General features: G+C 38.2%; 45 protein-coding genes and 2 tRNA genes (2 of these 47 cut by a window edge). 38 read left to right on the top strand and 9 right to left on the bottom strand.

Going from position 1 to position 57,671, the window contains the following annotated elements; translation table 11 throughout:
• The 6 genes from ACFFUE_RS00260 to ACFFUE_RS00285 form a co-directional block, all read left to right on the top strand.
• Positions 1-4,504 carry the 3' portion of an alpha-2-macroglobulin family protein gene (locus ACFFUE_RS00260; protein WP_376831752.1) on the top strand. The gene continues 1,304 nt to the left of window position 1, outside the view, so only the last 4,504 of its 5,808 coding nucleotides appear in the window; its start codon lies beyond the left edge, outside the window; it ends in the stop codon at positions 4,502-4,504.
• A 524-nt stretch (positions 4,505-5,028) separates the two neighbouring features.
• Positions 5,029-6,078, top strand: coding sequence for a tRNA preQ1(34) S-adenosylmethionine ribosyltransferase-isomerase QueA (queA, locus tag ACFFUE_RS00265; RefSeq protein WP_327984776.1), 1,050 nt, complete (start codon positions 5,029-5,031; stop codon positions 6,076-6,078).
• 216 nt (positions 6,079-6,294) lie between these two features.
• A complete protein-coding gene (gene rlmN, locus ACFFUE_RS00270) occupies positions 6,295-7,326 on the top strand; it encodes a dual-specificity RNA methyltransferase RlmN (RefSeq protein WP_376831755.1) in 1,032 nt (343 codons plus the stop codon).
• 225 nt (positions 7,327-7,551) lie between these two features.
• On the top strand, positions 7,552-8,418 hold the full coding sequence (locus ACFFUE_RS00275; RefSeq protein ID WP_376831757.1) for a YjiK family protein: 867 nt from the start codon (positions 7,552-7,554) through the stop codon (positions 8,416-8,418).
• A 101-nt stretch (positions 8,419-8,519) separates the two neighbouring features.
• Positions 8,520-9,452, top strand: coding sequence for a polyprenyl synthetase family protein (locus tag ACFFUE_RS00280; RefSeq protein ID WP_376832200.1), 933 nt, complete (start codon positions 8,520-8,522; stop codon positions 9,450-9,452).
• Between the two features lie 108 nt (positions 9,453-9,560).
• Complete coding sequence (locus ACFFUE_RS00285) at positions 9,561-11,987, top strand: alpha-ketoacid dehydrogenase subunit alpha/beta (RefSeq protein ID WP_376831759.1); 2,427 nt, start codon at positions 9,561-9,563, stop codon at positions 11,985-11,987.
• Between the two features lie 59 nt (positions 11,988-12,046).
• Here ACFFUE_RS00285 and ACFFUE_RS00290 read toward each other — a convergent pair whose 3' ends face one another.
• Together ACFFUE_RS00290 and ACFFUE_RS00295 are read right to left on the bottom strand one after the other, a co-directional pair.
• Positions 12,047-12,586, bottom strand: a complete 540-nt coding sequence (locus ACFFUE_RS00290; RefSeq protein ID WP_376831761.1) for a helix-turn-helix transcriptional regulator — start codon at positions 12,584-12,586, stop codon at positions 12,047-12,049.
• Between the two features lie 175 nt (positions 12,587-12,761).
• Positions 12,762-13,838, bottom strand: coding sequence for a TerC/Alx family metal homeostasis membrane protein (locus ACFFUE_RS00295; protein WP_327984771.1), 1,077 nt, complete (start codon positions 13,836-13,838; stop codon positions 12,762-12,764).
• Between the two features lie 358 nt (positions 13,839-14,196).
• Here ACFFUE_RS00295 and ACFFUE_RS00300 point away from each other — a divergent pair, with 358 nt between their 5' ends.
• The 11 genes from ACFFUE_RS00300 (at position 14,197) to ACFFUE_RS00350 (ending at position 24,115) form a co-directional block, all read left to right on the top strand.
• Positions 14,197-15,303: a M14 family zinc carboxypeptidase gene (locus ACFFUE_RS00300; RefSeq protein WP_376831764.1), complete on the top strand. Its 1,107-nt coding sequence runs from the start codon at positions 14,197-14,199 to the stop codon at positions 15,301-15,303.
• Between the two features lie 19 nt (positions 15,304-15,322).
• On the top strand, positions 15,323-16,297 hold the full coding sequence (locus tag ACFFUE_RS00305; protein WP_376831766.1) for a bile acid:sodium symporter: 975 nt from the start codon (positions 15,323-15,325) through the stop codon (positions 16,295-16,297).
• 483 nt (positions 16,298-16,780) lie between these two features.
• Positions 16,781-18,091, top strand: coding sequence for an SLC45 family MFS transporter (locus tag ACFFUE_RS00310; protein ID WP_376831768.1), 1,311 nt, complete (start codon positions 16,781-16,783; stop codon positions 18,089-18,091).
• A 378-nt stretch (positions 18,092-18,469) separates the two neighbouring features.
• On the top strand, positions 18,470-19,375 hold the full coding sequence (locus ACFFUE_RS00315; protein ID WP_376831770.1) for a decaprenyl-phosphate phosphoribosyltransferase: 906 nt from the start codon (positions 18,470-18,472) through the stop codon (positions 19,373-19,375).
• Positions 19,372-20,688 (top strand): FAD-binding oxidoreductase, encoded by a 1,317-nt coding sequence (locus ACFFUE_RS00320; protein WP_376831772.1) that lies wholly within the window; start codon positions 19,372-19,374, stop codon positions 20,686-20,688. Before ACFFUE_RS00315 ends, ACFFUE_RS00320 begins: the two co-directional genes overlap by 4 nt.
• An 18-nt stretch (positions 20,689-20,706) precedes the next feature.
• Positions 20,707-21,432: an SDR family NAD(P)-dependent oxidoreductase gene (locus ACFFUE_RS00325; RefSeq protein ID WP_376831774.1), complete on the top strand. Its 726-nt coding sequence runs from the start codon at positions 20,707-20,709 to the stop codon at positions 21,430-21,432.
• A gap of 176 nt (positions 21,433-21,608) precedes the next feature.
• Positions 21,609-22,193: an HAD family hydrolase gene (locus ACFFUE_RS00330; protein WP_376831776.1), complete on the top strand. Its 585-nt coding sequence runs from the start codon at positions 21,609-21,611 to the stop codon at positions 22,191-22,193.
• Positions 22,194-22,232: 39 nt separating this feature from the next.
• Positions 22,233-23,390, top strand: coding sequence for a cysteine desulfurase family protein (locus ACFFUE_RS00335; protein WP_376831778.1), 1,158 nt, complete (start codon positions 22,233-22,235; stop codon positions 23,388-23,390).
• Positions 23,391-23,484: 94 nt separating this feature from the next.
• Complete coding sequence (gene trxA / locus ACFFUE_RS00340) at positions 23,485-23,802, top strand: thioredoxin (protein WP_327984761.1); 318 nt, start codon at positions 23,485-23,487, stop codon at positions 23,800-23,802.
• Between the two features lie 132 nt (positions 23,803-23,934).
• Positions 23,935-24,008 (top strand) — tRNA-Asp (locus tag ACFFUE_RS00345).
• A gap of 33 nt (positions 24,009-24,041) precedes the next feature.
• Positions 24,042-24,115: transfer RNA gene (locus ACFFUE_RS00350), tRNA-Asp, on the top strand.
• A 229-nt stretch (positions 24,116-24,344) separates the two neighbouring features.
• Here ACFFUE_RS00350 and ACFFUE_RS00355 read toward each other — a convergent pair.
• Positions 24,345-25,154: an IS256 family transposase, variant Zn-binding type gene (locus ACFFUE_RS00355; protein WP_376831781.1), complete on the bottom strand. Its 810-nt coding sequence runs from the start codon at positions 25,152-25,154 to the stop codon at positions 24,345-24,347.
• A gap of 320 nt (positions 25,155-25,474) precedes the next feature.
• Between ACFFUE_RS00355 and ACFFUE_RS00360 the strand changes: the two genes are divergently transcribed.
• From ACFFUE_RS00360 to ACFFUE_RS00385, 6 genes are all read left to right on the top strand, one after another.
• On the top strand, positions 25,475-26,107 hold the full coding sequence (locus ACFFUE_RS00360) for a DNA methyltransferase (protein WP_376831783.1): 633 nt from the start codon (positions 25,475-25,477) through the stop codon (positions 26,105-26,107).
• A 19-nt stretch (positions 26,108-26,126) separates the two neighbouring features.
• Positions 26,127-27,635 carry an Eco57I restriction-modification methylase domain-containing protein gene (locus ACFFUE_RS00365; RefSeq protein WP_376831785.1) on the top strand — a complete coding sequence of 503 codons (1,509 nt, stop codon included), beginning with the start codon at positions 26,127-26,129 and terminating at the stop codon, positions 27,633-27,635.
• 19 nt (positions 27,636-27,654) lie between these two features.
• Complete coding sequence (locus tag ACFFUE_RS00370) at positions 27,655-28,236, top strand: hypothetical protein (protein ID WP_376831787.1); 582 nt, start codon at positions 27,655-27,657, stop codon at positions 28,234-28,236.
• 169 nt (positions 28,237-28,405) lie between these two features.
• Positions 28,406-29,131, top strand: a complete 726-nt coding sequence (locus ACFFUE_RS00375) for a DUF6261 family protein (protein ID WP_376831789.1) — start codon at positions 28,406-28,408, stop codon at positions 29,129-29,131.
• A 64-nt stretch (positions 29,132-29,195) separates the two neighbouring features.
• Complete coding sequence (locus tag ACFFUE_RS00380; RefSeq protein WP_376831791.1) at positions 29,196-31,700, top strand: GIY-YIG nuclease family protein; 2,505 nt, start codon at positions 29,196-29,198, stop codon at positions 31,698-31,700.
• 239 nt (positions 31,701-31,939) lie between these two features.
• A complete protein-coding gene (locus ACFFUE_RS00385; RefSeq protein ID WP_376831793.1) occupies positions 31,940-34,084 on the top strand; it encodes a polyribonucleotide nucleotidyltransferase in 2,145 nt (714 codons plus the stop codon).
• A gap of 316 nt (positions 34,085-34,400) precedes the next feature.
• Here the strand turns inward: ACFFUE_RS00385 and ACFFUE_RS00390 are convergent, their stop codons facing one another.
• From ACFFUE_RS00390 to ACFFUE_RS00405, 4 genes are all read right to left on the bottom strand, one after another.
• Complete coding sequence (locus ACFFUE_RS00390) at positions 34,401-35,855, bottom strand: LptF/LptG family permease (protein ID WP_376831795.1); 1,455 nt, start codon at positions 35,853-35,855, stop codon at positions 34,401-34,403.
• A gap of 69 nt (positions 35,856-35,924) precedes the next feature.
• The gene (lolA1, locus tag ACFFUE_RS00395; RefSeq protein ID WP_376831797.1) at positions 35,925-36,572 is read right to left on the bottom strand and encodes an outer membrane lipoprotein periplasmic chaperone LolA1; all 648 of its coding nucleotides are present in this window, start codon (positions 36,570-36,572) and stop codon (positions 35,925-35,927) included.
• A gap of 77 nt (positions 36,573-36,649) precedes the next feature.
• On the bottom strand, positions 36,650-39,184 hold the full coding sequence (locus ACFFUE_RS00400) for an FtsK/SpoIIIE family DNA translocase (protein ID WP_376831799.1): 2,535 nt from the start codon (positions 39,182-39,184) through the stop codon (positions 36,650-36,652).
• Positions 39,185-39,304: 120 nt separating this feature from the next.
• Positions 39,305-40,234 (bottom strand): bifunctional riboflavin kinase/FAD synthetase, encoded by a 930-nt coding sequence (locus ACFFUE_RS00405; protein WP_376831801.1) that lies wholly within the window; start codon positions 40,232-40,234, stop codon positions 39,305-39,307.
• 171 nt (positions 40,235-40,405) lie between these two features.
• Here ACFFUE_RS00405 and atpD point away from each other — a divergent pair, with 171 nt between their 5' ends.
• The 6 genes from atpD (at position 40,406) to ACFFUE_RS00435 (ending at position 44,734) form a co-directional block, all read left to right on the top strand.
• Entirely contained in the window at positions 40,406-41,914 is a 1,509-nt protein-coding gene (atpD, locus tag ACFFUE_RS00410; RefSeq protein WP_327984639.1) for a F0F1 ATP synthase subunit beta, read from the top strand.
• A 77-nt stretch (positions 41,915-41,991) separates the two neighbouring features.
• Entirely contained in the window at positions 41,992-42,273 is a 282-nt protein-coding gene (locus ACFFUE_RS00415; RefSeq protein WP_327984638.1) for a FoF1 ATP synthase subunit delta/epsilon, read from the top strand.
• A gap of 157 nt (positions 42,274-42,430) precedes the next feature.
• Entirely contained in the window at positions 42,431-42,970 is a 540-nt protein-coding gene (locus ACFFUE_RS00420; RefSeq protein WP_376831804.1) for a hypothetical protein, read from the top strand.
• Positions 42,970-43,689 carry a 23S rRNA pseudouridine(2604) synthase RluF gene (rluF, locus tag ACFFUE_RS00425; protein WP_376831806.1) on the top strand — a complete coding sequence of 240 codons (720 nt, stop codon included), beginning with the start codon at positions 42,970-42,972 and terminating at the stop codon, positions 43,687-43,689. Before ACFFUE_RS00420 ends, rluF begins: the two co-directional genes overlap by 1 nt.
• A gap of 11 nt (positions 43,690-43,700) precedes the next feature.
• Positions 43,701-44,045, top strand: a complete 345-nt coding sequence (locus tag ACFFUE_RS00430) for a CidA/LrgA family protein (RefSeq protein WP_376831808.1) — start codon at positions 43,701-43,703, stop codon at positions 44,043-44,045.
• Positions 44,042-44,734: an LrgB family protein gene (locus tag ACFFUE_RS00435; RefSeq protein WP_512699037.1), complete on the top strand. Its 693-nt coding sequence runs from the start codon at positions 44,042-44,044 to the stop codon at positions 44,732-44,734. Before ACFFUE_RS00430 ends, ACFFUE_RS00435 begins: the two co-directional genes overlap by 4 nt.
• 200 nt (positions 44,735-44,934) lie before the next feature.
• Here the strand turns inward: ACFFUE_RS00435 and ACFFUE_RS00440 are convergent, their stop codons facing one another.
• The gene (locus ACFFUE_RS00440) at positions 44,935-46,263 is read right to left on the bottom strand and encodes a ComEA family DNA-binding protein (RefSeq protein WP_376831812.1); all 1,329 of its coding nucleotides are present in this window, start codon (positions 46,261-46,263) and stop codon (positions 44,935-44,937) included.
• Positions 46,264-46,391: 128 nt separating this feature from the next.
• On the opposite strand from ACFFUE_RS00440, the gene ACFFUE_RS00445 reads away from it, so the two are divergent.
• The 4 genes from ACFFUE_RS00445 to ACFFUE_RS00460 are packed head-to-tail and all read left to right on the top strand — an operon-like array spanning position 46,392 to position 49,591.
• The gene (locus ACFFUE_RS00445) at positions 46,392-47,222 is read left to right on the top strand and encodes a CPBP family intramembrane glutamic endopeptidase (RefSeq protein ID WP_376831814.1); all 831 of its coding nucleotides are present in this window, start codon (positions 46,392-46,394) and stop codon (positions 47,220-47,222) included.
• 16 nt (positions 47,223-47,238) lie between these two features.
• Entirely contained in the window at positions 47,239-47,814 is a 576-nt protein-coding gene (gene rdgB, locus ACFFUE_RS00450; protein ID WP_376831816.1) for an RdgB/HAM1 family non-canonical purine NTP pyrophosphatase, read from the top strand.
• A 37-nt stretch (positions 47,815-47,851) separates the two neighbouring features.
• Complete coding sequence (locus ACFFUE_RS00455; protein WP_376831818.1) at positions 47,852-48,778, top strand: ribonuclease Z; 927 nt, start codon at positions 47,852-47,854, stop codon at positions 48,776-48,778.
• Positions 48,779-48,826: 48 nt separating this feature from the next.
• The gene (locus ACFFUE_RS00460) at positions 48,827-49,591 is read left to right on the top strand and encodes a TIGR02757 family protein (protein WP_376831820.1); all 765 of its coding nucleotides are present in this window, start codon (positions 48,827-48,829) and stop codon (positions 49,589-49,591) included.
• A 3-nt stretch (positions 49,592-49,594) separates the two neighbouring features.
• Here ACFFUE_RS00460 and ACFFUE_RS00465 read toward each other — a convergent pair whose 3' ends face one another.
• Positions 49,595-50,182 (bottom strand): peptidylprolyl isomerase, encoded by a 588-nt coding sequence (locus ACFFUE_RS00465; protein ID WP_376831822.1) that lies wholly within the window; start codon positions 50,180-50,182, stop codon positions 49,595-49,597.
• A 325-nt stretch (positions 50,183-50,507) separates the two neighbouring features.
• Here ACFFUE_RS00465 and ACFFUE_RS00470 point away from each other — a divergent pair, with 325 nt between their 5' ends.
• The 5 genes from ACFFUE_RS00470 to ACFFUE_RS00490 form a co-directional block, all read left to right on the top strand.
• Positions 50,508-51,398 carry an aspartate carbamoyltransferase catalytic subunit gene (locus tag ACFFUE_RS00470; protein WP_376831824.1) on the top strand — a complete coding sequence of 297 codons (891 nt, stop codon included), beginning with the start codon at positions 50,508-50,510 and terminating at the stop codon, positions 51,396-51,398.
• A gap of 59 nt (positions 51,399-51,457) precedes the next feature.
• Positions 51,458-52,540, top strand: coding sequence for a glutamine-hydrolyzing carbamoyl-phosphate synthase small subunit (gene carA, locus ACFFUE_RS00475; RefSeq protein ID WP_376831826.1), 1,083 nt, complete (start codon positions 51,458-51,460; stop codon positions 52,538-52,540).
• A 111-nt stretch (positions 52,541-52,651) separates the two neighbouring features.
• Positions 52,652-54,271 (top strand): DUF262 domain-containing protein, encoded by a 1,620-nt coding sequence (locus ACFFUE_RS00480; protein ID WP_376831828.1) that lies wholly within the window; start codon positions 52,652-52,654, stop codon positions 54,269-54,271.
• Between the two features lie 5 nt (positions 54,272-54,276).
• Positions 54,277-57,474, top strand: a complete 3,198-nt coding sequence (gene carB, locus ACFFUE_RS00485; protein WP_376831830.1) for a carbamoyl-phosphate synthase large subunit — start codon at positions 54,277-54,279, stop codon at positions 57,472-57,474.
• Positions 57,475-57,611: 137 nt separating this feature from the next.
• Positions 57,612-57,671 carry the 5' end (the start) of a hypothetical protein gene (locus ACFFUE_RS00490; protein ID WP_376831832.1) on the top strand. The gene runs 177 nt beyond the window's last position, so the window shows 60 of its 237 coding nt (coding positions 1-60); its start codon is at positions 57,612-57,614; its stop codon lies off the right edge, out of view.

Raw genomic sequence — 57,671 nt, forward strand, 5'->3', positions numbered from 1 at the left:
TACCACGCTGGTCTATAAAAGTAAAAGCACTAAAAGTACTTCCAATAATATTTTGAAATTGGTAGATAGAGAGAACGGACAACATTTTAAAAATCAAAAGGTAGAGGTTTATGAACTGGGGCATTCTAATCAACTGATTAAAACCGAATACACCACCAATGCGGAAGGTGAATTTAGTCTCTCTCCCGAAGAAGAAAACATTTATAGTAGAATACTATTAATAAAGCGTTCAGGTACAGAGGAATATCATTATTTCAATGATTGGGAGAGGAACTCATATTACCCTAATCGAGAGCATACGAAATACAAAGCCCAAATCTTTTTAGATAGAGCCATTTATAGGCCAGGGCAAGTGGTTTATTTTAAGGTGATTAGCACGAAGCTTAATCTGGACAAAGAGGAGGTTTTTGCTAATACCATCCAAGAGGTAATTTTGCACGATGCCAATGGTGAGGAGATTGCAAAACAACAATTCACCACCAATGAATATGGCTCTTATCACGGTAGTTTTACCTTGCCAAAGGGTTTGCTCAATGGTCATTTTTATATTGAGGTAAAGGCTAAAAATGCTTTGGAGACTTTATATGAAAGCAAATCTTTCCAAGTAGAAGAGTACAAAAAACCAAACTTTGAGGTTACATTTATGCCTATCAAGGAGGAATATCAATATGGGCAAACCATTGCATTGAAGGGGAAGGCAGTTTCTTTTTCGGGCGTTCCATTAAACAATGTAGAGGTGCAATATGAGATTAAGAAGGAAAATATAAGATGGAAATACTTTGGGTGGTACCCTCACGAAGTAGAGGATAACGAAAACTCTATTTTAGGTGCCGCAACTACCGATGAAAAAGGGGAGTTTACCATTTCTTTGGATTTGAAAAAAGATGATAATGTAGAGGGCGTGCAGGTGCATCACTATGTTATAGAAGCAGATGTAACGGACATTAACGGCGAAACGCAGTCGGCATCCACCAGTTTAAGAGTGGCATCGGTGTCGCATTATATCACAGCATCTAGTGTGCAGGATACTTTCAGTGATGAGGCGGTGAAAATAAAGGTGGAAACAAAGAACTATAGCGAGCAAAATCTAAAAAAATCCTATTCTGTGAAGCTCTCTCAGCTAGAAGCTCCGCAGCGGGTTTTTAGGGGTAATTTTAGAAAAGAAATACAAGATTTGCCGAAGTTGTCGCGTGAAGAGTTTATCCGAAAATTTCCACACGATAGATATGATAAAAACGATTTGCCAGAGCATTGGAAAACCATTAAAACCACAGAAAGAATGGCAACTCCCGAGGAAGTAGAGCAATCTTGGCTCCAATTGGGAAAACTTTCCGCAGGGCATTATCAGCTGGAGTTATACAACATCGAAGGGCAAGATACCATCCGATATCAAAAGCAATTTGAAGTATTTGATAAACGCTTTTTAGCCGATACTCAAAAGCCATTTTTAAAGGTTTTACAAGGTAAAAAGAAACTGAAGCAGAATGAGAAAGGTAGCCTGTATATTTACTCTGCCATTCCTAACGCTAAGGTGAATATCTATGTGCAGAAAGGAGATGGAGAGACCTATACTATTAGCAAGAATTTAGATAATGGTGTATTGCATTACGAGGTTGAAAATCAGATGAATGAGGAATTTCCGCAGTTGGATGTTCAGGTGCAGTTGGTGGCATATAATGACATTCAAACACAGAATGTTAATTTTACCTATCTATCAGAAAAGCAACCGCTAAGGATAGAGACGGTAACCTTCCGAGATAAGTTGCAGCCTAATTCTAAAGAACGCTGGACGGTGAAAATCTTAGGCAATGATAAAGAAAAAGTACAAGCCGAAGTTTTAGCCAATATGTACGACAAAGCTTTGGACCAATTCGCTTCCAACAGCTATTCTTGGACACCTTTACTAAGAAAGTATTCCATTATCAAGCATTATGCTATCAGCAAAAGATTGACATACCAACATTATAATGATGAGTTTGAGTACCTTTCTGAGGAATATATAGAGATGCCTTTTTTTGAGTGGAGGGAGGAACAATATTATATGGAGAGTTTTCCGATGCCAAGGATGGCAGCATTAGCAGAGATTGCAGCAGAGGGCGCTCCTATGGCTTTTAAATCAAAGGGAAATGCTGATAGTGGTCTTTCGGCTAATCAAGAAGAGGTAGAAAATCTCGCCAAAGTTCCCGTTCGTGATAATCTGAAAGAAACGGCATTTTTCTATCCTAATTTGCTTACGGATAACGAAGGGAATGTACAGTTTGAATTTACATCTCCAGAAGCACTCACGCAGTGGAAACTGATGTTTTTGGCTCATACCAAAGACGCTCGTGCTGCCGTACTGGAACAGCAGGTGATAACGCAGAAAGAATTTTCTGTAACGCCCAATTATCCAAGGTTTTTAAGAGAAGGCGATGGGATGCAGTTCCAGTCTAAACTGAGCAATCTGACGGATAAACCATTGAATGGAGTGGCTCAATTGCAGATTTTAGATGCCCTTACCAATGAAGAGATAACGGAGCATTTTGGCGTTTCGCAGAGGAATCAAGCGTTCCAGTTGAATGGTAATGCCAGTACCGCGGTGAAGTGGAATATCAAAGTGCCAAGCCAATATTCATCCATTATTCTGAAAGTGGTAGCCAAAGCGGGAGATTATGCCGATGGAGAGCAAAAGGCCCTCCCGATATTGCCTAATCGAATTTTGGTAACCGATACCCAGCCTATTTTGGTAAAAGAAGGACAGACCAAGACTTTTGTTTTGAAAAACTTAGCTGAAAATCGTTCCTCTACGGTGAAAAATGTGTCTAATACGCTGGAGCTTACCACTAATCCTATTTGGGAAATTATGCTGGCTTTACCGAGCTTGAAAGATGATGCCCATTGGTCTGCAGATGTTCAGTTTAATAGATGGTTTGCAGATGTTTTAGCATCGGAAATCTTCAAGGCTAATCCGAAATTGAAAGCCGTTTTTGATGAATATCAAAATAAAGGATTATTGGTTTCAAACTTGGAGAAACATCAAGAATTGAAACAACTGCTATTCGAGGAAACGCCGTGGATTTTGGAAAGTAAAACCGAAACGGAACAGATGCAAAAACTTGCCAGATTGTTTGATGCCAATACAATGCGTCAGTCCATTCATCAAGATTGGAATGACCTGAAGAAACTGCAAAACCCAGATGGCGGTTTTAGTTGGTATTCTGGTTATCCAAGCTCGTATTATACTTCGCTTTATATTCTGAAAAATTGGGGTAGAATCAAAGCGTGGCTCAAGGGGAATATGACCGATTATACAGATGGCGATGCTAAGGCAATGGAGCGAAAGCTGGTGGCGTATGTAGATGAGTTTATCCACCAATATGCTGAAACGCGAGGGAAAACGGTTTGGAATAATTTCGTGTTAGATTATCTGGATACCCGCCACTATTGGGAGAAAGACTATCCACTGAAAGGCAAGGGAGCTCAGCTGAAAACCCTCGTTATCCAGCAAGCATCTAAGGCAGATATCAAAGACTTTACCTTCTTTGGTTTGCACCGTGCGGCGATGCTTTTCCATCATTATCAGTTATCGAGGGTTTCCAAAAAACTACTCACTTACCTCAAAGAAACTTCTACGGAAACAGAGACGCAAGGGATTTATTGGAAACAAAACCTGAACGACTGGGGCTGGCACTCATCCAAAGTGGTAAACCACGCGGGGGCATTAGAAGCCTTTGAAGCCTTGATGCCAAATGATACCGCCTTCATTGAAGAGCTCAAAATATGGCTGATAACCCAAAAAGAAGTTTCTGCGTGGGAGACTTCCAGAAGTACAGCGGAGGTTATCTATACCATTTTAAACAGCGGAAAATCTTGGACTACAGCGGAGAGCGAGAAAGTAGCCATCACTTGGGGTGGAAAGCCACTTCAGGAGCGAGATGGGGTGCAGCGTGCTACGGGATATTTGAAATCTTCGGTTCAGTCGGATAAGGTAGATGCAGATTTAGCCTCGGTTACCATTACAAAATCAGGAGCGGGTATCGTTCAGGGTGGCGTGTTTTGGCAGTATTATGAGGATTTGGATAAAGTGAAATCCACAGCAACGCACCTTTCTGTAAGCAAAGAGTTTTATAAGAAAATAAAAACCGAAAACGGTGAAGAACTGAAAAAAATAACACCTACCACCCCTCTGAAAATAGGGGATAAAGTAACGGTAAGATTAATTTTAAACACCGATAGGGCTATGGAATTTATCCATCTGAAAGATATGCGAGCGGCAGGGCTAGAGCCATTGGATGTGATATCGGGCTACCGTTGGAAGAATAATTTGGGGTATTACCAGAGTACCAAAGATGCTTCTACCAACTTCTACATAGAATATATGCCGAAGGGGAAATATGTCTTTGAGTACGATTTGGTTTGTAACGCTTCGGGAGATTTCAGCAGTGGTATTACCACACTCCAGAATTACTACGCTCCACAGATGAACGCCCGTGAAGGCGGAATGAGGCTAGAGATAGGGGAGTAGAGGGGAAAGAAGTATGATTTATTTTGCATAAAGTATCAATAAAACCTTCCAAGAAGCAATTTTTGGGAGGTTGTTGTTTTAAGAAAATAAAAAGTTTATGGCTTTCTGTGCAATTGGGGTTAGCTAATCCCAAGTTATGCAGTAGAAAAAAACACTTTATATTTTAGAAAAATTACCTTTTATTTAGATAGTTTGAATTTTCAATACTTTCTTCAAGGTTCTATTTTTTTACCATCTAATCTAGCCTTTTACCATCAATAATCTATCCTTTCATTTTTCAATAGGGATGGGTTTTAACCCGACTTTTGGTATGATTTTCCCAAAAGGCTTTAGCCAAATTAAAACTTTTTTGCTTTATTCTAAATGAAAAATGGAGTCGTTGCTTCTTAGACCACTATTGCGGAATTTGTTTCAATCCTTATTTCTATTACTATTTTGATATTTTTCTTTCAAAGACTTGACATTGGGTGTTTATCACAGTATCTTTGCAAACTTTAATTTTATAGATAAAATCCGTAAATTTTATGAAAACATCAGATTTTAATTTTCACTTGCCAGAAGAACTCTTGGCAGAGCATCCATCAGAGCATAGAGATGAAGCAAGACTAATGGTACTGAACCGAAAAACAGAAACCATAGAGCACAAACTCTTTAAAGATGTGGTGGATTATTTTGATGAAGGTGATTTGTTCATCTTTAACAATACCAAAGTATTCCCAGCAAGGCTTTATGGTAATAAAGAAAAAACAGGTGCCAAAATAGAGGTGTTCTTACTAAGAGAGTTGGACAGAGAAACCAGAGTTTGGGATGTGCTAGTGGACCCTGCTAGAAAAATAAGAATTGGCAACAAACTCTTCTTTACCGAGGACGAATCTCTGGTAGCAGAGGTGATAGATAATACCACATCTAGAGGAAGAACTCTCAGATTTTTATACGATGGATCTTATGAAGAATTTCGTGCTAAGCTGAAAGAACTGGGAGAAACACCACTTCCAAAGTACATTAAAAGAGCTGTAGAGCCAGAAGATGCAGAGCGATACCAGACCATCTATGCTAAGCACGAAGGTGCCGTAGCGGCTCCTACTGCTGGATTGCACTTCTCAAAACACTTGATGAAACGCCTTGAAATCAAAGGAATTGATTTTGCAGAAGTAACGCTTCACGTAGGTTTGGGAACTTTTAATCCTATCGAAGTGGAGGATTTGTCTAAACATAAAATGGAATCTGAAGAAGCCATTATAGACCAAGTGAATGCCGATATCATCAATAGAGCTGTAGATGCCAATAGAAGAATCTGTGCGGTGGGAACTACCACAATGCGTGCCTTAGAAACTTCGGTTTCTTCTAATAAGAAAATAGGAGCGTACCACGGCTGGACTAATAAATTTATCTATCCGCCACACGATTTTGGAGTTGCCAACGCAATGATTACCAACTTCCATACACCAAAATCTACTCTCATTATGATGATTGCAGCTTTTGCGGGGAAAGATTTTGTAATGCATGCCTATGAAGAAGCCATCAAAGAGAAATACAAATTTTACTCTTATGGTGATGCAATGCTGATATTGTAATTTTTTAATTAGAAGTTATTAGAAGTTAGAGGTGAGAAGTTAGAGGTTAGAAGTTAGAAGTTTGAGGTTTTAAATTGATACATTAATTCACAACTATAATCTTTTTGAAGAAGAATAACAACTCTTCCAACATCTAATATCCAATATCTAATATCTAATATCTAATATCCAATATCTAACCTCTAACTTCTAACCTCCAACCTCTAATCCCCCAAAATGAAAGACATACGGACATTATCATTAGACGAACTCAAAGATTATTTTGCCACCATTGGTGAAAAGCCTTTCCGTGCCAAGCAAGTTTATGATTGGCTGTGGAGCAAAAATCTGCATTCCATTGATGAAATGACCAACCTTTCCAAACCTTTGAGGGACAGGATTTTGCGGGATTTTATCATCAATCCTGTTTCTGTAGATGTTTTGCAAAAATCTACCGATGGCACCATCAAAAACGGCGTAAAACTACACGATGGACTGATGGTAGAATCGGTTCTAATCCCAACCGAAACCCGTACCACCGCCTGCGTATCTTCGCAAGTAGGATGCTCACTCAATTGTGAATTCTGTGCCACCGCAAAACTGAAAAGAATGCGAAATCTGGAAGTAGCAGAGATTGTAGATCAAGTGGCTCTGATAGATAAGCAAAGCAAATTGTACTTTGATAGACCACTCTCCAACATCGTATTTATGGGAATGGGCGAGCCGATGATGAACTACAAAAATGTAGTAGAAGCCATTAGAAAAATTACCCAACCAGATGGAATGGGAATGTCACCAAGGCGTATTACGGTTTCCACTTCGGGAATGCCGAAGATGATTAAAATGCTTGCCGATGAAGATTTGAAGGTGAAATTGGCCCTATCGCTACACTCTGCCATAGAGAAAACACGCAACGAAATAATGCCATTTTCTACCAAATTTCCACTAACCGACATTATGGAAGCCTTGCAATATTGGTATCAAAAAACAGGAAATGTCATCACCTTTGAATATTGTGTATGGAAGGGGATTAATGATAAAGATGAAGACATCAAAGCCCTAATAAAATACTGCAAAAAAGTACCATCTAAGGTGAATCTTATCCAATACAATCCCATCGGGGAAGGCAAGTATGACCATCGAAGTATAGAAGCCGAAGAACGCTATGTACGAGAGCTTTCCAAAGCAGGCGTTACGGTAATGGTACGCCGCAGCCGCGGAGGAGATATTGACGCTGCTTGTGGACAATTAGCCAATAAAACGAATTAATTGTAAGTGGTAAATTGATAATTATTAACCTAAGTTGTGCAGTAGGCTTTAAGCCGTAAGCTTTAATTTCTAATGAGATGGATTTTGTAAACACCTTTTGAAATTTCATCAATTGATAATATATCAATAGTTTAAGCAAGAAGCATCTTTTCAACTGTTTAATCGGGCTTCAAGTTGGTGATTATAATTAACAACTAACAATTAATAATTGACAATTAATAAAATATGAAAATTTCATTTGTTGCTGTTGGATTAATGCTTTCCATTGTTGTTTCTGCTCAGAAGGTGGATTGGTTTAAAATTCATCGGTATAAAGTGGCAAATCTTTCGGAGGAAGTTCAGGAAACTTCTAGCTTAGCTCTGATGGATAATCAACTTTATACTTTAAATGATGGCGATAATCCCTCTGAAATCTTTGAATTGGATAAGACAACAGGGCAAATCCTCAATAGAATTTCCATTCCTTTCCAAAACTTTGATTGGGAAGCCATTGCATCAGATGGTGTCCATTGGTATATTGGCGAGTTTGGTAACAATTGGGGAACAAGAAAAGATTTGAAGATTTATAAAATTCCGAAGGATAGTGTGAAGAATGCGGAAGTCATATCATTTCATTATCCAGAGCAAATCCAATTTAATAAAAACCCTCATCAGCATAATTATGACGCTGAAAGCTTGGTGTATCACAATGGAAATCTGCATCTTTTTACCAAAGAATGGGCGTCTTACCAAACTACGCATTATCAGATAACTCCCTCTGTAAATGAGGATTCTCAACCCGCAAAAAAACTAGAGCAGTATGGCTTAGGCTATTTGGCTACCGATGCCGCCTATTTTGAAGGTCGGCTTTACATTGTTGGCTATACTAAGAAATTAGAAGTCTATCTTACTATTTTTCAGGAAGATGATAAAGGCTTGTTTTTCAGTGGTAAACCAAGGAAATATTACTTAGGTTCTACCGCTTCATTGGGGCAGATAGAAGGCATTGCAGTAAACGAAAAGGGCATCTATATCTCTGGTGAAAAGTTCCGATTTAAGATTTTCAATGCACACCCTACACTTTATTTTATCCCAAAAGAACAATTCCAATAGCCGATATATCGCGGAAAGCCTTATATTTGTGAATCCAATTTAAGCAAACATCTATTGTAGTGAGTCTAGTAGAAGAAATAAAAAAACCGATTGCCGAGGAAATGAAACTTTTTGAACAAAAGTTTTATGAGTCGATGCAAAGTAATGTCCCGTTATTAGACAAAGTAACCCGCTTTATTGTTACCACCAAAGGAAAACAGATGCGACCGATGTTCGTGTTTCTGTGTGCGAAACTCATTGGCGAGGTGAATGAGAAAACCTTTCGCGGAGCTTCTATGATAGAGCTAATCCATACAGCTACATTGGTGCACGATGATGTGGTGGATGAGAGTTTTAAGCGACGTAATTTCTTCTCTATCAATGCTCTTTGGAAAAACAAGGTAGCGGTATTAGTGGGAGATTACCTGCTTTCCAAATCCGTACTACTCTCCACAGACCATAAGGATTTTGACCTGCTGGCGGTAATTTCTAGAACCATCAGAGAGATGTCCGAAGGGGAATTGCTACAATTAGAAAAAGCCCGAAAGCTGGATATTACAGAGGAGGTGTACTATGAAATCATTCGTCAAAAGACAGCTACATTAATTGCTGCTTGCTGTGAAGTAGGCGTACTTTCTAATGATGCCGATGAGATGCTGGCAAAGAAAATGCAAGATTTTGGAACATACACGGGAATGGCGTTTCAGATAAAAGACGACTTGTTTGATTATCTTAGCTCTAATATGATAGGGAAACCTGTGGGCATAGATATTAAGGAGCAAAAAATGACACTTCCGCTGATTTATACCTTGAAAAATGCCAGCGAAAAGGATTATAAATATTACTTTGATACCATTAAGAGGTATAACAATCAGCCCAAGCGTGTGAAAGAGCTTATAGACTTTGTAAAGCAATCGGGAGGGTTAGATTATGCTATTGGGGTGATGAAAGATTTTCAGCAGAAAGCCAAAGATATTCTCAATGAATTTCCAGATTCTGAGGCAAAAAAATCCTTACACCTAATGCTAGACTATGTGATAGAAAGGAAGTTTTAATAAGGCTAATTATCAATAGTCCTCCATTTTATTTTCAATAAAAATCGACTCGGTATTTTATAGATTTTCAAAAATGTTTATATTTGTCAAACTCTATAATTTACAAATATGCAAACAACTTATATAGAAACTCAGGAAGTTTCTTTTCAGGATTTCAAAACCTCGGTGCTCCAAGATTATAAATTGGGCAGGATTTCTCGCGAAATGGCTTATTTGGGAAGAAGGGAGGTGCTGACAGGAAAAGCTAAATTTGGTATTTTTGGCGATGGTAAAGAATTGCCACAGCTGGCAATGGCTAAGGTTTTCAGAAATGGAGACTGGCGTTCGGGATATTATAGAGACCAGACTTTTTCTTTGGCCGTTGGAGCCGTTTCGGTAGAGAGTTTCTTTGCTCAGCTCTATGCGGATACCAGTGTAGAAAGAGAGCCAGCCTCTGGTGGAAGACAGATGAATGGGCATTATGCTACCCGCAGTTTGAATGAAGATGGAAGCTGGAAAAACCTAATGGAGCAGAAGAATATTTCCTCTGATATTTCACCTACTGCAGGGCAAATGCCTCGCCTTTTAGGATTGGCTCAAGCTTCTAAAATTTATAAAGAAATTAGCTTCCCAGGCTCAGAATTATTTTCCAATCAAGGGAATGAAGTTGCATTTGGAACCATAGGCGATGCCTCTACGGCAGAAGGTCATTTTTGGGAAACCCTCAATGCAGCGTGTGCCTTGCAAGTGCCTATGATTGTGAGCATTTGGGATGATGGCTATGGTATTTCGGTGCCTACCCACAACCAAAGGGCTAAAGTGGATATCAGTGAGATGCTTTCAGGGTTTCAAAGAAAAGACGGAGAAAAGCAAGGGTGCGAAATTATCCAAGTAAAAGCGTGGGATTATCCAGCGCTGCTAGATGCCTATGCCCGTGCAGAGCAATTTGCAAGGGTGGAGAGCATCCCAGTAGTGGTGCACGTGGTAGAAGTAACACAGCCACAGGGACACTCTACATCTGGTTCTCACGAGAGATACAAGAGTGAGGAAAGACTGAAGTGGGAGGCAGAGTATGATGGGCTGGTACAGTTCAGAAAATGGATTGAAAACTACAGCGAAAAAATAGATGGCAAAACGCTGACATTGGCAACCGTAGAGGAACTAGATGCCATAGATGCAGAGGCTAAAAAGCTCGTAAAAGAAGGGCAAAAGAAAGCTTGGGATAGCTATCAAGCCCCGATTTTAAATGCTAAAAAAGAAATTTTGAGCCTAGTAGAGGCTTTGAGTTCTAATACAGAAGTGGCGGAGGAAATCGCTAAATTTAAAAAGCTGGTAACAGTTGCTAAAAAGGAAGTTTTCCACTTGGCAAGAAGAGTATTGCTGATTACCAGAGGACAAAATTCGGCTGAAAGACAGGCGCTTCAAGCAAAATATGATGAACTTTATCTTATCGAAAAAGATAATTACTCATCGCATCTATACTCTCAATCTCAGTGGAAAGCGACTAATGTAGAAGAAATTCCACCAGTGTATTCTGATGAATCTCAGGAAGTAGATGGGCGTGTGGTGGTAAGAAACAACTTTGATAAAATCTTTGAAAAATATCCACAGACTTTAGTATTTGGAGAAGATGCAGGGAATATTGGCGATGTAAACCAAGGTTTGGAAGGGATGCAGGAGAAGTATGGGGAAACCAGGGTAGCAGATACGGGTATCCGCGAGGCAACCATCTTAGGGCAAGGTATTGGTATGGCAATGAGAGGGTTAAGACCTATTGCAGAAATTCAGTATTTGGATTATATCCTTTATTGTCTTCAAGGGATGAGCGATGATTTGGCAACGGTACAGTACAGAACCAAAGGCGGTCAGAAGGCTCCCGTTATCATCAGAACGCGTGGACACCGTTTAGAGGGTATTTGGCATTCTGGCTCACCAATGGCAGGAATTTTAAACCTTTCTAAGGGAATTAACATCCTTGTTCCGAGAAGCTTAACCAAAGCGGCAGGTTTCTACAATACAATGCTGAAGACAGACGAACCAGCGGTGATTGTAGAATGCTTGAATGGTTATCGTCTGAAAGAAAAACAACCAGACAACTTAGGTGAGTTTACGGTTCCTGTTGGGAAAATAGAAGTTACTAAGGAAGGAAAAGATGTTACTTTGGTTACTTATGGCTCTACTTGGAGAGTGGTAATGGAAGCGGCAAACGAACTAGAAAAAATAGGAATTTCTGCGGAAGTTATTGATATTCAGTCATTAATTCCATTTGACTTAACCAATGACATTGCGGAGAGTGTGAAGAAAACCAACCGCCTGGTAGTGATAGATGAAGATGTGGAAGGCGGAACTTCTGCGTTTATCTTACAGCAAATTTTGGAAAAACAAAAGGCATTCAGATATTTAGATTCTGACCCATTAACCATTGCAGCGGAGAACCATCGTCCAGCTTATGCAAGTGATGGGGATTACTTTAGCAAGCCTTCTTCGGACGACATTGTGGAAAAAGTCTATGCAATGTTCCACGAGGTAAATCCAACGAAATTTCCTAAAATCTAATTTCTAAATTTAATAAACTAAAAAAAATGCTCTCAATCTTGTTGAGGGCATTTTTAGTTTTAATTAGGCTCAAAGCTTTCAAATTTTCCACTTTCGTAGAATAGAACAATACGCTTTACTTTATCTTTTTGATTATCAGATATTTCATTAACAATTTGTTTTTCTGTAATGCCTAATGGCTGAGAATTGTCTATATTTTTTGCTTTGGGAGGTTGCTCGGCTATATCCAATTCTCGTGAGGTTTCAATTGGTTTGTCTCTTTCAGTATTTTCAGATTTTTTTTCATCGGAAATATCTTTACCAAAATCTTCATCTTCAATCAAGGAAAACAAATCGGGTAGGGCAGTAGGTTTGGTTTTTTCTTTTTCTTCTGGAATTTCTATTTCTTTTTTCATTTCACCTCGTCCTGTGATGAGCCATTCCCATTCTAGCTCTGGAAATTTATCTTTTACCTTGATGAGGAAATCTAAGGATGGTTTGTTTCGCCCAGAGGTGATATGCGAGATAGAAGAACGCTGTACTTCTATTGAGTCAGCAAACTCTGAAGAGGTAAGCTCTGAGTATTCTATAATTTTGGAAATTCTCTCGTTGAGATTCATAGTGAAATCTTAAAATTTACAATTACAAATGTAAATAAATTATTTACAATAATAAAATACAAATGTAAATAAATAGAAAGAATTGATATTTTACAAAAGTAAAACCCAACGCAAAAGCATTGGGTTTAAAATATTTAAGTTATTTAAAAATGTAAAATAGTGGATAACTCTCTATCTATTTTTGATCTTCATCTGTGAAAAGCGAGATTTCGTCTTTCTTTTCTGGAAAGAGTAGGGAAGCTACAATACTCGTTGCAAGAATGGTTACAATAATAAATAATGAGTGAGCGGTTTTGAAGCCCCAATCTTCTAACTGATGGTGGAGAATCATCTTTAATCCGATGAAGGTAAGTAATATTGCTAATCCTACTTTTAGGAATCTGAATTTATCGATAATTCCTGCTAAAAGGAAAAACATAGAACGGAGACCTATAATTGCAAAGATATTAGAAAAGAATACAATATATGGGTCTTTGGTAACGGAAAAGATGGCAGGGATGCTATCCACAGCAAAGATAAGATCCGTAGCCTCTATAATGAGTAATACCAAGAATAGCGGTGTCATTTTTTTCACACCATCTACTATTACAAAGAATTTTTGGTCAACAAACTGATTATGCACCTTGAAATACTTATTGGCAAATCTCACTACAGGGTGATTTTCAGTATCTATTTTTTCATCGCCTTCCTTTTCCAAGAACATTTTGATTCCTGTAAATACCAAGAATCCGCCGAAAACATACATTATCCAACTAAACTTAGCGATAAGAGCTGCCCCCACGAAAATGAAAATAAAACGCATTACAATAGCTCCCAGTATTCCCCAAAATAAAACTCTATGATAGTTTTTCTCGGCAACACCAAAAGCAGAGAATATCAGAATCATCACGAAGATATTATCCACAGAAAGGGCATATTCTACAATATAACCTGTGAGGTATTCTAATCCTAAATTTTGATTGTAGATATCTATGGAAAGAGCCAAGTCATTAGGAACTATTTTTATTGGGTGCTTGTGCTTTGTCGCTACGGTTTGAAGTTTTTCAAAGCTATCGATGCCGTGGAGTAGGTGTCCAAAATTAATAAGCAAGAAATAGAAACACATAGCAAGAGTAACAACAGCAAAGCTCATTAGTCCTGCTTTTTTCATACTAACTACGCCGCCTGCCTTTTTTCCGAGGTTCAAATCGATGGCGAGAACGATGAGGATAAAAACTAAAAACCCTCCTAAAAATAAAATTTCACTGTTCATTTTTCTGAATATAAATTGGTTGCAAAGATACATAAAATAGTAAAGATTTAAATAATTTACAATTGTAAATAATAATATAATAACGAGGTTTTCCACAAAAAATATGTTTAGAAAAATAGTCCTTAAATGAGGTTTTCCACAGAGTTATCATATTAAAGTATATATGAATTATAACTTTATTTAAATTTTATAAATAACTGATTTTTAATTTAAAGTAATTTTGGTATTAAAAATAATTCAATCCACAAAATTATCAACAGACATTCTGACATTTTGACCTGTTTAATAAATTTACAAAAGTTAATCTTTGTTTTTATGCTAAAAAAAATTATTTTTGAACAATGTAAATTCTTACAAAATGAAATTTGAAAATCACTATCGGCAAAATCCTAATTTCCCACATCGCTATATTTCCTATCATAGCTTAGAAAAATTTCTACACGAGAATCTCAGCGATTATCTCTCGGTGGTTGGAACTTCTTATCAAGGAAAAAACATTTATAAAGTTTCTATAGGAAAGGGAAATACTAGGGTTTTGGCTTGGTCGCAGATGCACGGTAACGAGAGCAATGGAACCCATGCAATGCTAGATTTATTGGAAACCTTAAATGGTTTACCAGAGTTGAAGGAGCAGTTGTTCTCCGAAATAGCTTTGGATTTTATTTTTATGCTAAATCCTGATGGTTCTGAACAATGGACAAGACGCAATGCTCTGGATATTGATTTGAATAGAGATTTTCTAAAGTGTTCTAGCAAAGAATTACCTTTATTGATTTCTATAGCGGAACAAGGAAGCTATGATTACGCCCTTAATCTACACGAGCAACGAACGATTTTCAGTACAGATGGAGTGCATCCAGCAACGCTCTCATTTTTGGCACCATCAGAAAATGTGGAACGAGATATTACCGAGAATAGGCAACGCTGTATGGCGGTGATTTCTGAAATTTATGATTCCTTAAAGCCTTATATCCCCCATCAGATGGCAAGATATACAGATGAATTTTATCCCGCCTCCGTGGGAGATAATTTTATGAAAATGGGTATTCCTACTATTTTATATGAAGGAGGACATTCTGTGGAAGATTATAAGCGGGTAGAAACAAGACGCTATTTTACCTATGCTCTGTATTACGGTTTGGTGGCTATTGCTAAGCTTAAAGGTGCTATAGAGGGGTGGCAACAGTATTTTGATTTACCTGAAAATAAAGAATCTCACTATGATATCATTTATCGGAATGTGAAGCTGAATACCGATTTTGAATGCATTTTGGATGTAGCGGTACAATATAAGGAGGTTTATAATGAGGGAAATGATGATATAACATTGGTGCCAATGGTGGTAGAAGTAGGAGATTGTAGCCGAAAGAAAGGCTGGCAGGAGGTAGACGCCACGGGAAAGTTTTTTAAATGTGAAAGAATGTATCCGAAATTAGACGCCCCTGTGGATTTTGAAATTGTATAAACCTTTGGATTATCAATTGATGAAGAAATTACTAAATAAACAAAACACCTTTTTATTACTTCTGGTATTGATGGTGGTATTGGCAAAGGTAGTACCTTATCAAGAAGCCTATCAGGAGATATTTGATTTGGAAACCTTTATAGACTGGGGGATAGCGGGGATTTTCTTGCTCTATGGTTTGAAGCTCAATCTGAAAGAAGTCGTTAAAGATATTTCCAATTGGAAGCTGCATCTTGTGGTTCAGTGGGCTACTTTTCTATTGTTTCCTTTTCTGGTATTGCTTTTTTATCCTTTAGCCTTGCGGTGGGATTTCTATCCTCTATGGCTTTCCGTATTTTTCTTGGCGAGTTTGCCCTCCACGGTGTCATCTTCGGTGGTAATGGTTTCCATTGCAAAGGGCAATGTAACATCGGCAATCTTTAATGCTTCGGTATCAGGATTGTTGGGCGTGGTTTTTACCCCATTGTTGATGGGGTTTTTCTTAGTATCTGGAACGCAAAACGAGGGAGAATCTGGTGAAGTGGTAAAACAACTTCTACTGAAAGTGCTGTTGCCCATTGTATTGGGCGTGTTGTTCAATCCTTTGTTCAAGACCATTATTCAGAAATATGGTAAAATCATTGCGGAGTTTGATAGGCTAATTATTCTGCTCATTGTATATGAAAGTTTTTCGGCGGCTTTTCTTCGTGGGATATTTTCCAGCATTCCAACCATTCAGTTTTTATGGCTCACCTTGGCGGTAGTGGCTTTGTTTTTTGTGGTGTACGAGGTTGTTCGTTTTGTTTCTGTAAAACTAAAATTCAGTAGAGAAGATGTGATTACGGCTACTTTCTGCGGCTCTAAAAAATCCTTGGTTCACGGGAGTTTGTTCGTTTTGGTGTTAGGTATTTCGCCTCAGGATAAGGTGTTGTTTTTACTTCCAGTGATGATTTATCACAGTTTCCAGCTGTTTTATGTCAGTTGGTTGGCTAATAGACTAAGGATTACTAGTTAAGATAAGTAGTGAATTATTAATTATTTAAAAAATAACTTATTTCTTTGTCTAAATTTCCTCAATCTTAATTGCGGGAATGTTTTTATTTAATAGAAAATCCCAAGCGTTATTGCGGGAGGTTTTCTAACCGTTAGAAAATGCCAAGCGTTTCAGCGGGAAGAAATCTAAGGATTAGAAAAGTCCCCGCGGATTTGCAGGAGCTTATCACACGCTTGGGATATGTCCCCGCAATAACGATTGGGATTTTCCGTTGATTAGAAAGTTTCAATCTCATTTATTTTGGATTAATTTTATATAAAAATGGCTTTTTAGTTATTGATTTTTCAAAATAGAGTCTTCTATTGCCCTAAAACGGGGGTGAAATTTCTTGTTATATGATTTTTGTAATGAATTAAAATTGATGCCAACTATTTTCGTACATTTACACGCCTTTTTCAAGTAGAAAGGATTTTTAAGGATAGAATATTTTTAGATTCATAGATTATGAAAGATATATTATCAAAACCAGACCTGAGTTTCTGGAAGATTTGGAACATTAATTTTGGTTTCTTTGGCGTGCAGATTGCTTATGCGCTTCAGAATGCCAATAACAGTAGGATTTTTCAAACGCTGGGTGCAGACCCTCACAATTTGAGTTATTTCTGGATTTTACCACCATTAATGGGGCTTCTCATACAGCCCATTGTAGGGGTGGCGAGTGATAAGACCTGGACGCGATGGGGCAGAAGGATTCCTTATCTTTTTGTAGGGGCATTGGTGGCGGTAATTGTGATGGCGTTGCTGCCCAATGCAGGAAGTTTTAACCTAAGCGTTGCCAATGCAATGATTTTTGGCTTGATTGCACTAATGCTTTTAGATACCGCCATTAATATGGCAATGCAGCCGTTCAAAATGATGGTGGGAGATATGGTAAACGAAAAGCAAAAGAAATTGGCCTTTTCTGTGCAAAGTTTTGTGTGTAATGCTGGGAACTTTGTAGGGTTCTTATTCCCGATATTGTTTACTTACCTTAGCATCAGCAATACTGCACCAGAAGGGGTAGTACCAGATACGGTGATTTATTCTTTCTATGCTGGGGCGGCTATTCTTATTCTATGCGTGCTTTATACCATTTTTAATGTAAAGGAAATGCCACCAGAGGAGTATGCTAAGTTTCACGGGATTGAAGAGAGTAAAGCTGAAACCAAGACCAATATTTTTAAATTGCTACAAAATGCCCCTAAGGCTTTTTGGACGGTGGGTGTTACGCAGTTTTTCTGCTGGTCTGCCTTTGTATATATGTGGACTTATACCAATGCGGGGATTGCGGAAACCGTTTGGAATACCACAGATGCTAAGTCTTCTGCGTTTCAGAATGCGGGCAATTGGGTAGGTGTGTTGTTCGCAGTGCAGTCGGTGGGTTCTATTATTTGGGCGGTGGTATTACCATTTTTCAAAACCAATAAATCCGCCTATTTTGTGAGTCTTCTTTTGGGAGGCATTGGGTTTATCTCCACTTATTTCATCAGAGACCAATATCTATTATTTATTTCATATCTATTGATAGGATGTGCGTGGGCGGCTATTTTAGCATTACCATTTACGATACTTACCAACGCCTTGAAGGGGAATAATATGGGAGCATATCTAGGTTTGTTCAATGGAACCATTTGTTTGCCACAGATTATTGCTGCAGTGCTAGGCGGTGTGGTTTATCAGGCATTGGGGGATAGTCCTATTCTGATGCTGGTAGTAGCAGGTGTGCTGTTGCTGTGCGGGGCATTCAGTGTTTTTGGAATTAAGGAAAAGGAGTAAATTTTTGATGTTATATCAGCACCGAAGCATCTTTGGTGCTGATTTTTTTTGTTATTTTGTTTAGAGTGATGAAAATACAATAATAGATGTTACTGGATGTTTTGGGTTATATCCTTATGGGGTTGTTTATAGTCTTAGGGATTGCTTTTCTGGTGTGGGGGCTAATTGTTATCATAGCCTTATATACTGGTATAGTGGGAGCCATCATAGAAGATTTGAAAAGCCTAGCCCGATTGTTTAAGAAGTAGAAAAGGAAAATATTATACCTATAATCAAAAAACAAACTGAGATATAAATAGTATAACAAAATATTTCTGCAAACTTATCATAGGCTCTAAATTAAAAATCCGTACTTTTGCAGTTGATTTAAAAACATAAATGACTAAGTATCTAAAACTTCTTCGGGTAGAGCAATGGGTGAAGAATGCTTTTGTATTCTTGCCTTTGTTTTTTTCAGGAAATTTTTTTCAAGAAGGTTTATTATTGCAGAGTATTTACGCTTTTATGGTGTTTTCACTTACGGCGAGTTGCATCTATATTGTGAATGATTATTCTGATATAGAAGCGGATAAGAAACACCCTGAGAAAAAATACCGCCCTTTGGCGAGTGGTGTCATTTCCAAACCTTTGGCATTGTCTATTTTGGCAAGTTTGATATTGGGGATTGTTGGCTTGATGTGGTTTGGACAGCAATATTTTGGTATCAATATCTGGAAATTTGGAGCCATTATTCTTTTTTATTTTGTAATGAATTTGGGGTACACCTTTCATCTGAAACACGTTGCCATCATAGATGTTTGTATAGTATCTTTGGGGTTTGTACTTAGAGTGTTGGCGGGTGGCTATGCCACGGGAATCCCTATTTCGCAGTGGGCGATATTGCTTACCTTTGTATTGGCATTGGTTTTAGCCCTTGGAAAGCGAAGAGGGGAGCTTATCAATGCTCAGATTTCAGGGAAAACGCGTAAGGCTTTGGATGGTTACAATGTTCAGTTTGCAGATATAGCATTGTCTATTTCGGTTACATTAGCTATTATCTGTTATCTAATGTTTACCGTAACGCCAGAGGTGCAGTCTAAATTTGGAATGAAGATTTTCTACACCGTTTTGTTTGTTGTTTTTGCATTTTTACGCTATCTGCAACAGACATTGGTTTATAATAAAACAGAATCACCTACAAAGATTGTTTATAAGGACAGGTACATTCAGATTACCATTTTACTTTGGGTGATGTCATTTTTGTTCTTGATTTATCACCAATACTTAATAGGAAACGAAGGATGAAGCCAAATTTTATACAGAAAGTAAGCAACTGGGGAAACTATCCCGTTGTGGAAAAAACAATGAAGTCTGAGGAGGCTTTAGATAAGATAAAAACTTTTGTAAAAGACCATCATCATATTATAGCAAGGGGAAATGGGCGTTGCTATGGCGATGCCGCATTGGCAGAGAACATTTTTTCTACCCAAAGGCTTAATAAGTTCATCAGTTTTGATAGGCTGAATGGCATTATAGAGTGTGAATCTGGTGTATTGCTGTCAGATATTTTAGAGGTGATAGTACCACAAGGCTATTTTCTTTATGTAACGCCAGGTACCCAGTATATTTCTATTGGAGGGGCTATAGCATCTGATGTGCACGGAAAAAATCATCACGCAGAAGGTTGCTTTTCAGAGTGGTTATTAGAGTTTACGCTACTGAATGAGAAAGGCGAAACCTTGGTTTGTTCTCGTACGGAAAATTCGGCGTTATTCTGGGCTACAATTGGAGGAATGGGACTTACGGGGGTTATTCTTTCAGCTAAGATTAAGTTGAAAAAAATTGAAACGGCTTATATCCGACAAGAAAGCATCAAGGCAGAAAACTTGGATGAAATTTTTCAGTTATTTGATGAAAGTGAAGACTGGACTTATAATGTAGCGTGGATAGATTGTCTTCAGAAAGGGAATAAAATGGGGCGTTCTATTCTAATGAGAGGGGAACACGCTTTGAAAGCTGAATTGCCAAAATCTAAACAAGAAAATGCTTTAAGATTAAAGAAAAAGCTTCAGCCTACCGTTCCATTTTACTTTCCTAATTTTGCTTTGAACAGTTGGACAGTGAAGATTTTTAATTGGTTGTATTACAAGAAACAATCTAAGAAAGTCATCAAGAATTTTGTAGATTACGAAACATTTTTCTATCCGTTGGATGTTATCAACGATTGGAACAAAATCTACGGGAAAAGTGGATTTATACAATATCAAATGGTAATTCCAAAAGCACAAGGAAAAGAGGGAATGAAACAAATATTGGAAACCATTGCTAAGAGTGGTAATGGCTCTTTCCTAGCAGTTCTGAAGTTATTCGGGAAGAATAATCCTGAAGCGTACAACTCATTCCCGATGGAAGGCTACACATTGGCGTTAGACTTTAAAGTAAATGCGAAATTGAGCAAGTTGATAGCAGAGCTGGATGCCATTGTGGAACGCTATGGTGGCAGAATCTACCTTACCAAAGATGCTATGAGTAAGGCTTCGCTTACGGATTATTTGAAAAATGTGGATAATCCTAAGTTTGTTTCGTTGCAACGCCAGCGTATTTTAAATTCAAAATAAAAAAATCTCTTGTTATATATGATTGTTTTAGGAAGCAACTCAGAAGTGGCACAGGCTTTCGTGGAAAAAGTCTTGAGCGAGGGCGAAAAATTTTCTACAATTTACCTATTAACCTCCAATGTGGAGACTACAGAAAAATTTGCCAAACATATTGAGGTGAAATATTTTCAACATAGCCAGATTATTTATTTGGACTTAATGAAAGATATTAATTATTCTCAATTGGAAAATGTGTCATCAGACCTTCTGTTTTGTGCTACGGGATATTTAGGAACGGGTACAGAAGAAGGGCTTTATGATAATAAAAATACAGAGAGAATTGTGGATATCAACTATGCAAAGCTCATTCCTGTTATCAATTACTTTGCTCATAAAATGCAGAACCAGCGTAGTGGAACTATCATAGGGTTGTCTTCTGTGGCTGGAGATAGAGGTCGCCAAAGTAATTTTATTTATGGTTCAGCAAAAGCGGCATTTACAGCGTACCTTAGTGGACTTAGGAATTATTTATTTCAATATAAAGTGCATGTTCTCACCATAAAACCAGGGTTTATGGCAACCAAAATGACGGAAGGCTTACCTCTGAATCCGAAACTAACGGCTACACCTAAACAAGCTGCCAATAGCATCTATAAAGCTTATAAGAATAAAAAAAATACAGCGTATGTCTTGCCGATATGGTGGCTGATTATGACGATTATTAAGAATATTCCAGAGTTTATTTTTAAGAAAATGAAACTGTAATTTGGAAGGGATAGGGTTGGGCTTTAGCCCAATGATTAAAAGAATAAAATCAAATTGGCTTTAGCCGAAATCAAGATTAAAAATTATTAACTTTTACCCAAATCTCATCTATCATTTACAATTTATAATTAACAATTAACAATTTATAATTCATCTCCCATCATTTTCACCACCGTATGAAAAAACTATATTGCTTCGATTTTGACGGCACACTTACCACCAAAGATACGATGTTTCTATTTTTGAAATTTTACCATCGAGGGAGATTTTATGTTCAGTTTTTGAAGCATTTGCCGTTATTTATTCTTTTGAAATTGAAACTTTTAGAAGCTGAAAGTGTGAAGAGGAGTTTGGTTTCAGGGGTTTTGAAAGGCGAAAAAAAAGAGGTTTTAGAGAAGAAAGCTCAAGCGTTTTTTACAAAATATTATCCTGCCATTTTCAGAAAAAATGCGTTGGATTTCATTGCTAATATAGATTCTGATACGGAAAGTTACATAGTTACCGCTTCGCTAGATATCTGGGTAAGACCTTTTGCGGAGCAGTTTAGAATGAAACTAATTGCCACCGAAGCAGAGTTTAAAAACGGAGTTTTCACGGGAAATTTCGTTACAAAAAATTGTAATGGCATAGAGAAAGTTAATCGTATTCAGCAAGAAATCAAAGGTTTGAAATATGATAAAATCATTGCTTTTGGAGATACCTATGGTGATAGAGCGATGCTTTCTTTTGCTAATGAAGGTCATTTCAAATTTTTTCATTAATTTTATTGGCTGAAAAAATAAAAAAACAATATAAATCCAATGAATACGAAAGTATATTTAGATAACGCCGCTACAACGCCCGTGGAAGAAGAAGTGATACAGGTGATGGTGGATACTTTAAGACTCAATTATGGTAATCCATCTTCTACCCATAGCAGAGGGCAAGAGGCAAAATCTCTTATAGAAGGCGTGAGAAGACAAGTGGCTGATTATCTCAGAGTCCAGCCCAATGAAATCATTTTTACATCTTGTGGTACAGAATCTAATAACTTGATTATCAAGTCTTGTGTTACCCATCTCGGCGTAGAGCGTATTATTTCTTCTCCAATGGAGCATAAGTGTGTAGCCGAGGCTGTACGAGATGCTAAGGTAAGAAAAGGTTGCGAGGTAGTCTATCTTCGCCCTAATAAAGATGGGGATTTAAGTTTAGAGCAGATAGAAGAGGCCCTTAAATCTTCGGATAAGAAAACGCTAGTATCATTAATGCACGCTAATAATGAGATTGGAAACCTTCTGGATATAGAAAAAGTAGGGGAGTTGTGCAAAAAGTATGGTGCTTATTTCCATTCGGATACGGTGCAGACAGTAGGACATTTGGATTTAGATTTTTCTAAAATCAATATAGATTTTGCATCGTGTAGTGCTCATAAATTTCACGGGCCTAAGGGAATTGGATTTGCTTTCGTAAGAAAATCTACAAAGCTAAAACCTATTATTCTCGGTGGAGCTCAGGAGAGAGAGTTAAGAGCAGGGACAGAAAATGTGGCTGGGATTGTAGGCTTAGGGAAGGCATTAGAAATGTGTATGGATAATCTTTCAGATTATGCAGAGCATATGCAAAAAATAAAATCTTACACCATTGAGAAACTGAAAGCCGCTATACCGGGGATTAAATTCAATGGGCAGTCCGGAGATTCAGAAAAAAGTTTGTACACGGTACTCAGTGCATTGTTGCCATTTAAAAACCCTTTAATAGGGTTGCAGTTGGATATGAAAGGCATTGCCATCTCTCAAGGGAGTGCTTGTTCTTCTGGAGCAGCAAAACCATCTATGGTAATGATGATGATTTTGGATGATGAAGCGTTGGAGTCTTGCACACCACTTAGAATATCTTTTAGCCATCATACCACCACGGAGGATATCGACTATTTTGTACAAGCATTACAAGATATTTGCAAGGAAAATCAGGAAAGATAGAAAAAGCTGATGTTGAAGATAGATGATATAGCATTGGTTTTTGGTACTAAAATTGTTACTTTTGCGAAGTAAATATAATATTAAACATAAAAATATGGCATTAGAAATTACAGACAGCTCGTTTAAAGAGTTGGTATTAGATTCAGATAAACCAGTATTGGTAGATTTTTGGGCAGTATGGTGTGGACCTTGTAGAATGCTAGGTCCTATCGTAGAAGAAGTAGCAGCAGATTTTGAAGGAAAGGCTGTTGTAGGGAAAGTGGATGTGGATAATAACCAGCAAGTATCTGTAGAGTACGGCATCAGAAATATCCCAACAATTTTAATTTTCAAAAATGGGGAAGTGGTAGATAAGATTGTAGGTGTAGCTCCAAAGGAGACTATTGCTGAAAAATTATCCGCTCACTTGTAAAAAAACATCCTGAAATAAAATGCTTTCCGATTTGGGAAGTATTTTTTTTATAAAAATATTTGCAGAATAAAAAAAAAGATGTATTTTTGCACTAACGAAAACGGAAGTAGAAGTTCTTTACAGATAAAAATTGATCCGGTAGTTCAGTTGGTTAGAATGCCGCCCTGTCACGGCGGAGGTCGCGGGTTCGAGTCCCGTCCGGATCGCAAAAGATTTACAATTTTATCTTGGAAAAAATTGATCCGGTAGTTCAGTTGGTTAGAATGCCGCCCTGTCACGGCGGAGGTCGCGGGTTCGAGTCCCGTCCGGATCGCGGTTAATTTTAGAAAGCTATCTCAATAATAGGGTAGCTTTTTTTGATTGTGATGTTATTCAAAAAAATCAAATAAAAAGTATTAATTTTGACTCGTAGAAGATGGAAAAAAATTAGTTCCATCTCGCTCCTTGAAGAACTGAAAGGACAAGAAGTATTATTGGAATTAACCCTCAAAAAACAAAAAATAATTAAATTTGAGCTCAATTATCAACTTAAATCCGTTTAACTATGGTCTAAATTTGGGGGACAGTATAAAACTCTTGTTTGTCAATGAATTAACGCTTCTTTCATTAATAAAGTCTTTCCATTTTTTATACCATTCTTCCAAAGCTCCCTCAAAAGATTCTTTATCTGTAATGGTCATTAAATCAACCATTTCACTTAGTTCTTGTCCCGCTTTTAACTTTGGTTTTTTAGTCAAATATCGCCTAATAATTGCAGCCTGATGGAATTGACACATTTGAACAGGAATCTGTCCAAAAGACTGCAATAATCCTTTTCTACCATCATAAACAATAGCAACTGCTTGAAAACCTTTATCTTGCAATTCTTTAATTCCTTGAATATACAAAGAATTGGTTTCGTTTTTGACAAAGTATTTCAGTAAATTTTCTTTGGTAATAGCATCTTTGAAAAGCATTACTCCAAAGGTTCTGCCCCAATACGTGGTATCCATCAAAACGATTACTTTTCGAGGTTCTTTAGGATGATTTTCAATTTTATAATCATCTATTTTCCGTTGAATAGTTTTAATTGAACAATCGTATTTTTGAGCCAATTGGGTATAGGTTTGTTTTCCTTGTGTGTATTCTTGCCAAAGAACTATGGAGTTTAGGTGATTTCCGCCTGTGAAAAATTTAAGACAATTTAAACATTTATAACGTTTATAGTATAAGGCTTCCCAAAGATTTTTGCAACCATTTTGTCCATTAAGCCAAAAAGCATATATTTGGATGCCAATAGCAACACCATAAAAACTATTGGTAGTAATATAGAAAGAATAAAATAATAATGACAAAAAACTTGTATAATTCACTGAAAATTTGTAAATTAGCTATCGCTAAAGCGTTCAGCGTTCAGCGTTCAGCGTTCAGCGTTCAGCGTTCAGCGTTCAGCGTTCAGCGTTCAGCGTTCAGCGTTCAGCGTTCAGCGTTCAGCGTTCATACTTAGATAAATTTCCGAAATTTCGCGAAAGCGAACATACACTCCTCGTAGGCGAAGCATCAGGTTTCACTTGCGGGGCTTTTTTATGTCCATTTACTCAGCTATTGAGATTTAGAGCTTTTCAAAGTCGGTTGCAGTCGGCTTTGAAAAGCTTTTTTATTCCCCTTTTCGCAACCCTAAGAACCTATGGCTATGCAGCAAGTAAAATCTAAACAACGCGTAGCCGACCACGGAGAAGTATTCACCAACGAGAGAGAGGTGAATGCAATGCTAGATTTGGTTTGGGAAAACTTCATCACGGTTGATAAAAAAATCTCTGCCACCTACTTAGAGCCAGCCTGTGGCTCGGGAAACTTCCTTGTGGCAATCTTAGAGCGAAAGCTAGCTTTGGTAAAAAAACATTATGGGCAAACGAGGGTGAGCTTTGAGCAAAAACTCATCGAAGCGGTGAGTAGCCTCTATGGTGTAGAACTATTAGAAGACAACGCCCACGAATGCCGAGAGCGGCTCTATGCCCTTATCCTAAAATATTATCCTAAAAAATACCAAGAGATTCACACTTTCCCTCAGATGGAAGGTGGGCTCCGCTATATCCTATCGCAGAATATCATCTGTGGCAATGCCTTAGACTACACCACCTCAGATGGCAACCCCATCATTTTTACCCATTGGACAATGGGAGAGGCAGGTATGGTAACCCGCAATTTCTTTGATTTTAGAGAAATCTCCAATGTAAAAGATGGTATGCAGTCTTTATTTGGAGAATTGCAGCAAGACAATCCCCCACCAGACACCCATTATCTCGAATTAGCCCCTAAATCTTAAACTTTTAAACCTTAAACCAATGATGAACCAACTCAACTACAACCCAGATGTGCTCACTTGCTTGGCAAACCTAAGCAACGACGAAGTGTTTACCCCACCACACATTGCACAGCAGATGCTAGATATGTTGCCACCAGACCTATGGAGCAATCCCGATGCTAAGTTTCTAGACCCCTTTACCAAAAGTGGCGTTTTCTTACGAGAGATTGCCAAACGCCTTTTGGTAGGTTTGGAAAAGCAATTCCCAGTTTTGGAAGAGCGGATCAACCATATTATGAAAAACCAGCTCTATGGTATAGGGGTTACAGAGCTTACCGCACTGCTCACCCGCCGCACCCTCTATTGCACCAAAACCGCTAACCATCACAAATATGCTATTGCTGACTTTGATACCCCAGAGGGCAATATTTTCTTTGAGGAGGTAGCCCACACTTGGGATAGTAGAGGAAAATGCACCTACTGCGGTGCCACAGAAAAAGAATTAGGAGACGAAAACCGTGAAGGCTTATCCTTACACGCCTACGCTTTTATACACAATAAAAACCCTTTTACCGATATGAAATTTGATGTTATTATAGGAAACCCACCTTACCAGTTGAGTGATGGGGGACATAAGGCTAGTGCTATGCCAATCTACCAAAAGTTTATTCAACAAGCCATTAAGCTCAATCCACATTACTTGGTAATGATTACGCCCAGCCGTTGGTTTGCAGGAGGTAAGGGGTTAGATGAGTTTAGAGATGAAATGCTGAATGACAAAAGGCTAAAAGAAATACACGATTATCCAATTTCGGAGGATGTTTTCCCAGGGGTAGGTATAGCAGGAGGAGTAAACTTTTTCCTTTGGCAAAGCGATTACCAAGGCGATTGTTTGGTGAAAACCTATGAAGAAGGAGAGGTGATTTCGGAATTAAAACGCCCTTTGAGAGAAGAGGGGATAGAGGTCTTTATCAGATATAATGAAGCTATACCGATTTTAAGAAAAGTACAAGCCTTGAAAGAAAAATCCTTTGCGGAGGTAGTCAGCTCAAGAAAGCCTTTTGGATTAGCTTCTACGGTAAAAGGAAATGCTAATCCTTACAAAAATGAGGAGAATATAAAATTATATCAAAATGGAGGAATAGCTTATTTCAAGCGAAATGATATTCCTCAAAATCAGCATTGGATAGACACTCATAAAGTGTATATATCTTATGCTTATGGAATAATGAATGTGTTTCCCAATCAAGTATTTAATAAACCTTTCTACGGAGAGCCTAATTCTTGTTGTACAGAAACCTATTTGGTGATAGGACCTTTTAGGGATCAACAAAGATGTGAGAATGTGATAACCTATATGAAAACAAGATTTTTTAGATTTTTGATTTTGTTAAAGAAAAACACACAACATGCTACGAGGAAAGTATATGAATTTGTCCCGATGCAAGATTTTTCAAAACCTTGGACAGATGAAGAGTTGTATAAGAAATATGGTTTAACAGAAGAAGAAATCGCCTATATAGAAAAAATGGTAAGACCGATGGAGTAAAATTTTAAAAAAAAGAGAGATGATAACAAAAGAAGAGTTACAAGGTAAGATATTAAAATTGATAGATAGTAATTTTTATTATGATGGTAAAACTTATTCAGCAGATTTAGAGATGGTGGGGAACTTTCTCATTCTTTGGAGTTTATTTGAAAACAGATGTTGTGAGGAAAATGCGAATAAAGCCAGTATAGAAAATGTTATAAAGAAAGTGAAGAAATCTTTTGATGATAATATACTTAACGAAGTTTTTGACTATATGAAGGAGAGATATGCTGATGCTGAAAAATTTAAAAATTTAAACTTTAGAACTGGAGGTGGAGATGAAAAAATGAAAACTCATTGTGAAAAGGTATTTTCAGGAGAGGAATCAAGTAAAGAAGACAAGCTGAAAGCTGTGCTATATGTTATATACAGATATAGGAATAACTTATTTCACGGAATTAAGCAAATACCAACCTTACAAGAACAAAAAGATAACTTCAATATGGCATACAAGGTATTAATAGAATGTATAGAAAAATATGAAAGGAAAAATACACGAAAGGACCTTTCAGTAGGCAAAAACACTTTCGTCAGTCAGCGAAAAGGGATTCAGGCATAGGAAAATGCTTTCGTCAATTGGCGAAACGGTTTTCAGGAAGTAAAAAATACTTTCGCTAATCCACGAAATGATTTTCAGAAGGCAAAAAGCCCCAGCCCCCGAAGGAAGCCACCGAAGGGGGAACCTTCAACCTTAAACTTTGAACCATCAACCTTAAACCCCATTAATTATGATTACAAAAATAGAAGACATTAAGTTAGGGCGACTAAACAACGCCGAATATACGCAGTTTTTGAGCAATACAGAAATTCTCATCACTACTGCTACTATAGAGAAACTAGGCATACCAAAGGCTTTGTTTGATAAATTCAAGCAAAATATTGCTAAACTGACAGACCTTGCCAAGAAGAGTAAAATCAGCAAGGAAACCCAAGAGCTGGAAGTCTTAGACAAGCAAAGAGATGAGCTGGTGGTGTATCTACTGACGGCTTTCAAGAACGAGCGAAAAAGTCCGCTCACCCCTCGTAAAGAGGCTGCCAATGCTTTGTATATACTTACCAAGCCTTATATAGGCATCCAGAGTTTGCCCCAGAGGCAAGAGACTCAGCATATAGAAAGCCTTTTGACAGACCTTGAAAAACAAGAGAATACGCCTCATCTTACAGTCTTAGGGCTTACCGATGCACTGGCTTCCCTCAAGGAAATTAATATAAAATATAAGAAACTTACTGCCGACCGTACCGATTCGCTCTCTGCCCAGCCAACGGAAAACTCCAAAGACCTACGCAAACAGACAGATGAGCAATATCAGGAGATTGTACTCCGTGCTTTTGCCCACAGCATAGCATTGCCTACCGCCGAGACGGCAGCATTTATAGCGTCTCTTAACCAGCTGGTAAAAGAAACCAATAATGCTAACAAACAAAGATTAGCACAAGCAAAGAAAGGAAGTTGAGGCGTGGAACTTCAAACCTTAAATCTCAAACTTTGAACCTTAAACCTTAAACTTTAAATAAAAAATGTTTCAAGAACAAAGAATACCAAAAATATACGCCTATACCGATACCCGCTTTGAGGGTATGCTAAAAGTAGGCTACACCGAGCGAAAGGCAGAAGACCGAGTAAGACAGCAGATGGAAGCCGTGAAACTTCCGAGCCAGTCTTGGGAAATAGTATTAGAGGAAATAGCCCTGCGAGAAGATGGTTCGTTTTTTGACGACCACGCCATACATCGCCAACTGAAAAAGATGGGCGTTATACAAGACCAAGGCGAGTGGTTCCGCTGTACGCTAGAGGAGGTGAAAGCAGCCATACTAGCCGAGAAAAAAGGTATCGTCAATATAGAGAAACGCACCGCAGATTTCCCAATGCGACCAGAGCAAAAAGCCGCAGTGGAGAAAACCGCAGCTTACTTCCGCTCATTTGAGAAAGAAGAGGGCGTAGTGCCACATTTTCTTTGGAATGCCAAAATGCGTTTCGGAAAAACTTTTGCCGCTTACCAATTGGCTCTAGAAATGGGCTGGAAAAAACTTTTGGTGCTCACCTTCAAGCCTGCCGTGCTATCTGCTTGGCGAGAAGATTTGCTTTCGCATATAGATTTTAAAGACTGGCAATTTGCCTCCAAAAAAGAAGAAGATTTGAGCGAGGAAGGCTTAGACTCCCAACGCCCATTTGTGTATTTTGCTTCCTTCCAAGATGTTTTAGGAAAAGACTCAAAAACAGGCGGTATCAAAATTCATAACGAATGGATACATAGCGAGGATTGGGATTGTGTCATCTTTGATGAATACCACTACGGCGCGTGGCGAGACAATGCCAAAGACCTTTTTAATAACGATGAGAAAAAAGAGTATAAGGAGGTAAAAGAAGAAATGGAAGAAATGGATATGGATAATCCTGATTATTTTGATGAAAAACTCCTACCGATTACTACCAAGCACTATCTCTATCTCTCTGGTACGCCATTCCGTGCCATTGGTTCGGGAGAGTTTATAGAAGAGCAAATCTTCAACTGGACATACTCCGATGAGCAAAAAGCCAAAGAAGAATGGAATGATGAGGTGGGTAAAAACCCCTATGCCTCCCTACCAAGACTAATGATGCTTACCTATCAGTTGCCAGAGCATATTCGCCAGATTGCCCAAAAAGGCGAGTTTAATGAGTTTGACCTTAATGTATTCTTCTCTGCAGAGGGTAGTGGTAAGAATGCAAAGTTTAAGTATGAAAATGAAGTGCAAGATTGGCTCAATATCATCAGAGGGCAATATAAGAACACCATAGAAGACGCTCTAAAACAAAGAACACGCCCACCGATGCCGTATTCTGATATTCGTTTACTTCCTTCGTTGCAGCATACCTTTTGGTTTTTGCCTAATGTAGCCTCTTGCTACGCAATGGCAAACCTCTTGGCTCAAAAGCAAAATAGTTTTTACCACGATTATGAAATAATAGTAAGTGCAGGAACAAAGGCAGGGATAGGAGTAGAAGCCCTAGTACCCGTGCAGAAAGCAATGGGCGAGCCACTGAAAACCAAAACCATTACACTCTCTTGTGGCAAGCTTACCACAGGGGTATCCGTAGCACCTTGGTCGGGGATTTTCGTATTGAGGAATATGGCCAGCCCAGAGACCTATTTCCAAGCCATCTTCCGAGTGCAGACCCCGTGGGTGGTGAAAAACCCAGATAAAAACTCGCCCAACCGCGAAGAAATCGTGAAGCAAGAATGCTATGTGTTTGATTTTTCGCCCAACAGAGCCTTGAATCAAGTAGCTACTTATAGCAACCAGCTCAATAGCGATATGGGAGTTAGCCCAGAGCAGAAGGTAGCAGAGTTTATCCGCTTTTTGCCAATATTGGCGTATGATGGTAGTGCTATGACAGAGATAAGTGCCGAAGAGATTTTAGACCTTACCACCAGCGGAACCACGGCTACTTTATTGGCAAAAAGATGGCAGAGTGCCTTGCTCGTGAATGTAGATAATGTGACCCTACAACGCCTGATGAATAACGAAGAAGCCCTGAGGGCTTTGGAGAGTATAGAAGGCTTTCGTGCCATTGGTGAAGAGTTGGAGACGATTATCAATAAATCCGAAAGCATCAAGAAAGCCAAAAAAGAAAAAACCGAAGAAGGTACAGAACTGACCCCAAAAGAGAAAAAAGAACTTTCCGAAGAGGAAAAAGAAGTGAAAAACAGGAGGAAGCAGATTCAAGAAAAGTTGATGAAATTTGCCCAGCGTATTCCTGTGTTTATGTATCTTTCGGAGTATAGAGAGCAGACTTTGCAAGACGTGATTACCAAGCTAGAGCCAGAGTTGTTTAAGAAAGTAACAGGGCTTACGGTAGAAGACTTTACGCTATTGGAGAAAATAGGCGTATTCAACGGCAAGCTGATGAACGATGCGGTATTCAAATTCAAACGCTATGAAGACTCTAGTCTCAACTATACAGGGATAGACAAGCACCAAGGCGAAAGAATAGGAGGTTACAATACCATAAAAAATCCTATCATAGAAGAGCAGGTATAAAACAAGTGAAAAAAAAGGAGAAGCATTAGTTCTCCTTTTTTTTATGGATAATATACAGAGCGTTTAGACAAAAGTTGATGACTTTATTGGGTTTCATAGTATTGTAAATGAAAAGTGTTTTAATTATTCCCACATTCCTCACGGATATTTAACAATTAAACCTTATCTTTGCACACGAAAATTTAAAGAGTTTAAATTATAACGCACTCAATACGGAGTGCAAAAGACAGTTTAATTTTATGAATGCTCCAGAAGCAATTATTGAAAAATTTCAATTGAAAGATGGACGAGAGGTGTCCATAGAAACAGGGCGTTTGGCTAAGCAGGCCAATGGCTCTGTAGTAGTAAAATGTGGTGGTACAATGCTATTGGCTACCGTAGTGGCAAATAAAGATGCCAACCCCGGTGTGGATTTCCTTCCGCTTACCGTAGATTACAGAGAAAAATTCTACGCAGGAGGTAAAATCCCAGGAAATTTCTTCCGTAGAGAAACCAAGCCTTCTGATGACGAAGTGCTTACAATGAGGTTGGTAGATAGGGTATTGCGTCCACTATTTCCAGATGATTTCCACGCAGAAGTGCAGGTGATGATTTCCCTAATCTCTTACGATAAGGAAGTAATGCCAGAAGCCTTAGCAGGTTTGGCAGCATCAGCCGCTATCGCCATTACAGATATTCCGTTCAATGGGCCTATGTCTGAGGTAAGAGTGGTGCGTATAGACGGAGAACTATCCGTTAACCCAAGCATCGAAAACCTGAAGAAAGCAGATTTGGACATTATGGTAGGGGCTACCAAAGACTCTATCGTAATGGTGGAGGGCGAGATGAAAGAAATCTCCGAAGCCGAAATGCTGGAAGCCATTAAGTACGCTCACGAAGAGATTAAAGTACAGATTGAAGCCCAAGAGCGTTTGGCAGCAAGAATCCCTTCTTCTCAAGTGAAAAGAACCTACGAGCACGAGGTGCACAATGAAGACATTCGCCAAAAAGTGTGGGCAGAGTGCTATGATAAGGTTTATAATGTAGCCAAAGTACCTTCAGCTAAAGAGGAAAGACACGAGAAATTTGCGGCTGTATTAGAAGAATTCCTTTCTCAATACACCGAAGAAGAAAGAGAAGAAGTAGAGCCATTCGCTAAAGTATATTACCACGATGTGGAAAAAGAAGCGATGCGACAAATGATTTTGAATGAGGGTATCCGTCTAGATGGTAGAGATTCTAAAACCATCCGCCCAATTTGGTCAGAGGTAGATTATCTACCAGGAGCACACGGTTCTGCCATCTTTACCAGAGGAGAGACTCAATCTCTTACTGCCGTTACATTAGGTTCTATGAAAGATGCCAATATGGTGGATTCTGTAGCCATCAACTATGATGAGAAATTCTTCTTACACTACAATTTCCCACCGTTCTCCACAGGGGAAGCAAGACCTTTGAGAGGAACTTCAAGAAGGGAAGTAGGGCACGGTAACCTAGCTCAAAGAGCATTACAAAATATGATTCCAGAGGAAAACCCTTACACCATTCGTGTGGTTTCAGATATTTTGGAATCCAATGGTTCTTCTTCTATGGCTACCGTTTGTGCAGGGACATTGGCATTGATGGATGCAGGGGTGCAAATCACCAAGCCCGTTTCTGGTATCGCAATGGGATTGATTACTGACCCTAAATCAGGGAAATTTACCGTACTTTCAGATATTTTAGGAGATGAAGACCACCTTGGCGATATGGATTTCAAGGTAACAGGAACGGCAGATGGTATCACCGCTTGCCAGATGGATATCAAAATCCAAGGATTGACAATGGATATTATGGAAACGGCTCTTAACCAAGCTAGAGAAGGGCGTATCCACATTTTGAACGAAATCTTGAAGACCATAGACCAGCCAAGAGCTGATGTGAAGCCTCACGCTCCGAAAATGGAAATTTTAGAAATTCCAAAAGACTTTATTGGTGCCGTGATAGGACCTGGTGGTAAAATCATTCAGCAACTTCAGAAAGATACCGATACCGTGATTTCTATTGAGGAAATTGGCGAGATTGGACGCATTGAGATTGCTGGAACGGATAGAGAGAAAATCAATGCAGCTATTGCAGCGATTAATGAGATTACCTTCGTGCCAGTGGTGGGTGAAGTTTACAAAGGAAAAGTAGTGAAGATAATGGATTTTGGTGCTTTTGTTCAGTTGGCAAAAGGAACCGAAGGTTTGCTTCACATCTCTGAAATAGACTGGAAACGCACCGAAAAAGTACCATACAGCGAAGGCGATGAGGTAGAAGTGAAGTTTATGGGCTATGATGATAGAAAGAAAATGAAGCTATCCCGTAAAGTGCTTTTGCCAAGACCTCCAAAGCCAGAGGCAAAACCAAAAGCAGATCAATAATCGGCATAAAGTAAAATCCACCTTTCTGATTTTCGGAAAGGTGGATTTTTTGTTTTTTAGATTACAATCGTTAGATGTTAGACGCTAGATTTTAGAAGTTAGATATTAGATATTAGACGCTAGATTTTAGAGGTTAGAGAAAACTTCAAAACTCAAAACTTAAATTGGTTGATAGTTGTTGGTTGTCGGTTGATGGTTTAAGGGGTAATTTGTCAAAAACTCAACACTCAGCACTCAACACTTAAAACTTTTTAAGTTGGTCTTTTCTCTTTCTTCTTTCTTCAAAACTCAAAACTCAAAACTTAACACTCAACACTTAAAGATACCTTTGGTGTTCCTTTTTCTTTTGAAATTTGGATAGAATAGGTTTTAGCAACACTTTATATTTTTCTATATCAAACAACTGTGAGTCTGTAAGGGCTTTCATTGTAAGCCAAATGCTGAACGGGAAAAGAATCATATTAGGAAGCCACGCCGCTAGGTATGGATTCATTTGACCTTTCCAAGCGATATTCTCCACCGTGAGGTTCATTGTATGGAAAATAATAAAAATCACCACAGAAACTACAACTGGAACGCCCATTCCTCCTTTTCTGATGATGCTTCCCAAACTGGCACCAATAAGGAAGAAAATAATACAAGTAAAAGAATAAGATAAAATTCTTTGCTGGTGCATAATCATCTTATTATGCTGTTTTACAACACCCTCTATCTCTCCTTTCTTGATTTCCAAATCATTGATTTGAGTTCCTACTTTATTGTATGCCATCAGTAGAGCGTCTAATTTTTTCTGCTTTTTAATGGTGTCTAGCTTGTATTGCTGTTCTGCTTTAGATGTGGATTTAGGTGTGTTCTCTATGGAGTAGATGTAGCCATTGGCATTGCTAACTAATGAAGAAGATAGCCCTTTCATTACTTCGGTATTCTCCTTTCTTTTTTCTGCAATACTTTCATCAAGTTCGGCATAAGATTTAAAACGATAATCATCCGTAATCTGTTCTTTTTCCAAAGCTTTATCTATCAATTCACTGATGTCAAAATGCAATACCAAGGTATCAAACTTTACCGATTGATTAGGCTGTTTCAGGCGTTCGCGAAAGTCTTTGTTTCGGAATTCATCATCGTAGATATAGCCATCATAAAGCTTTAGTTTTAGAAAATTTTTATCCTCAGGCGTTGCAAATCGCCCACTTTTGGCTACAAAGGCTCTCTGGTCTTCAAAGATATTAGCAGATTTGTGAATATAGATGCCTTTGAGAAACTCTCCATTTTCCCCAGAGATTTCATCAAACTTCACGGCATATTCTGGAATCTGATGGATAAACTGCCCTGGTGTAAAGTTGAGTGCTGGCTTGGTAGCAGCAACATTGTAGAGCATATTTTTAGCCTTCCGCTGAAAATCTGGCGTAATGTTATTTTGAAAGAAAAATAAAACCACCGAAAGGATAATGTTCAATATAAAAAGTGGCAGCATTACTCTGGTAAGAGAAATCCCTGCGGCTTTCATAGCAGCAAGCTCATAGCGTTCTCCTAAGTCTCCAAATGCCATAATGGAAGCCAGCAAGATGGTAAGTGGCAATACCATAGAAACCACACTTACCCCCATATAAAATAGCAGTTTGATAATTTCAAAAACGCTGAGTCCCTTTCCCATAAACTGTGACATCTGTATCCAGATGATGTTCACAATGAAAATGAAAAACAGAACGCTGAAAATGAATAAAAACGGCCCGAAAAAAGTCTTGATAATATAGCGGTCTAATATCTTCATCGGCACAAAAATAATCAAAAAGTCACAAAGTGCGATACTCTGTGACTTAATATGGTATTAAATTCACGATTACAATTCTGTAATCAGATAGTTGCTGTATTGATTTTTATTAAATTTAAACATATCAGCGGCTAAGTTTTGATTGGTTTTATAGTCGGTTACAGCAATTACCGCCACATCATTATTGGTTGCATATTGCTCTATTTTTACCAATTGTTTCTTTGCTGCATTCACATAGAGATAGACATTTTTGATGCCATTACTCTTCACGGGAGTTAACTGAACCAAATCTGTACTCACGCCATTCACCGTTTTTTTACCAATGTATTTGGCGTTATACTCTTTAGAATAGCTGCTAAGATAGTTGGTAGGCGAAAACATCATCTCCTTACCGTTGGCTTTTGCGATGGTTACTTCTTGGTCTTCATCGCTAATGTTATACACTTTAGTACCATCAAAGATTTGCTCCACACCCATTATTTTGAGTTTATATTGTGAAGGCGTGGTATAGAAAATCCCTGTTTGGGTTTTAGACACTTTACCATTATTGCCCGTACCATAGGAGAACTTAAAGTAAGTATTCTTATTGGCTTTGTAGTTTTTGGCTACGGCATCTAGAAGGGTTTTAGATTTCGCATCAGATTTCTGTGCAAAAGCCAGAGCAACAGCTCCAAAAGATAAAGTAGCGAGGGTTATTTTTTTAGTTATTGCTATCATTTTATTGATTTTTAGATTGATGTTAATTGCTTTTACATCAAGTCCTCAATAATTATTCCATTAAATATTAATAAATGTTAAAAATTTTCCTTCAAGTTTTTCAGATACTCTTCTAGGTAGTTTAAATCGGTAATGAGGACTTCTCTTGCTTTAGCACCATTAAATCCGCCTACGATACCGCTAGCTTCCAATTGGTCCATAATTCTTCCTGCACGGTTGTAGCCCAATTTTAGTTGTCTTTGAAGCATAGATGTAGACCCTTGCTGTGTGCCAACCACTATTCTGGCGGCTTCTTCAAAGAGGGCGTCTTTTTCATTAGGGTCAAAGCCACCTGCACTAGAACCACCATCTTCTGATGCTACCTCTGGAAGGATAAAGGCAGATGGATAAGCTTTTTGAGAGCCTATAAATTCGGCAATTTTTTCTACCTCTGGTGTATCAATAAAAGCACATTGTAAGCGAATCAAATCATTACCATTGAAGTAAAGCATATCTCCTTTACCGATGAGCTGGTCGGCACCTGGGGAATCTAAGATGGTCTTGGAATCCACTCCAGAAATCACACGGAATGCAGCTCTGGCTGGGAAGTTGGCTTTAATCATACCTGTAATCACATTCACAGAAGGTCTTTGGGTAGCCACGATAAGGTGAATGCCTACCGCTCTTGCCAACTGAGCCAAACGGGCGATAGGATGCTCTACCTCTTTGCCCGCCGTCATAATGAGGTCTGCAAACTCATCCACCACCAATACAATGTAAGGAAGGTAGCGGTGTCCGTTTTCGGGATTGAGTTTTCTTTCGGAGAACTTCTTGTTGTATTCCTTAATATTTTTACAGAAAGCATTTTTAAGAAGTTCGTAGCGGGTATCCATCTCTACACAAAGTGAGTTTAAGGTATTAATCACCTTAGAATTATCGGTGAGAATAGCTTCATCCGTATCGGGTAGTTTTGCCAGATAATGTCTTTCAATTTTGGAGTAAAGTGATAGTTCTACCTTTTTAGGGTCCACCATTACAAATTTCAGTTCGCTCGGATGTTTTTTGTACAATAAAGATGCTAATATGGCATTAATCCCTACCGATTTACCCTGTCCCGTAGCACCTGCCATCAGGAGGTGAGGCATTTTAGCAAGGTCTGCCATAAAGATTTCATTGGAAATGGTTTTCCCGAATACCACAGGTAAGTCCATATCGGTATTTTGAAATTTTTGTGAAGCGATGACACTTCGCATAGAAACCATTGTAGGATTTTTCCTTGGAACTTCTATCCCTATGGTACCTTTTCCTGGCATAGGTGCGATAATTCTAATGCCTAATGCGGAGAGGTTGAGGGCAATGTCATCTTGAAGTTTTTTGATGGCTGCTACGCGGATACCCGCTTCTGGAACCATCTCATAAAGCGTTACAGTAGGGCCTATGGTTGCCTTAATCTGAGAAATACCAATATTAAAGTTTTTCAGTAAACCTACGATACGATTCTTGTTTTCTTCTAATTCTTCTTTATTGATGGAAATCTCCTCATTGCCATAATCTTTCAGCAATTCAATTGGTGGAAATTGATACCCTGCTAAATCCAATTTATGGTCATAAAGCCCATATTCTTTTACCAATTCTTCAGATTTTAGTTCAATATCATCAGGTTCTATTAGATCGATGGTAGGTGCAACTTCCACTTGAAAATCAATATCATCATCGGTAGTGCTTGCTGATGGCTGTGGCGTAGTATTTCCTAATGCAGGTTCTACTAGAATATCAATGGTATTAGTTTCAGTTTCATAGCTGGTTTTGTTAGGCGTTTTTACGGGTTCTATAGCATTATCCGTTACCGAAACTTTGGGAAAATCCATCGGTACACTCACTGGCTCAGAGAGGGGAGTTTCTGTAATGGTTTCGGCTGGTTTAATATTTTCAATAGGTGTAGAGGCGGGCTGATGAGTCTCTTGAATAGCATTTTGCTGAAGTTCATCTAGTTCTTCATCTGCATCAAATTTTTCCGAGCTTGGCAAGATGTTTTTCATTTTGCTCATTGTGCTCTCGCTGATGTTGTTTAGTTGAGCTTTTACAGCACTTGGACGCAGATTGAACTCCAAAACAAAATAAAGTAAAATACTGGTTATTAATATAATCCATAGTCCAAATTTACCAATAATGGAACTTGAAAAATCCATCACTTGAAAGCCATAGACACCACTTAGCACGCCCTCACCTTGGGTAATGGCACCTAGGAAGATGGGCAACCAGCAGATGAAAAATAGAGAGTGTCCAAAGGTTTTCCAAGGTTTGAAATACTTCTTCTTCAGGATTAAAGTTCCTATCATAAAAAGGAGAAATGCCACGATGAACGCTGCAATCCCTATACTATCAAAAATGAAAATATTTCCAAGCCAATCGCCTAATTTCCCAATGAGATTAGAAGATTCTACACTTCTGTTTAGCATAGCTCCCGTTTGGCTTTGATTGGCTTGCCAGTTGATAAGATAAGAGCCAAAAGATATTGTAAAAATCACTGAAGTGATGATAAACAACAATCCGAAAAAAATTCGGGGTTTGGATAAAGTTTTAGGAGTGGTAACTTCTGGTTTTGTAGTGTTCTGTTTTGTATTTTTTTCCATAATTCGTATCTCGGGCAAATTTAAAAAAAAAAGCATCATAAAAGCTCTTAACCAACTCTAAAATCAAGAGATTTTTCGGACTAGATATTTATAATGTTGGTTAAAATTCTGAAAATAATGCTATTGTGCTAGTGTGAAAAATTCTTCGGTACGCCTTTGGTCGTCTTTTAGTTTTTCTATAAGTTGGTCTAAATTTTCAAATTTTATTTCTTCGTGTAAAAAGGCTCTAAATTTTACGGTAATTTCCTTGTCATACAAATCACCATTAAAGTCTAAAATATTAACTTCCACCGTGAGTTGTTCCCCATTTACCGTAGGATTGGTACCCACGCTTAGCATTCCTCTATAAAAAATTCCTTCTATCAAAACCTCTACAATGTAAGCTCCCTTTTTAGGAAGTAGTTTCAGTGGGTCTGTTGCTATATTAGCGGTAGGGAAACCTATGGTTCTGCCCAATTTTTTCCCGTGCACCACTGTTCCTGTAATGGGGTAGGGGTATCCTAGCATCTCATTAGCATCTAGAATATTGCCTTCGCATAAAGCTGTTCTAATTTTGGTAGAAGAAATGTTGGCATTATTCAGATTGATAGCTTCTTTCTGTTCTACTTCAAAACCCAATTCTGGGGCTAACTGCTGTAGCAACTGAAAATTTCCGCTTTTATTTTTTCCGAAAGTATGGTCGTAGCCAATGATAAGATGTTTTACATTGAGGGTTTTTACTAAAATTTCCCTTACAAATGCTTCTCCTGATAGATTTCTAAATGCCTCGTCAAAGGATTGTAAAAACAAATTCTGAACGCCAAATTTTTGGAGTAAATCTGTTTTTTCCTGTATGGTATTCAGTAATTTTAGAGGTTCGTTGGGATTAAAAACTAATCTTGGGTGTGGCCAAAAAGTAAGAATACTGGGTTCTAGCCCCTTTTCGCAGGCGATATGTTTTAACCCGTTGATAAGCCCTTGATGCCCAAGATGTACCCCATCAAACATCCCTAAGGACAATGCCAAAGGGTTGCGAGATTGGTAATTAGAAATATTGTGAAAGATATTCAAACCAGAATTTTTATTCGCAAAAATAAAAAAAATAAAGTTTTTCTGGGCGTGCGGTTTTATTTTGGATAGAGTTTTTTCAGATTTCAGATAAAAATATGATAAAAATCTTTTTTGATGTAGTTGTAGATTACCAGACTTTCATTATATTTGCACACAAGAAAAAATTTAGCAATGGCAAACCAAATTAAAGGAAAAATTTCTCAAATTATTGGTCCAGTAATCGATGTGGTATTCTCCAATGAAGGGGAGTTGCCAAAAATCTATGATGCACTGGAAGTAACAAAAAATAATGGTGAAAAACTTGTTCTTGAGGTAGAACAGCACATCGGTGAAGATTCTGTAAGATGTATCGCGATGGATGCTACCGATGGTTTACAAAGAGGACAAGAAGTAGTAAGCTTAGGTACTCAGATTACAATGCCTACGGGTGAAGGAGTTTATGGAAGACTTTTCAATGTGGTAGGTAATGCTATTGATGGGTTACCAGAACTTTCTAAGGATGGCGGATTGCCAATTCACAGAGAAGCTCCAAAATTTGATCAACTTTCAACTTCTGCAGAAGTTTTATTCACAGGTATCAAAGTAATCGACCTTATCGAGCCTTATGCAAAAGGTGGTAAGATTGGATTGTTTGGTGGTGCTGGTGTAGGTAAAACCGTATTGATTCAGGAGTTGATTAATAATATCGCAAAAGGACACGGTGGTCTTTCTGTATTCGCAGGAGTAGGGGAAAGAACTAGAGAAGGAAATGACCTTTTGAGAGAGATGCTAGAATCTGGTATCATTAAGTATGGTGAAGGATTTATGCACTCTATGGAAGAAGGTGGATGGGATCTTTCTAAAGCTAATCTTGATGAAATGAAAGAGTCTAAATGTACTTTCGTTTTCGGGCAGATGAACGAGCCACCAGGTGCAAGAGCAAGAGTAGCCCTTTCTGGTCTTACCATTGCAGAGTATTTCCGTGATGGGGATGGTGAAGGGCAAGGTAGAGATGTACTTTTCTTCGTAGATAATATCTTCCGTTTTACACAGGCGGGTTCTGAGGTATCTGCACTTCTTGGGCGTATGCCATCTGCGGTAGGTTATCAGCCAACTTTGGCATCAGAGATGGGGGCTATGCAGGAGAGAATTACTTCTACTAAAAACGGTTCCATTACTTCTGTACAAGCGGTATATGTACCTGCGGACGACTTAACAGACCCAGCTCCAGCAACTACCTTTGCTCACTTGGATGCTACCACGGTATTGGATAGAAAGATTGCATCGTTAGGTATTTATCCTGCTGTAGATCCACTAGCTTCTACATCTAGAATCTTGACGCCAGAAGTTTTAGGAAACGAACACTATGAATGTGCACAGAGAGTAAAAGAAATCTTACAAAGATATAAAGCGTTGCAAGATATCATCGCCATCCTTGGTATGGAAGAACTTTCTGAAGAGGACAAATTGGTAGTATATCGTGCTAGAAAGGTACAGAGATTCTTATCTCAGCCATTCCACGTAGCAGAGCAGTTTACTGGTCTTAAAGGAGCGTTGGTAGATATCAAAGATACCATCAAAGGATTTAATATGATTATTGATGGTGAACTAGACCAATATCCAGAGGCGGCTTTCAACTTGAAAGGAACCATCGAAGAAGCTATTGAGCACGGAGAAAAATTATTGGCTGAAAACGCTTAATTGGAAAATTGAATTAAAGAAAAAAGAGTGAACAATTTTCTCTTTTTTCTTTTCTCATTTCTCTTAAAATCTGAAATATGAACATAAAAATTTTAACCCCCGAAACGGTTGTTTTTGAAGGTGAAGTGGATTCTGTTTTGCTTCCTGGGAAGTCTGGAGAATTTCACATTATGAAAAATCACGCCGCTATTGTATCTTCATTGGGGTTTGGTAAAGTGAAGCTTTATACCAATGCTATCCAAGAAGATTATGCTAAATTTTTCACAAAAGAAGATGAGAAAGATTCTGTTTTTTCTTATCCTATTAAAAGTGGTGTGGTGGAATTTAACAATGAAAAAGGAATTATCTTAGCAGAGTAATTTCCAAAAAAATATTAACAAAAAAGCTGTTCTTTTATAGAGCAGCTTTTTTATTTTTTTAGATTTTATCTTAATACACTTGATTCTGAATAATAGTTTTTCAGTTCATAAAAATGTCTTAGTTTTGTAGAAGTATTGTAATTTTTTAGATTTGAATATGAACAAAGGTTTATTCTTTTTTGGGATATTATTATCTTTTCAATTGAATGCTCAAAACCAACAGAAAGATTACAGATTGGGCTTATTTACAGAGGGTTCAGCTCATATAGGGTTTGATTTAGCTTCCGTAATAGGCACCAATGAAGACAGTGAAAAACACCTCACTTTAGGTCTTGGAGCTCAGATGGGGGTGCAACCCTTGACTTGGTTGGCCATCAGTGGAGGGTTTCGGTACAGTTATATTACGCCTAATTATCATTTGTTGGGTTATAACATTCAGCCTTATTTTTTTATTGGAGCACCAGAAAATGAAGATTTTAATTTTCTCAGTTTCAAATGGGGTAAAAAGCAAAATAGAAACCTTACCTCAATGGGCAATTGGTATGGGCTTAGCATAGGGAAAATAGAAGTAGGGGATAGACGCCAGCTGGGGCAGAAAATGGAGCTCTCGTTGGATTTCTATGATTTAGGTCAAGATAAGTTTGCTTTCATAGGTTTTTCCTATGGTATCGTACTATTCAGTAATAAAAGTTTGTAATGGAAATACGCATTAATAAATACCTTTCTGAAGTGGGCTATTGTTCCCGTAGAGCAGCGGACAAGCTATTAGAAGAAGGCAGAATTACCATCAATGGAAAAATACCAGAGTTGGGTACCAAGGTTTCTGCTAAAGATGACATTCGCGTAGATGGCGTGTCTATCTCTAAACCTAAAGATGAGCATATCTACATTGCTCTGAATAAACCCATTGGTATAGTCTGCACCACAGATACCAAGCGGGAGAAAAATAATATTGTAGATTTTATTAATCACCCTAAACGCATCTTTCCCATTGGGCGATTGGACAAGCCTAGCGAAGGGCTGATTCTCCTGACTTCCGATGGTGATATTGTGAATAAAATTCTCCGGGCAAGGAATAATCACGAGAAAGAATACATTGTGAGGGTTAATAAGCCCATCACGCCACAGTTTATAGAAAAAATGAGTAAAGGGGTTCCTATTTTGGATACCATCACAAGGGAATGCGAAGTGGAGCAATTGGATACTTTATCGTTCAGGATTATTTTAACACAAGGACTCAACAGACAGATTCGCCGTATGTGTGAATATCTGGGCTATGAAGTGAAAAAACTAAAACGCATCCGCATTATGAATATCCATTTGGATATGCCCATAGGGCAATGGAGAGAACTCACCAAACAAGAGCTGGCAGAGCTACAAGAGCTAATACAAGATTCTAAGAAAACCATAGATTAAAAATATACGAAATGCTACTCCGCTATTTACTGATTATTTTCGGCTTTTTAGGATTGGGAGAGCTGATAGTTTACATTACCAACATCTCATTTCCTTCCAGTCTCATCGGAATGTTTTTACTGACCTTCGCTTTGCACAAAAATTGGATAAAGGTAGAATGGGTAAAAGGTATTTCAGATGTATTGGTCTCCAATTTAGGATTATTCTTTATTTCCCCAAGTGTAGCTCTAATGGTATATTGGGAAATGGTAGAAGACAATCTATTGGCTCTGGTAGCCTCTATTGTACTAAGCACCATTTTGGTAATAGGCGTTACGGGTAGAGTATATCAGTTCATCAGAAAAAAGATAAAATAATGGAATGGCTTAGAAATCCAATATGGCTTTTAGGGCTTTCATTTTTGTCCTATTTCCTATCATCACAATTGCAGAAGAAATACCGTTCTCCTTTTTTGAGTCCCATTGTTTTAACTACGGCTTTTCTTGTGGGATATCTTTGGGTATTCAATATTTCCTATGAGGACTATCAAAAGGCGGGGCATTACATAGACTTTTGGCTAAAGCCTTCCGTGGTGGCATTGGCAGTGCCGCTATACCTCCAAATGGAGAAAATCAAAAAACAACTTTTACCTATTTTGGTCTCACAGTTTTTGGGAAGTTTGGTGGGGATTATCAGCGTGTGTAGCATTGCAAAACTCTTAGGAGCTAATGAAATCTTGATACGCTCTTTAGCTCCAAAATCGGTTACAACTCCCATTGCCATAGAGGTTTCCAAAAGTTTGGGTGGGGTAGAGGCACTAACCGCCTCGGCGGTCATCTTTACAGGCATTGTGGGCAGTATCATAGGCGTTCAGATTTTAAAACTCGCAAAGATCCATAGTCCAATGGGACAAGGCATTTCTTTGGGTACAGCATCGCACGGTTTGGGCGTGATGCTGGCAATGGGAATGAGTGAGAAATATGCCGCATTTGCAAGCTTAGGGCTCATCATCAATGGTATTTTTACCGCAGTGCTTTCCCCTTGGCTAGTGCCGTGGTTTTGTTGATTGGGTTTTGAGTTTTAGTTTTGAAGAAAGAAGAAAAAGGAAGGACTTTTTAATCTTCTAGCCTCTTGGTTTTCTAACAATACTATTCTACATCCTTCAAAGGAGAAATTGATACCATAAATTATCATCAAATCAATACAATCTTGTTGCACAAACTGTTGCCTACGGCTTAAAAGCATAATTTAAGTTTTAACAACCCCTTACTTCAAATACAATTTCATTTTAGCTTCCACTTCGGGCTTCACTTTGATGAATTTCCATATTTTCTTATCATCGGGGTAAGAGATTCTATAAAAAATGATTTTATCCGCAGCGTATTTGAAATAAGGATGTGTTTTGAGCCAACTTTCTGGGGCATCTACCAAGGTATATCGGGCAACATTGGTATTATCCAACTGGAGCGTAGCAACAAGTTTTTCGGCTAAATCCCTATCAATATTATAAACTTCAAAAACCTGATTTTTATTCATAAAACCTCCCAAACTCTTCCGATAGGCCACCAAACTCCCCGCTACCTTTTCACTGAAACCAAACGCTACCAACTGCTTTTGAGTGATATGATTGAGCGAAAGCTCCGAAAAATTTACCGTAACAGGTTCGGTTTTAGAAATCTGAGGATTGGTCAAGTGCTCTTCATTAGAAGGCGTGGAAAACTTAATCCAAGGTTTTAATTCTTCAAACTTAGAGGCAATAACATAGCTTTTTTGCACTTCATCTAAGGTTTTGAAACGCCCACGGAGTATTTTGTTTTTGTAATTCAAGATGCTTTGGGCTTGTTTTTCGGTGAAGCCTAAACTTTGCCAGCCTTGTTCATCCAAATCATTAGGGTCAAAATAAGAATATTGAATTTTGGGTTTTTCTGAGGAAAGATGAGATTTTGGGGTGCTAATTTTATCGGGAAGCTGTAAAAACGGATGCATCTGCTCATAGCGTTCTGCACTAATCACAAAACACGATTTCAGTTGTTCTTTGCTTTCAAAATTCCCACCCAAAAACTGTCGGTACTTGATGATGGCTTCGGCTTGTTTCTCGCTAAACCCGATGGTTTCCCAATCTTTCGCAGTATAATGATTCGGATTAAAAGCTTTATGAATGTTTAAATTTCTGTTGAATGAGGGAGAATAGGAAGGAGAGATTTTCTTATTTTCGGTATGATGCTCTGGAAGTAAAATATAAGGAGCCAGCTCATCATATCTTGGCTGAATGGGGTAGCATTTCCTGAACTGCTCTTTGGACAGAAACGCCCCACCAATCATTGCTTTGTATTTCAAAATGGTAGCCGCTTGTCGCTCTGTGAAGCCTAAGGCTTGCCATTGAGATTGGTCTAAATCATTGGGATTAAACTCCATCAGCATCAGCGGAGGTTGGGAAGTGTTCTCAATGGTTTGAAACTCAATAGGAGGAAGCTGTGGCGTTTGTAAAGACCGATAGTACCACCATCCCAGATGAAGTATAATCACCATACACGCCAAAAGGGAAAAACCGAGTATTTGCTCTTTTCTTAAACGATATGGAAGTTTAGGTTTCATATTATTGATATTTTGTGCTTTAAAATTAGTGAATTTTTCTAAATCTATTTTTTATTAGCTGTATTTTTTTTCTGTATATTTGAGGTCAATAGAAATCCTAATTTTTGGATGTTTAATTTATAATTAAGATGAATCAATTTAATACAGGAAAAATACCGTTTTATCGTTTTAATCTTAAAGGCGCGGCAGTATTATTCCTCGGAGCATTTATCCCTACATTAGCACTCTCTACTATAAGTGCAGCGGTGCTTTTTATGTTCAACAAAAACATTCAGTATGACCATTGGTTTTTAATTTTGACTAATGCTATGATGTGGCTAGGAGCCATCTTCGCTTTTGATATTTTTGTTTGTAGAAAGCAAACAGGACAACCGCTGAAATTTAATTTCTCGTCCAAAAACACCACCACTTACCTTACCATATTTCCAATGCTGATAGGAATGATGCTGATAGCAGAGTTCATTACCCTACAAGTGCCTACCACTGGGAAGTTTTGGGGCAGTTGGTACCAAGAGTTTGAAGCAATGATGGCAATGCTTACGGATAATCTTACCTCAATGGTCATTATGGCGGTCATTATGGCACCAGTTTTTGAAGAAATTGTGTTCCGTGGGATTATCCAAAAGGGATTGATAAACAACGGTATTTCGCCACAAAAAGCCATTTGGCTAAGTGCCATTTTATTTGGCTTAGTACACGGTAATCCGTGGCAACTGATAGGCGGTATTTTGCTGGGATATGTGCTAGGGCTGGTGTATTTTAAGACCAAATCATTGCTGATGCCTATTTTACTCCACGCCTTTAATAATGGTGTCTCTGCACTTCTCATTGTCTTCGGCGAAACAGAAAGTTTTTCGGAGTTTTTTAATATTTCAGAATATTGGCTTTTAGGGATAGGATTATTTTTATTCTTTACTTTTTATATGGCATTCAGCCGCTTGAAAATTTATCATTCTTAATAACTTAGATTCAAAAATGGAAAAAGAATTATTGGTAGCAACCCACAACGAACATAAAAAAGAAGAAATACAACAGATTTTAGGGCAATATTTTGAGGTGAAAAGCCTTAGAGATTATGAGCTCAACGATGAAATTGTAGAAGATGGCACTACCTTCCACGCTAATGCACTGATTAAGGCAAAATATTGTTTTGAAAAAACAGGTATTCCCAGTCTGGGAGATGATTCTGGCTTGGTTGTAGAGGCTTTGGATGGCAGACCGGGGATTCACTCAGCACGCTACGCTTCTGACCACGATTTTCCTAAAAACATTGCAAAAGTTTTGGAAGAAATGGAAGGGGAAACCAACCGTAGAGCATACTTTGTTACGGTTCTTTGCTATTATTCTGAGCAGGGAGCAGAGTATTTTGAAGGTAGGGTCTATGGGCAGCTTTTGGAGGAGAATAAAGGGCATCAAGGCTTTGGCTATGACCCTATTTTCGTTCCCGATGGTTATGAAAAAACCTTTGCAGAAATGTTGCCAGAAGAGAAAAACACCATTAGCCATAGAAAAAACGCTTTGGACGCCTTTTTAGATTTTTTGCAGCCATAAGTTTTTAGTACATTTGTGAATTACATAAATCATTCTTTTGAGTACATATTTAACCATATTAGGATTTAATTCTGCTATACCCACCATCAATTCTGCTCCCACAGCACAGTTTTTGGAAATGGATGAAAGGCACTTCCTCATAGATTGCGGGGAAGGTACGCAGGTGCAACTGAGAAAAGCAAAAGCTAAATTTTCTAGAATCAATCATATTTTTATCTCACATCTGCACGGTGATCATTGCTTTGGTTTACCGGGGTTGATAGCTTCTTTCCGACTTTTAGGCAGAGAAACACCATTGCATATCTATGGGCCAAAAGGCATCAAAGAAATGCTGGAAACTATTTTTAGAATCACAGAAACCCACCAAGGTTTTGAGGTGATTTATCACGAATTGGATAAAAACTATTCTGAGAAAATATATGAAGACAATAGGGTAGAGGTCTTTACCATTCCGCTGAATCATAGAATCTATTGCAATGGCTACCTCTTCCGAGAAAAACCGAAGGAACGACATCTGAATATGGAAGAAATTGCCAAATATCCAGAAATAGAAACTTGCGATTACCGAAATCTAAAACTAGGAAAAGATTTTGTACTGAGTGATGGATATATTCTTAAAAATGAAATCCTTACCAAAGCACCTTCACCATCGGTATCCTATGCTTTTTGCAGTGATACGCGGTATTTGGAAAGTGTGGTGCCTATCATTGAAAATGTAGATGTTTTGTACCACGAGGCTACTTTCTTACACGATTTAAAGGAAATGGCAGATTATACAGGGCATACTACGGCTTTAGAAGCGGCTCAAATTGCCCAAAAAGCAAAGGTTGGAAAACTCATTTTAGGGCATTTTTCTAATCGCTATTCAGATTTATCTGTATTTACAGATGAAGCAAGGGCGGTGTTTCCTAATACTTTCCTACCAAAGCAATTGGAAGCCATAGAAATTGTTGCGAAAGATTAAATCCCCATTTTTTAATACCAACCTAATCTCCAACAGCCTATCTTTATAATGACTTTTGAAGAATTAAAATCCTTTCTTGATGAAAAGGCAGAGCAATACCATCAGCCTGATTTTATTGAAAACGACCCGCTTCAAATTCCTCATCGCTTTGAGCATCGGCAAGATATTGAAATCTCTGGATTTTTAGCTGCCATCATCGCTTGGGGCAACCGAAAATCAATCATCAAATCCGCAGAAAAAATGTTGGATTATATGGGAAATGCCCCTTTAGATTTTGTGCTAAACCATTCTGAACAAGACCTAAGGTATTTTGAAGGAAAGCCACTGCATAGGACATTCAATGGGGAGGATTTTGCCCAGTTTATCAGGAATTTAAAATCCATTTATCTGGCAGAGCAAAGTTTGGAATCTCTATTCCTATTAAAAGAAGGTGAAACCAATTTTTATCACGCCCTGCATCGTTTCCGTGAACGGTTTTTGGGAAATGAGCCCCACCGATGCCATAAGCATATCTCTTCTACATACAAAAACTCATCAGCCAAAAGACTGATGATGTTTTTAAGATGGATGGTTCGTAGGGATGCTCGCAGAGTAGATTTTGGACTGTGGGAAAATATTTCGCCACAATATTTATCTATTCCGCTGGATGTGCATACAGGGAATATTTCTAGAAAACTAGGCTTGGTTACCCGAAAACAAAACGATTGGAAAACCGTGGAAGAATTGGATGAGTCTATCCGAAAAATGAACCCCACCGACCCTGCAAAATATGACTTTGCACTTTTTGGCTTAGGGGTAACCAAAGAGATTTAAATCTTATTTCCTTCTGATGGTAAGGATTTTAACAGGATTTTTTATCCATTGTTTTTGCTTCATCTCCTCCCACATTACCGTTTCGCTCTTATTGATGGCTTCTACCACCTTCATTCCTTTTACTACCTTTCCAAAAACGGAATAGCCTTGCTTATCGGGGTTTCTATCACCATTGTAATCCAACTGTGGCTGGTCTTCATTCACGATGATGAAAAACTCCGTAGTTGCAGTATCAGGCTCATAGAGAGCCATAGAAATAGCTCCTACCTTATGAGAAAGCCCTGTTTGGTGGGTGCGTTCCAAAGGAATAGCAGGGTAAGGCTTTGCGGGTAAATCATCTCCCAAGCCTCCTTGTATCACTTGAATGGGAATGGAGCTTTGTTTTTGATTATCAAGCCTTACAGTTCTGTAAAAAGTGGTGTTATCATACGCTTTATCATCTACATAACGGAGGAAATTGGCAACTGTAAGAGGGGCTTTTTTAGGATAGAGCTTCACCGTAATATCGCCTTGCTCGGTTTTGATGATGACTTTCTGAGCATAGACACAAGTAAAGCAAAACAGCATTGCTGCGGTAAAAATAGGTTTCATAATTTTTATTTTTTTTTGGATGATGATTTAATTGGTTATCAAAGATAGAAAATATATTACAAAGCTTTAGAAAAATATGATAGATGTAACTAGTGCAAAAGCATTCATCAAAAAAATAATACGATACAAAAACCTAAAAAATACAATAAGATTTAGCGAAAATCCCTTTGCTATTTAAGATGAATTGATTACCTTTGCAACCAATGAATACACAAAATCCTTTAGACGATTTATTGTTAGGCCGCAAGGCTGATTTATTAGTATTTTTATAATATAGCGAAGTCTTTTATGGGCTTCGTTTTTTTTATTTTTAAACGAAACGACAATGAAAGATTTATCAAAAGTAAGTAAAGAAGACATTCAAGAGCTGTTGGATTCTGCAATGGCATTCGCAAAGGGAGAAACTTGCAAAGCCCAAGGGGAAATATTTGTGTCCAATCTTTTCTTTGAAGATAGTACCAGAACCAAAACCAGCTTTGATGTAGCAGAGCGAAAACTAGGACTTCAGGTAGTGCCGTTTGATACCACTTCTAGCTCCGTAAATAAGGGAGAAACCCTCTACGATACCGTGAAAACCTTAGAAAGCATTGGGATAGATTTGGTAGTGATTCGCCATAAAAAAGACCAATACTATAAAGAACTGAAAGACATTAAAATCCCGATTATCAATGGGGGAGATGGTAAGGGCAATCACCCTAGCCAGAGCATCTTAGACCTAATGACCATCTACCAAGAATTTGGAACTTTTGAAGGGCTTAAAGTAGGTATCGTAGGCGATGTGAGACACAGTCGCGTGGCAAATTCCAATGCCGAAGCTCTTAGAAAGATGGGAGCAAAGGTCTATTTTTCAGGGCCAGAAAGTTGGTTTGACGAGGCGGAGTTTATCAATGGAAACTATCTTTCCATAGATGCACTGATAAGCGAAGTAGATGTGCTGATGCTCCTAAGAATACAGCACGAAAGACACGGCGAAAAGATGAAAATGCCTTTGGAGAAATACCATAAAAAATATGGACTTACCAAAGAAAGAGAGCAAAAGATGAAGCCTAATGCCATCATTATGCACCCAGCACCTATTAACAGAGGGGTAGAGATAGATACAGACCTTGTAGAATGCGGAAGAAGTCGCATCTTTAAACAAATGGAAAATGGGGTCTATGCCAGAATGGCAATCCTGAAAAAAGCTTTGGAGAAACAAGGGGTTAAGTTTCAATAACTTTTTAGACTAAGTCAAGCGGAAAAATATCTAATAAAAAGAAAGCATCTAATATAAAAATGAACAATAAAAAATTAATTTTAGAATCAGGCGAGGTTTTCCACGGAAAAGGCTTCGGGGTAAACGAAAATATTGAGGGCGAAGTGGTCTTCAATACAGGGATGACGGGCTATCAAGAACTAATTTCGGACCCTTCTTATTGTGGACAAATCGTATGTATGACCTATCCTCTCATCGGTAACTATGGCATCAATCGCGATGACTATGAAAGCATAGAACCTGCCATCAAAGGGCTCATTGTAAAAGAGCTCTGCGATTTGCCTTCCAATTTCCGTACACAGATTACCCTAGATGAGCTGTTCAGAAACAAAAAACTCTCGGGGATTTCAGGGGTAGATACCAGAAGATTAACCAGATTGCTAAGAAACCAAGGGGTAGTGAAAGGGAAAATCGTGAATGCTGACGCTGATGAACAAAGCGTTATCAATGAGCTGAAAAGCAAAGCTTTTCCTACAGACCAGATTGCATCGGTCTCTACCAAGACCTCTTATGCCAGTCCAGGAAGAGGGCTAAAAGTGGTGTTGATAGACTTCGGAGCCAAGTTGGGCATCATCAGAGAGCTGTCTCAGAGAAATTGTGATATAACGGTGGTTTCCCACGATACTACGGCAGAGGAAATCCTCCTAATGAACCCTGATGGTATTATGCTATCCAACGGGCCAGGCGACCCAGAAGATGTACCACACGCCCACGAAACCGTGAGGCAACTATTGGGCAAAGTGCCTATTTTTGGTATCTGTATGGGACATCAGGTGTTAGGTTTGGCTTGTGGGGCAAAGACATACAAACTGAAATTCGGACACCGTGGAGGCAATCATCCTGTATTAGATTTGAAGACGCAGAAAGTTTCCATTACTTCGCAAAACCACGGCTATGCCATAGACCAAGAAAGCCTTAAAAATACGGATTTGGAAGAAACGCACATCGCCCTAAACGATAGAACCAACGAAGGTATTCGCCATAAAAAATACCCTTGCTTCTCCGTGCAGTATCACCCAGAGGCAAGCCCAGGGCCAGAGGATGCCAATTACCTCTTTGATGATTTCGTGAAAATGATGGAGGAGTTTAAACTAAAATGTTGAGAGTCTCGGTTTAAATTTTTAAATTTATTGAAATCGGGAAGTTTTAACTTGAAAATAAATAAAGGAGAATGATATTTTAATTAAAAAAATGAATTTAAAGAATATTTAAATATGAAAGCAGAAGAAAAGAAGCTTCAAGAAATATTTGCAAACCAAAATGTTTATGAAATTCCAAATTATCAGAGACCATATTCTTGGAATCAAGATAATGTTAGCGAATTAATTAGTGATACATTGGATGCCTTTGAAAGTCAGGTTAAAGAATATTTCATTGGTTCAATTATTACCATTGACAAAACAAAGGAAGACAAGATTTTTGAAGTTGTAGATGGTCAACAACGACTTACCACCCTCACTATAATTTTTGCTGGACTTAGAAACTTAATTAAAGATGAAGCTGTAAAATCAGAAATTCAAAAGAAAATTCTGCCTATAAATATTTTTACAGATGAACCTGAAACACCTCGATTAGTCGTAAGAAATCAAGATGAGAGTTTTTTTTACGACCATATCTTATTGTCCAAACCTTTGGACAAAAAAGTTTCCATAACAGAAACAAAAGCACGATTTATTAGCAATTTAGAAACTGTCGAAAACTTACTTTCTGTTTTTGATGAAGTTTTTCTAAAAAAATATACAAATTATCTGTTACAAAATGTTTTTGTTGTTTTAGTAAAAACAGAAAGTTTTGATTCTGCTTATCGTTTGTTCACGGTTTTAAACGCTCGTGGCTTACCTCTTTCAAATGCTGATTTACTTAAAAACTTACTTTTCGGAAGATGTAAATCTGAAATAGAAAAACAAAGAGTTGAAAATTTATGGAATGATTTAGAGGATATAATTAAAATAAAAAACTTAGATTATTTTCTAAGCCATTATAGAACTGCAATAAAAGGGAATAAAGCCCAAACAGATTTATTTAAAGAATACAATGATTATCTTAAATCAAATTCTGAATTATCTTCAGAAGAATTCTGCAAAAAATTAAATTATTCTGCAAAAAACTACAAAAAAATTATTGAAAATAATTTTGAAAATAACGGAATCAAAAAGATTATTTATTCACTTAAAAATGTAAGTTATGATGAATGGATTCCTACATTATTGGCTTTCTTAGATAAACCAATAAATGATTTTGAATTTATTGATTTTGCACAACTTATTGAAAAAATCACATATCAAAATTGGATAAGAAGACTTGGTAGAACTCAAAGAAATACTGTTTATTATAATGTAATCATCCTAATAAATAAACAAGCCTCGAAAAATGAAGTAATTGAAAAAATTATTGAGCATAAAAACAACGAAGAATTTTTCAATATTTTAAACTCAAATCTTTATGGAATGTCCTATGCAAAAGCCATATTATTAAGATTAGAAAATGGAACGCAGGATGACTCTGTAGCGAAAGAATTTTCAGGAATAATTTCAATAGAACATATTTTACCACAAAAAGCAACTGATGATTATTGGATGAAAAGATTTTCTGAACAAGAAATTTTTGAAAATGTTCATAAAATTGGAAATCTCGTTTTATTAAGTGGAAAGAAAAATTCACAAGCTCAAAACTATAATTTCGATCGAAAAAAAGATATTTATTTCAAAAAAAATGAAAAGGTATCTTTTGATTTGACGAAAGAAATTCTTGCCGAAGATGAATGGACTTTGGATAAAATAAATGAAAGACAAAATAAATTAATTGAGTCAGCAAAAAGACTTTGGAATATCTAATTAGTATGAAACGCACAGACATAAAAACCATTTTAGTAATAGGCTCTGGTCCCATCATCATTGGGCAGGCCGCTGAATTTGATTACTCTGGAACGCAGGCGTGTCTTTCTTTGAAAGAAGAAGGCTACCGCGTTATCTTGATTAACTCCAATCCTGCAACCATTATGACCGATGTGGAAATCGCCCATAAAGTTTATATCGAGCCTATTTCCTTAGAATTTGTCAGTCATATCATCAGAAAAGAAAGACCAGATGCTTTGCTCCCTACTTTGGGCGGACAAACGGGGCTTAATATGGCGGTAGAATTGGAAAAATCAGGGATATTAGAAGAATGCAAAGTAGAAGTTTTAGGCACCAAGTTATCTGCCATCAATAGAGCAGAGGATAGAGATTTGTTCCGCGAACTGATGAACGAACTAGGCGAACCCGTGCCAGAATCTGATATTGTAAATACCGTAGAAGGGGCATTAGACTTTGCCAATCAAATCGGTTATCCTGTAATTGTTCGTCCAGCCTTTACAATGGGAGGAACAGGCGGAGGAATTGCTTCCAGTGAAGAGGAACTTCGCGAAATTGCCGAATTGGGACTGAAGCATAGCCCTGTAACCCAATGTTTGATAGAAAAATCCATCGCGGGATACAAGGAAATAGAATACGAAGTGATGCGTGATGCCAATGACAATGCCATTGTGGTTTGTAATATGGAAAACATAGACCCCGTGGGCGTTCACACGGGAGATTCTATTGTAGTAGCACCATCGCAGACGCTTTCGGATAGAGAATATCAGATGCTGAGAAATGCTTCACTGAAAATCATTAGAGCCTTAGGCATCGAAGGAGGGTGTAATGTGCAATTAGCTTTAGATCCACATTCCTTCAATTATTATGTGATAGAGGTAAACCCAAGAGTTTCCCGTTCATCTGCATTGGCAAGTAAAGCAACAGGATATCCAATCGCCAAAATTGCTGCTAAAATTGCGGTGGGATTAACCCTTGATGAAATTATGAACCCAGTAACGGATAAAACTTATGCTTGTTTTGAACCAGCATTAGACTATGTAGTGACCAAGTTTCCAAGGTTTCCATTCGATAAATTTGAAACAGCGGATAGAAGGCTATCCACTCAAATGAAAGCTACAGGAGAAGTGATGGCTATTGGAAGAAACTTTGAAGAATCTCTACAAAAAGCCATTCGTTCTTTGGAAACAGGAATCCGTCACATTGGTCTGAAAACCAAACAAGCAGAAGCCCTTACTGCGGAGGAAATTGAAAGAAGAATTAAAATCTGTGATGATGAGCGTTTGTTCATCATTGGGGATGCTCTTAGGAGAGGGTATGATTGGGAACAAATCGTAGAATGGAGCAAGATAGACAAGTTTTTCATTTGGAAAATCAAAAAGTTAATTGATTTTGAACAGAAATTAGCCGATTTATCTCAATTTAACATTTCGGAACAGATTAGCATTGTAAAAGAAGCAAAAAAATTAGGCTTTGCCGATGTCAATATCGCTCACCTTTGGGGCAAAACGCAAAGGGAAGTTTTCCAATTCCGAAAAGACAATGGCATAATGCCAGTCTATAAAATGGTAGATACTTGTGCCGCTGAATTTGAAAGTGAAACGCCTTATTTCTACGGTACTTACGAGGAAGAAAACGAAAGCATCGTAACCGATAAAGAGAAAATCATTGTACTCGGGTCTGGACCTATCCGCATTGGGCAAGGGGTTGAGTTTGATTATGCTACGGTGCATTCCGTTTGGGCAATCAAGGAAATGGGGTACGAAGCCATCATCATCAACAACAACCCTGAAACGGTTTCCACAGACTTTTCCATTTCGGATAAATTATACTTTGAGCCACTCACCGAAGAAGATGTAATGAACATTATAGAACTGGAAAAGCCCAAAGGCGTAGTGGTTCAGTTTGGTGGGCAAACGGCGATTAACTTAGCAGATAAATTAGCCGCTCACGGCGTTCAGATTTTGGGAACTTCTTTGGAAGACCTTGATAGAGCCGAAAACCGAGATAAGTTTGAGAAAGCCCTTCAAGAGTTGGGCATTCCACAGCCAAAAGGCAAGACTTCTACTTCTAAGGAAGAAGCCATCAAAATTGCCAATGAAATAGGATATCCCGTTTTGGTGCGTCCGTCTTATGTATTGGGTGGTCGTGCAATGGAAATTGTATATAACGAAACCGAACTGGCTCACTATATGGAGAATGCCGTAGAGGCAAGTCCAGAGCATCCTGTACTTATCGACCGCTATATGCTGGGTAAAGAGGTGGAGATAGATGCCATTTGCGATGGGGAAACGGTAGTTATTCCAGGGATTATGGAGCATATTGAGCGTGCGGGGGTTCACTCTGGGGACTCTATCGCGGTGTATCCTCCTCAGAATGTAAGTGAAAAGGAAATCCAAACCTTGGTAGATTATACCCAAAGATTAGCCAAAGGACTGAATGTTATTGGATTGATGAACATCCAGTATGTTTTATTTGAAGGTAATGTTTATGTGATTGAAGTGAATCCTCGCTCGTCTAGAACTGTACCTTTCCTTTCCAAAATCACCAATGTACCAATGGCAAACTTGGCTACCAAAGCCATTTTAGGCACGAAGTTGAAAGACCTTGGCTATGAAAATGGTTTAGTACCGAATAAAAAAGGCGTGTTTGTAAAAGTTCCTGTTTTCTCCTTCTCAAAACTGACCAAAGTGGATATTTCCCTTGGGCCAGAGATGAAATCTACAGGGGAAGTAATGGGGAAAGATGTTACTTTGGAGAAAGCCCTTTATAAAGGACTTATTGCCGCAGGAATGAAGGTGCCTACCCACGGAGCAATCCTCTTCACCGTTGCCGATAAACATAAAGATGAAGCCACAGCTTTGGCGAAACGCTTCCACGAAATTGGGTTTAGAATATGGGCAACCGAAGGCACGGCAAAGCATTTTGAGAGCAATGGCATCCCTTGCAAGATAGGCTACAAAATAGGGGAGGAAGATGTGAATCTGATAGACCTTATCCAAAAAGGAAAAGTGCAATATGTAGTGAATACCACCACCAAAGGAAAACAAGCCGAACGCGATGGCTTCCAAATTCGCCGTATGACAGTAGAGAATGGCGTGCCTTGTTTCACTGCAATGGACACCGTAGAAGTCGCCCTAAAAGTGATAGAAAGTATGAGCTTTAAGATGGAGGTGATGAACTGAGTGCGACCTGCACAGGGATTTTAAATAACAAAGAAAATAAGGGAGCAAAAAAACTGCTCTCTTGTTTTTTATGCTTTATAAGGAGACTTTTAAAATAATATCCTTATTATGAAGATTTTGGTCAAAAATTTTTATATTTGCTCAAAATATATGATATGGCAACTACTACTATCCTTAGTGCAGAAGTAAGCACAGAA

The sequence above is a fragment of the Bergeyella porcorum genome (assembly GCF_042427575.1).
In the GTDB taxonomy this organism is placed as follows: Bacteria; Bacteroidota; Bacteroidia; order Flavobacteriales; family Weeksellaceae; genus Bergeyella; species Bergeyella porcorum.

Bases quoted from the DNA above. Each gene is read 5' to 3' on its own strand.
- ACFFUE_RS00380 (WP_376831791.1), top strand. From the start codon at position 29,196: ATGTTTCAAGAACAAAGAATACCAAAAATATACGCCTATACCGATACC.
- ACFFUE_RS00465 (WP_376831822.1), bottom strand. From the start codon at position 50,182: ATGAAACCTATTTTTACCGCAGCAATGCTGTTTTGCTTTACTTGTGTC.
- ACFFUE_RS00375 (WP_376831789.1), top strand. From the start codon at position 28,406: ATGATTACAAAAATAGAAGACATTAAGTTAGGGCGACTAAACAACGCC.
- ACFFUE_RS00445 (WP_376831814.1), top strand. From the start codon at position 46,392: ATGAATCAATTTAATACAGGAAAAATACCGTTTTATCGTTTTAATCTT.
- ACFFUE_RS00300 (WP_376831764.1), top strand. From the start codon at position 14,197: ATGAAATTTGAAAATCACTATCGGCAAAATCCTAATTTCCCACATCGC.
- carA (WP_376831826.1), top strand. From the start codon at position 51,458: ATGAACAATAAAAAATTAATTTTAGAATCAGGCGAGGTTTTCCACGGA.
- ACFFUE_RS00420 (WP_376831804.1), top strand. From the start codon at position 42,431: ATGAACAAAGGTTTATTCTTTTTTGGGATATTATTATCTTTTCAATTG.
- ACFFUE_RS00400 (WP_376831799.1), bottom strand. From the start codon at position 39,184: ATGGAAAAAAATACAAAACAGAACACTACAAAACCAGAAGTTACCACT.
- ACFFUE_RS00310 (WP_376831768.1), top strand. From the start codon at position 16,781: ATGAAAGATATATTATCAAAACCAGACCTGAGTTTCTGGAAGATTTGG.
- ACFFUE_RS00280 (WP_376832200.1), top strand. From the start codon at position 8,520: ATGAAACTTTTTGAACAAAAGTTTTATGAGTCGATGCAAAGTAATGTC.
- ACFFUE_RS00370 (WP_376831787.1), top strand. From the start codon at position 27,655: ATGATAACAAAAGAAGAGTTACAAGGTAAGATATTAAAATTGATAGAT.
- ACFFUE_RS00360 (WP_376831783.1), top strand. From the start codon at position 25,475: ATGCAGCAAGTAAAATCTAAACAACGCGTAGCCGACCACGGAGAAGTA.
- ACFFUE_RS00335 (WP_376831778.1), top strand. From the start codon at position 22,233: ATGAATACGAAAGTATATTTAGATAACGCCGCTACAACGCCCGTGGAA.
- ACFFUE_RS00415 (WP_327984638.1), top strand. From the start codon at position 41,992: ATGAACATAAAAATTTTAACCCCCGAAACGGTTGTTTTTGAAGGTGAA.
- ACFFUE_RS00285 (WP_376831759.1), top strand. From the start codon at position 9,561: ATGCAAACAACTTATATAGAAACTCAGGAAGTTTCTTTTCAGGATTTC.
- ACFFUE_RS00365 (WP_376831785.1), top strand. From the start codon at position 26,127: ATGATGAACCAACTCAACTACAACCCAGATGTGCTCACTTGCTTGGCA.
- ACFFUE_RS00290 (WP_376831761.1), bottom strand. From the start codon at position 12,586: ATGAATCTCAACGAGAGAATTTCCAAAATTATAGAATACTCAGAGCTT.
- carB (WP_376831830.1), top strand. From the start codon at position 54,277: ATGAAACGCACAGACATAAAAACCATTTTAGTAATAGGCTCTGGTCCC.
- ACFFUE_RS00325 (WP_376831774.1), top strand. From the start codon at position 20,707: ATGATTGTTTTAGGAAGCAACTCAGAAGTGGCACAGGCTTTCGTGGAA.
- ACFFUE_RS00275 (WP_376831757.1), top strand. From the start codon at position 7,552: ATGAAAATTTCATTTGTTGCTGTTGGATTAATGCTTTCCATTGTTGTT.
- rdgB (WP_376831816.1), top strand. From the start codon at position 47,239: ATGGAAAAAGAATTATTGGTAGCAACCCACAACGAACATAAAAAAGAA.
- ACFFUE_RS00390 (WP_376831795.1), bottom strand. From the start codon at position 35,855: ATGAAGATATTAGACCGCTATATTATCAAGACTTTTTTCGGGCCGTTT.
- ACFFUE_RS00295 (WP_327984771.1), bottom strand. From the start codon at position 13,838: ATGAACAGTGAAATTTTATTTTTAGGAGGGTTTTTAGTTTTTATCCTC.
- ACFFUE_RS00470 (WP_376831824.1), top strand. From the start codon at position 50,508: ATGAAAGATTTATCAAAAGTAAGTAAAGAAGACATTCAAGAGCTGTTG.
- rluF (WP_376831806.1), top strand. From the start codon at position 42,970: ATGGAAATACGCATTAATAAATACCTTTCTGAAGTGGGCTATTGTTCC.
- ACFFUE_RS00460 (WP_376831820.1), top strand. From the start codon at position 48,827: ATGACTTTTGAAGAATTAAAATCCTTTCTTGATGAAAAGGCAGAGCAA.
- ACFFUE_RS00440 (WP_376831812.1), bottom strand. From the start codon at position 46,263: ATGAAACCTAAACTTCCATATCGTTTAAGAAAAGAGCAAATACTCGGT.
- queA (WP_327984776.1), top strand. From the start codon at position 5,029: ATGAAAACATCAGATTTTAATTTTCACTTGCCAGAAGAACTCTTGGCA.
- ACFFUE_RS00320 (WP_376831772.1), top strand. From the start codon at position 19,372: ATGAAGCCAAATTTTATACAGAAAGTAAGCAACTGGGGAAACTATCCC.
- ACFFUE_RS00305 (WP_376831766.1), top strand. From the start codon at position 15,323: ATGAAGAAATTACTAAATAAACAAAACACCTTTTTATTACTTCTGGTA.
- ACFFUE_RS00430 (WP_376831808.1), top strand. From the start codon at position 43,701: ATGCTACTCCGCTATTTACTGATTATTTTCGGCTTTTTAGGATTGGGA.
- ACFFUE_RS00385 (WP_376831793.1), top strand. From the start codon at position 31,940: ATGAATGCTCCAGAAGCAATTATTGAAAAATTTCAATTGAAAGATGGA.
- atpD (WP_327984639.1), top strand. From the start codon at position 40,406: ATGGCAAACCAAATTAAAGGAAAAATTTCTCAAATTATTGGTCCAGTA.
- rlmN (WP_376831755.1), top strand. From the start codon at position 6,295: ATGAAAGACATACGGACATTATCATTAGACGAACTCAAAGATTATTTT.
- ACFFUE_RS00330 (WP_376831776.1), top strand. From the start codon at position 21,609: ATGAAAAAACTATATTGCTTCGATTTTGACGGCACACTTACCACCAAA.
- ACFFUE_RS00480 (WP_376831828.1), top strand. From the start codon at position 52,652: ATGAAAGCAGAAGAAAAGAAGCTTCAAGAAATATTTGCAAACCAAAAT.
- lolA1 (WP_376831797.1), bottom strand. From the start codon at position 36,572: ATGATAGCAATAACTAAAAAAATAACCCTCGCTACTTTATCTTTTGGA.
- trxA (WP_327984761.1), top strand. From the start codon at position 23,485: ATGGCATTAGAAATTACAGACAGCTCGTTTAAAGAGTTGGTATTAGAT.
- ACFFUE_RS00315 (WP_376831770.1), top strand. From the start codon at position 18,470: ATGACTAAGTATCTAAAACTTCTTCGGGTAGAGCAATGGGTGAAGAAT.